This is a genomic window from Streptomyces sp. NPDC054047 (assembly GCF_055585065.1).
This window is the reverse complement of sequence record NZ_JBVJKV010000010.1, coordinates 77804-135474: the sequence shown is the minus strand read 5'-3', so window position 1 is coordinate 135474 and position 57671 is coordinate 77804. Positions and strand designations below refer to the sequence as shown.

Genomic DNA, 57671 nt, shown 5'->3' with positions numbered 1-57671 from the left:
TGGCCATCGCGTACGAAGGTGGGGCCGATGTCACGCATCCACGCGTCGTCCAGATCGCGCTCGACCAGCTCGATGTCGGGGCCCAGGAGCGCGCGGGCCGACTCGCTCTGGCCGGTCCCGACGACCATCGTGACGGGTTCGAAGCGGCGTACGGCACGGGCGACACCGGCCCAGGCGGCCCGCGCCTCGGCGAGCTCGCGCTCGTTCGTGAACGTCGGGTTGGGGCCCGGCCAGGCCATCCAGGTGCGCTCGTGCGGGGCCCACTCGGCGGGCATGTGGAAGGTCATGGTGATCCCTACGGCAAGGACTATGGGAAGGACTGCGGGACGGGCTACAGGAAGTAGAGGCGGTTGAGCGAGACGGAGTCGGCCGGCTCGGAGCGGACGGGGTCGCCGTCGAGCGTGACCAGGCCGGAGCGCTGGTCGACGTCGATGGAGCCGGTGCGGGAGTTGAGCCGCAGGTCGGCGGGGCCGATGCCACGGGTGCCCCGCACGGCGACCCGGCGCCGCCGGGTCGGCATCCGGTCGTTGCCCTGGTCGACGGCGGCCTGCGCGACGAAGGCCACCGAGATGTCGGCGGGCGTCGCGCCGTACGCCCCGAACTGTGGGCCCAGGACGAGCGGCTCGCAGGTGTCGGTCGCGGCGTTCGGGTCGCCCACCACTCCGTAGGCGGGGAAGCCGGACTTGAGCACCAACTGCGGTTTGGCGCCGAAGTATTCGGGCTTCCAGAGCACGATGTCGGCCATCTTGCCGACCTCGATGGAGCCGACCTCGTGGGCCAGGCCGTGGGCGATGGCGGGGTTGATGGTCAGCTTGGCCATGTAGCGCAGGACGCGCGCGTTGTCGTCGTCCGCGCCGTCCCCGTCCATCGGGCCCAGCTCGGCCTTCATCTTCCCGGCCATCGCGAAGGTCCTGCGTACGGTCTCCCCCGCGCGCCCCATGCCCTGCGCGTCGGACGAGGTGATGCCGATGGCACCCAGGTCGTGCAGCACGTCCTCGGCGCCCATGGTCCCGGCGCGGATGCGGTCGCGGGCCATGGCGGCGTCACCGGGCAGATCGGTCTTCAGGTCGTGGACCGAGACGATCATCCCGTAGTGCTCGGCGACGGCGTCCCGGCCGAACGGCAGCGTCGGATTGGTGGAGGAGCCGATCACGTTCGGCACGCCCGCCATCTTCAGGACGTTCGGCACGTGCCCGCCACCGCATCCCTCGATGTGGAAGGCGTGGATGGTCCGCCCTTCCAGCACCTTCAGCGTGTCCTCGACGGACAGACACTCGTTCAACCCGTCGCTGTGCAGGGCGACTTGGACGTCGTGCTCCTCGGCCACCCGCAACGCGGTGTCGAGTGCGCGCGTATGCGCGCCCATGTCCTCGTGCACCTTGAAGCCCGACGCCCCGCCCTCGGCGAGCGCTTCGATGAGCGGTGCGTCGTGCGAGGACGAACCGCGCCCCAGGAAGCCGATGTTGACGGGCCAGGCGTCGAAGGCGTTGAACGCGTGCTTCAGCGCCCAGGGCGAGTTGACCCCGACGCCCCACACGGGCCCGAACTCCTGGCCGATGATCGTGGTGACGCCGGAGGCCAGCGAGGCCTCCATGATGCGCGGCGAGAGCAGATGGACGTGGGTGTCCACGGATCCGGCGGTGGCGATGAGCCCCTCGCCCGACACGATGGACGTGCCGGTGCCGACCACGACGTCGACCCCGTCCAGGGTGTCGGGGTTACCGGCCCGCCCTATGGCGTGGATGCGGCCTTCCCTGATCCCGATGGACACCTTGCGGATGCCCTGCACGGCGTCGATGACCAGCACATTGCTGATCACGACGTCACAGGTCTCCCGCACGGCGGCGGCCTTCAGGTGCAGCCCGTCGCGGGCCGTCTTGCCGAACCCGGCGAGGAACTCCTCGCCGTACCGCTGCGAATCCGACTCCACCCGGACGGTCAGCCCGGAGTCGCCGAGCCTGACGCGGTCGCCCGCGCGGGGCCCATGGGTGGCGGCGTACGCGTACGGATCGATGCTCATCGGTCGGCTCCTCCGTCTACTGCTCGGTCGGCTCCCAGATGTCGGTCGGCTCCCAGATAGCCGCACGCCACGGCCCTGCGCAGGGCCTCTTCCTTGGCGCCGGGCGCATCCAGCGCGCCGTCCACCAGGCCGGCGAAGCCGATCGCGACGCGCTCGCCGCCGATCGGCACGAGCCCGACCTCGACGCTCTCGCCGGGGCCGAAGCGGACGGAGGACCCGGCGGGGACCGCGAGCCGCATGCCGTACGCGGCCGAGCGGTCGAAGTCGAGCCGGGGGTTGGCCTCGAAGAGGTGGAAGTGCGAGGTGACGGAGACGGGCACCGTGGCGGTGTTGTGCACGGTGAGCGTCACGACGGGCGCGAGCTCCGCGTGCTCCGGGCCGGGCAGCAGCGCCCCCGGCGCCTCGCTGCCCATCCCCGCCCCGATCGGCCGGGAGACGACGGCGAGCCGGGACCCGTCGTCGAAGACGGCCTCCACATGCACCTCGGTCACCACGTCCGCGACGCCCGGCAGGACGTCGTCGGGCCCGAGGACCGAGCGCGCCCGCTCGATCGCCTCGGCGAGCCGGACGCCGTCGCGGGCCGCCTCGCACACCGTGTCCGCGATCAGCGCGGTCGCCTCGGGGACGTTGAGTCTGAGGCCGCGCGCCTTGCGGGCCCTGGCCAGCTCGGCCGCCCCGAAGAGCAGCAGCCGGTCGCGTTCCGTGGGGGTAAGCCGCACGCCACCACACCTCCATCGTTTGAACACCACTCTAACCACGACATCGGCATGACGAAAACATTGACGTGCGAGCAGGACTCAGGTCACATTGAGCGGCACTCAAACAGTCGAACGGCGGCCTGTGTGCGCAGGCCGCCACGATCGAGCGTCAGGGGCACCCTCATGCCGATAGAACAGCGCGGAGTCGACACCATCCCGGACGGGGAACGCACCAGCGGCCCCCGCGACCTCATCTCGATCCTGCTCGGCTCCAACCTCTGCCTCGGGGTGATCGTCTTCGGCTGGCTGCCGGTGTCGTTCGGCCTCGGGTGGTGGGCGTCCGTCACGTCCGTGGTGGCGGGCACGGTCCTGGGCACGGCCCTCACGGCACCCCTCGCCCTGGTCTCCCTCCGCACGGGCACGAACCTCTCCACCTCCTCCGGGGCGCAGTTCGGCGTGCGGGGCCGCCTGATCGGCTCGATCGTCGGCCTCCTGCTGTCGCTCGGCTACACCGCGCTGACCATCTGGATCGGCGGCGACGTGATGGTGGGCGTCCTGCACCGCCTGACGGGGCTCCCGTCGAGCGGCCTCTCGTACGGGATCGTGTACGCGCTGCTCGCCGCCGCCACGGTGACGGGCGCGGTGTACGGCTACCGGGTCCTGCTGCGCCTGTCGCGCGTGCTCGCGGTGGGCATGACGGCGCTGCTGATCCTCGGGACGGTGGCGTACGCCCCCGACTTCACCACGTCGGCCCTGCCCGACGCAGGCGGCTACCTCCTCGGCTCCTTCTGGCCGACGTGGCTGCTCGCCCTGGTGGCGGCGGGCCTGAGCGGCCCGATCGCGTTCATCACGCTCCTGGGCGACTACACGCGCTACGTCTCCCCCACGCGCCACAGCTCGCGCACGGTACTGCACGCGTCATGGGTCGGCCTCCTGGCCGGACTTCTGCTGCCCCAACTCTTCGGTACGTTCACGGCGTACGCGGCGGGGGCGGCGCTCGACTACGCGGGCCCGCTGGTCTCCGCCTCCCCCACCTGGTACTTGGTCCCGCTGCTCCTGGCCGCCTCGGCGGGCTCGGTGGGCAACGCGGGCCTGATGCTGTACTCGATGGGCCTGGACCTGGACGCGATCCTGCCGCGCGCGTCGCGGGCGCGGGCGACGTACACGGTGGCGGTGGTGGCCACGGGGTGCGTGTTCGTGGGCCACTTCGCGTGGGAGGCGCAGGACGCGATGACGTCCTTCGTGCTCCTGCTCACGGCGATCGGCACACCGTGGGCGGTGATCACCCTGATCGGCTTCGCGCGCTGCGGGGGCGTCTACGACGCGGAGGCGCTCCAGGTCTTCAACCGCCGTTCCAGGGGCGGGATCTACTGGTACCGCGGGGGCTGGAACATCCCGGCGGCGGTGAGCTGGGCGCTCGGCGCGGCGGTGGGCCTGGCCGCGGTCTCGCTCCCCTCCTACGAAGGGCCGCTGCTCTCCCTGACAGGAGGGGTGGACTGCAGCTTCCTGCTGTCGGGCCTGGTGGGCGGCCTGACGTACGTGATCATGGACCGCGGACAGGCGCCCGCCCCCGCGGAGAGCGCGTCACCGGTCAGCGCGCAGGTGCCGTGATCAGCTCGTGCAGGTACCGCTTGACGATGACGCCACCGCAGGAACGGTCGATCAACTCCCGTACGCACCGCAACAGCCCGTCGCGCGTGTGCTGTCGCACCCCAGACGCAGCGACCCGCCCCGGACACCGCAAAGGCCGGTCCCGGAAGGTCTACTTCCGGGCCCGGCCTCCGTCCGCGTACTCGGATAAGCCCTCAGCCGAGGTCATGCATCCAGCCGTGCCGGTCCTTCGCCGTGCCCCGCTGGACATCGAGCAGCGCCTCGCGCAGCTTCATCGTCACCGGGCCCGGCTCGCCGCCGCTCTGCGTCCACTCGCCCGAGCGGCACTTCACCGTACCCACGGGAGTGATCACCGCCGCCGTGCCGCAGGCGAAGACCTCCGTCAGCGTGCCCTCGGACGTGTCCGCCTGCCACTGGTCGATCGAGACCCGCGACTCCTCCGACTCGTAGCCGAGGTCGCGGGCGACCGTCAGGAGCGAGTCCCGGGTGATGCCGGCCAGCAACGAGCCCGTCAGCGTCGGCGTGACGATCTTGTCCCCGTACACGAAGTACAGGTTCATGCCGCCGAGCTCCTCGACCCACTTGTGCTCCACCGCGTCCAGGTACGCGACCTGGTCGCAGCCCATCGCCGCCGCCTCGGCCTGGGCCAGCAGGGACGCCGCGTAGTTGCCGCCGGTCTTGGCGTCGCCCACACCGCCCGGCACCGCCCGCACGCGGTCCTCCGACAGCCAGATCGAGACGGGCTTGACGCCACCGGGGAAGTACGCGCCCGCGGGCGACGCGATGACGATGAAGAGGTACTCGTTGGCCGGCTTCACGCCGAGGCCGACCTCGGTCGCGATCATGAACGGGCGCAGGTACAGCGACTCCTCGCCACCGTGCGCCGGCACCCACGCCTTGTCCTGCTTCACCAGCGCGTCGCACGCCTCGATGAACGTCTCGACCGGCAGCTCCGGCATCGCGAGCCGCCGCGCGGACCGCTGGAAGCGCTCCGCGTTGGCCTCGGGGCGGAAGGAGGCCACCGTGCCGTCGGGCTGGCGGTAGGCCTTCAGGCCCTCGAAGATCTCCTGCGCGTAGTGCAGGACGTTGGTCGCCGGGTCGAGGGAGAGGGGGCCGTACGGCACGAGCTGACCGTCGTGCCAGCCGCGCCCCTCCGTCCACTTGATCGTCACCATGTGATCGGTGAAGTGGCGACCGAACCCGGGGTTGGCCAGGATCGCCTCGCGCTCCGCCCGGGACAGCGGGCTCGAGGTGGGCTTGAGCTCGATCGTGGGTGTCGGCGTCGTCGTCATGAGTACTAGTCCTTCACGGTGTGATGGTGACGGACCGCGCTCACGCCTGTACGTCTCGTACTAGGACGTCCGAGTAACCCTGCATTCCGCGGCCCCACGTTCGATTATCGCTCGCGTGGCGCCGAGGAAGAAACAGCGTGAATGCGGCCCAGGGGTCGATGGTGGCACCCGGAGCCGCATACGAGAAGCCGCCGGGTGGTCAATCCGACCCGGCGGCTTCTGTGTGAAAACGGTGAGCTACCGGGTCAGCCCGCTACTCGTACGGCGAGCGCGTCGCCGATCTGCTCGGTGGTGCGGACGGTGTCACCGCGCTCCGCGAGGTCGGCGGAGACGGCGGTCTCGATGCGCGCCGCCTCGTCCTCGTGGCCGAGGTGGCGCAGGAGCAGCGCGACGGACAGGACGGTGGCCGACGGGTCGGCCTTGCCCTGGCCCGCGATGTCCGGCGCCGAGCCGTGCACGGGCTCGAACATCGAGGGGAACTCGCGGCTCGGGTTGATGTTGCCCGAGGCCGCGACGCCGATGCCGCCGGAGACGGCCGCGGCAAGGTCGGTGATGATGTCGCCGAAGAGGTTGTCGGTGACGATCACGTCGAAGCGGCCGGGGTCGGTGACGAGGTAGATCGTCGCGGCGTCGACGTGGATGTAGTCGGTGGTGACGTCGGGGAACTCCTTCGCCACCTCGTTGAAGACGTTCGTCCAGAGGTGACCGGCGTACGCCAGGACGTTGTTCTTGTGGACCAGCGTCAGCTTCTTGCGCGGGCGGGCCTGGGCGCGGGCGAACGCGTCACGGACCACGCGCTCCACACCGAAGGCGGTGTTGACGGAGACCTCGGTGGCGACCTCGTGCGGGGTACCGGTGCGGATCGAGCCGCCGTTGCCCGTGTAGGGGCCCTCGGTTCCTTCGCGTACGACGATGAAGTCGATCTCGGGCTCGCCCTTGAGCGGGGTCGAGACACCCGGGAGCAGCTTCGAGGGCCGCAGGTTGACGTGGTGGTCGAAGAGGAAGCGGAGCTTCAGCAGGAAACCGCGCTCCAGGACGCCGGACGGGACCGAGGGGTCGCCGATCGCGCCGAGGAGGATCGCGTCGTACTGCTTGAGGGCGTCGACGTCGGCGTCGGTGAGGGTCTCACCGGTCGCGTGGTAGCGCTTGGCTCCGAAGTCGAACTCCTTGGTCTCCAGCTTCACATCCTGCGGGAGGACGGCATTGAGGACCTTGAGCCCCTGGGCCACGACTTCCTGGCCGATTCCATCACCGGGGATCACTGCGAGATTGATGCTGCGAGACATGACGGCAGCCTACGCTCCGTCCCACGGGATGACACACGGAGTCCGGCATGCGGACACCCCTGGTCACGCAACCGGTGCGCCATCACATGGCCACCCCCTCTTCACCCTCAGGCCTGGCGCGAGTTGGGGACCACTGGGAAGTTCTCCTCCCATGGACACTCCCGACGTCGGCATACCGGAGCAGCTCGCGGCCAGGATGAGCATGCCGGAGCAGCACGAGTACCTGCGCGGTAAGTTCTCCCGCCGCAGGGTCCTGGCCAGTTCGTTCGCCGCCGCGGGGACGGTCGGCGGCATCGGCCTGCTCGCCGGCAGCTCGGGCAGCGCCCACGGCGAGGACGCGTCGCCGTCGAGCCCGCTCGCCTCGCCGTCCGCGCCCGTCGGGCCGGTCAAGGTCGACGGCAAGCTGGTGGCGCCCTTCGCCCGGCATCTCGCCTTCGGGGCCGACCCGAAGACGCAGATGCGGGTGTCATGGCAGGTTCCGTTCGCGGTCAAGTCCCCCTATCTGCGGGTGGGGCCGAAGCCCTGGGAGCTGAGCCGGAAGATCGAGGCGGAGGTACGCGACCTGCACACCCCGTCCCTGTCGAAGAAGCTGCCCGCGGTCGAGCAGTACTACCTGCACGCGGCCTTGGACGGTCTGCGGCCCGGCACGACGTACTACTACGGCGTCGGCCACGAGGGCTTCGACCCGGCGTCGCCCGAGCGGATGGCGACGATCGGCTCCTTCCGCACGGCGCCCGCGACACCGGAGAGGTTCGTCTTCACGGCCTTCGGCGACCAGGGCGTGAGCTACGACGCGCTCGCCAACGACCAGTTGATCCTGGGCCAGAACCCGTCCTTCCACCTGCACGCGGGCGACATCTGCTACGCGGACACCACCGGGCACGGCAAGGAGTCCGACACGTACGACGCACGCGTGTGGGACACGTTCCTCGCACAGACCGAGTCCGTGGCGAAGTCCGTCCCGTGGATGGTGACGACCGGCAACCACGACATGGAGGCGTGGTACTCACCGAACGGCTACGGCGGCCAGTCCGCGCGCTGGTCGCTGCCGGAGAACGGCTTCGACCCGAAGAACGCCCCGGGGGTCTACTCCTTCACGTACGGCAACGTCGGCGTCGTCGCGCTCGACGCGAACGACGTCTCGTACGAGATCCCCGCCAACAAGGGCTACACGGACGGCAAGCAGACCGCCTGGCTGGACAAGCGCCTGGGCGAGCTGCGGGCGGACGGGACCGTCGACTTCGTGGTGGTCTTCTTCCACCACTGCATGTACTCGACGTCGACGCACGCCTCGGACGGCGGGGTGCGCGACGCGTGGCTGGCGCTCTTCGCCAAGCACCAGGTGGACCTGGTCGTCAACGGCCACAACCACGTCTACGAACGCACCGACGCGATCAAGGGCGGCGAGGTCGGCAAGCCCGTGCCGGTCGGCGCGTCGACCGATCCGACGCGCGACGGCATCGTGTACGTCACCGCGGGCGGCGCGGGCAAGGACCTCTACGGCTTTCCGGCCGGGGTGAAGGACAGCTTCGAGGGGAACGTCGAGGACCGGGAGTCGGTCCGGACGTTCCACTGGACGAAGTCGCGCCATCCCGCGCCGGACACCGTGGAGTGGTCACGGGTGCGGTACACCGGCTTCTCGTTCCTCGCGGTGGAGGTGACGGCCGGTGCGCACCCGAAGCTGACGGTCTCCGCGCTCGCCGAGAGCGGAGAGCGCGTGGACCACTTCGAGGTGGTGCGCGGCAAGTAGGGACTCAGTGCCCCGTCTCGCCGCCGTTGTCCCTGCGGTCGAGGGCGCGCTGCAGGGCCGCTGCGGCGTTCTTGCGCTCGGAATCGGACTTGCGGGAGGTGTGGCGGACTCGGCGTGCGGTCGTCTCGGCCATGAGAGATCCATTCCTTGAGGGAAGGGGTGATTTCGAGACGCCGGAGGGGCGGGGAGCACAGGAGCGGCAGGGGTTGCCTGCGTGGGGCTCCGGCTCACGACCGCCATTCGCTTGGTCGAGCGAGACGTTCGGCTCCTACAAAGCTAAGCGAGGACGGAGCGTCTGTCTCCACAATTACTCGGACTTCCTACTATCTGAGACGGGCCTCACTCCCGGCCCCTCCTTTGGCGGCCCTGAGCTCGCGGATCAGGGCGCGGACGGCGACAGTGGTGGCCAGCTCAGGCGTGGTGACGTAGCCCACCGAACGTGACGGGCGCTCCGGACCGAGATCGGTGATCTCGATTCCGTCCGGTGCTCCGTTCAGCGAGAGCGCGGGCATGATCGCCATGCCGAGACCCCTGCTCACCATCGAGAGCACCGCTCCGTCGTCCTCGGTCAGCACGGTCGCCCTCGGGATCCAGTCCTGCCCGGCCCACCAGGCCCGGGTGTAGGACCCGCAGTTCTCGTGCCAGTCCACCAGCGGCAGGGAGCGCGGGTCGGGGTGGCCCGCCGGGTGCACCAGCGAGTAGGGCTCCTCGATCAGTACGTCGCCGATGAGCCCCGCGGGCACCGGCGAGGTCGACCCGATCGTCGCGATGCCCACGTCCGCACGCCCCTCGGCGACCTCGCCCGCCGTGCCCGCCCCCAGCTCACGGACCACGCGCACCTCCGGCTCGATGCCGGGATGGCGGGCGGTGAGGCGCTCCAGGACGGGCGGCAGCAGATACAGGGCCACGCTGCGGAAGGCGGCGATGCGCAGCGGCCCCGCGACCGTGCCCCGCTCGGCGCCGCGGGCCTCGGCGGCCAGGGCGTCCAGGAGCCGCAGGACGCGCCGGGCGTGGGCAGCGGCGGCGGCCCCGGCCGCGGTCGGCGTCGCGCCCTTGCGGCCCCGCTCGAAGAGCACCGCCCCGACCTTGCGTTCCGTCCCGCGGATGGAGTGCGAGACCGCGGACTGCGTGAGCCCGAGGACCTTGGCCGCCGCCGAGAACCCGCGCTCGGCGTCGACGGCGACGAGGATGCGGAGTTCGTGGGGCGCGAGGTCGGTGGCGGCGGACGCGGAGGCGGCGAACGCGGTGGCGGCGGACGGAGAGGTGGCGGACGCGGTGGTGGCTGCGGCCTTCGCGGCTGTGTCCATCGTGGGTCCCACCTGCTTCTATGAGGGCTCTTCATGGGTCGGGGCGTTCCATGAGCGCAACCCTCTCCCCGGCCCCCGCATTCCTCCGTACGGTCACCGCCATGACCGAGACCGCACTGACCGTGCACCAGACCGCCCGCCCCCACGGCTTCCCCACCCCCGAGCACTTCGCCTTCGTGGAGTCCGCACGGCCCGAACCCGCCCCGGGCACGGCCCTGGTGGAGAACCTGTACTGGTCGGTGGACCCCTACCACCGCGAAATGATGGACGGGGAGTTCGCGCTGAACGCCCCGCTGGAGGGCCGCTCCATCGGCCGCGTCGTGGAGTCCCGCGACCCCGCGCTCCCCGAGGGCGAGATCGTCTTCCACCGGCAGGGCTGGCGCACCCACTCCGTCGTCACCCCCGACGAGGCACGCGCCGTCCCCCGCTTCGACGGCGTACCGCTCTCCGCGCACCTGAGCATCCTCGGCGGCACCGGCCTGACCGCCTACGCCGGCCTCACCCGCATCGCCGAACTCCGCGAGGGGCAGGACCTGTTCGTCTCCGCCGCGGCCGGCGGCGTGGGCACGGCCACCGGGCGGCTCGCCCGGCTCATGGGCGCGGGGCGGCTGGTCGGCAGCGCGGGTACGGCGGCGAAGGCGGCGTACCTGACGGAACACGTCGGCTACGACGAGGTCTTCGACTACCACACGGGCCCGACGGCCGAGCTGCTCGCGAAGGCGGCGCCCGACGGGATCGACCTCTACATGGACAACGTCGGCGGCGAGCCCCTCGAAGCCGCGATCTCCTCGCTGCGCGAGTTCGGGCGGATCGTACGCATCGGCACGATCGCCGAGTACAACAGCACGGGCGCGCCGTACACCCTGCGCAACCTCCCCGACATCGTCGAGAAGAGCCTGCGCATGGAGGGCTTCCACGTACGCAACCACCGTGATCTGCAAGAGGAGTTGAACGCGTTCGTGGTGCCGCATCTGCAGAGCGGTCGCATCGGGCTCGACGAGACCGTGGTCGACGGCTTCGGCTCCATCGTGGACGCGTTCCTGGGGATGCTGCGGGGCGAGAACCTGGGCAAGATCATCGTGCGGTCGTCCTCGGAGGCCACGGCCGCCCTCGGCGGCTAGAAGCAGCCGGAAGCCGTCAGAAGATGTCCCCGTCGCGCCAGTCGATGAGCAGTTCGTGCTCCGGGTCGAGGTCGCCGCCCCACAGGAGCGGGGGTTCCTCGTCCGGCATGTGGACCACGCCCTCGGGGCCGAGGGTGCCGACCGCGCCCTTCCACTCCTGCCAGCCGCGCCCGATGTAGAGCCGCTCCCCCTCGTCCGACGCCGAGAGCGCCCCCAGTGCGTACGCCCGGTCGATCACCCGCTCCAGGGCGCCCATCACCTGGCCGCCGAGGCCCTGCCGCTGCCGGTCGGGGCGGACGGCGACCGCTTCGACGTATCCGATGCGCAGCGAACGGCCGTCGTGCAGGATCCGGCGCTGGACCACGGAGCCGTGCGCGAGGAGGAGACCGGAGTCGTCGTGCACGAGGGCGTGCACGCCGCCGAGACCGTGGTCCCAGTCCTGGTCGCTGAAGTCCCCGTCGAACGCCTCGTCCATCAGGGCGCGGGCGGCGCGCAGTTCGCTGGGGTCGAGATCGCAGGTATGGGCCGTACGCAGCGTGGTCACCTCTCCACCGTACTCAGGCCGTATATGAGTACGCACGCCGATTTGCCGGTGTCCGGACGGCGGCAGAGTCGGTGCCATGAACGGCCTCTACGCTCTCAAGCCCTGGTACGCGGACCGGTTGTCCGGCGTACGCGGCGCTCTCGCCCGCCGCGAGGTGTCGCCCGACACCCTCACCGTGGCGGGTGTGCTCTGCGCGGCGGGCGCGGCGGCGGCACTCGCCTGGCTGCCGGTGCCGTTCGCCGCGCTCCCCGTGGCCGTGCTGCTCGCCGCCCGGCTCGCCTTCGCGAACCTCGACGGGGCGCTGGCCCGCGACACGGGCCGCACGACGCGTCGCGGCGCGCTCGTGAACGAACTGGGTGACCGGGCCGCCGATCTGGCCGTGCTTGCGGGCTTCCTGACGCTGGCCCCGCTGTGGCTGGTGGCGACGGCGGGCCTCGCGGCGACGCTGCCCTCGTGGGTGTCGCTCGCGGGCGCCGCGGCGGGCGCGCCCCGCCTGAACGGCGGCCCGGTCGGCAAGACCGAGCGCTGCGCCCTCGTGGTCCTCGCGGCGGCCTCCGGGTGGGCCGCCGCGGTGCTGGTGGTGATCGCCGCGGGTTCGGTGCTGACGGCGGGGGTGCGATGGGCGCGCCTGTGGCGGGAGTTGGGGCCTTCGGCTCCGGCCGCCGGTGATGTGCGGGACCAGCGATGAGCACCGCGTTCGTCGCCGGGGAGGTCGCGGGGCGGGCCCTGCCCGTGGTCGCCGGAGTGCTCGGTGCCGGTGGGGTGGCCGTGGCCGCGCTGCCCTCGCGGGTGCGGATGCGGGCCGAGCTGCGCAAGCGGTGGCGGACCTGGGCGCTGGCGGCGCCGCTCTTCCTCGGGGCGTTCTTCCTGGGCCGGGCGGGGGCGTTCGCGCTCGCGGCCGGGCTCGGGGTCGTCGCCGTGGGCGAGTACGCGCGGATGGCGGGGCTGCCGCGGGGCGAGCGCGCGGTGCTGGGGGTGGCCGCCGTGGCGGTGCCGGGCACCGCGGGGGCCGCGCCCGGCGCCCTTGATCTGCGGACGGCGGGCGCGCTCCTGATCGCAGCCGCCGGTGTGGCCCTCTTCTCCGGGGACGCCGCGCAGGGCTTCACGCGGGCGAGCCGGACGGTCTTCGGGCTCCTGTGGATTCCCGTGTCGCTGAGCGGGCTCGTGCTCCTTGGCGACACGGCCGTGGCGGTGGGCGTCGCGGTGGCGTTCGGGGACGTGGGGGCGTGGTGCGGGGGTACGGCGCTGGGCCGCGGGGGACTCCTGTCCCGGCCGCTCTCGCCCCTCTCCCCCAGCAAGACCTGGGCGGGCGTCGCGGGCGCCGCCGTCGCGACCGCCGCCGCGCTGGCCGCGGTCGGCGCGTTCTCCCCCGTGCTGTGGGCCGCGGTGCTCCTCGGCTGCGTGCTCGGGGATCTTCTGGAGTCGATGGTCAAGCGCGAGGCGGGCGTGAAGGACGCGGGGAGCTGGCTGCCGGGATTCGGCGGTCTCCTCGACCGGATCGATTCGCTGCTGGTCGCGCTGTTGCTGACGATGGTGGTGACGCTGTGAGGGTCCGTACGCCGTATCCAGCCCGTCCGGCGCTTGAGGACGAACCCGGCGGAGCCGGTGACCGACGGCGCCCGAGGCGCGGCGCCGCCCGTCTCCGCCGCGCCCTCTGGTGGACCCTGCTGACCCTCACCGGCGGTGTCGAGCGGCGCGGCCAACTCCCGCGCGGCGGCTGTGTGGTCGTGGCGAACCACTCCTCCCACGCGGACACCGCCGCCCTCCTCGCGGCGCTCGACGCCGGCCACGCGCCCGCGATCGGCGCCGCCGCCGACTACTGGTTCGCCTCCCGCCGGCGCAGCCGCATCTGCAGCCGGCTGGCCGCGGGCTTCCCCGTGCGCCGCACCGGAGGCGGCATGGACGACCTGCTGTCCAGGGCGGACGCCCTGCGCGCGGGCGGAGCCGTCGTCCTCTTCCCCGAGGGCACCCGCGCACGGGAGGGCGAGCTCGGCGCCTTCCACAAGGGCGCGCTGGTTCTCGCCCGGCAGGCGGACGTACCCGTCGTCCCGGTCTCCATCGACGGCACCGCACGCCTCCTGCCCAAGCACGGCAAGCTGCGCCCCGCCCTGGTGAGGGTGCGCATCGGAGCCCCGCTGCCCCCGGACACCACACCGGAGGAGGCGCGTGAGGCGGTGGCCGAGCTTCATCGGCGTACGGCGCGGGAACCCCTCAAGGACTCCGCCGCCCGCAAACGGATCGCGGCCGTCGTCAGCTCCCGCTGGGGTCTCGCGGCAGCTTTCCTCTGGGCCCTCGCCGAGGCGCTGAGCTGGCCCCTGATGCCGGAACTGTTCCTGGCGATCGCCTGCGTGGCGGTACCGCGCCGCGCCCTGAAGCTCTCCCTCACCGCCCTCGCGGGAAGCCTGGCGGGCGGCCTGCTCGCGCTCCAACTGGCCGCGTCCGGCGTGCAGTTGCCGCATCCCCTGACCACGGACCGGATGCGCGCCGAAGTGCATGAGGAACTCGCCGTCGAGGGCGCGGCGGCCGTCCGCCACCAGCCCTGGAACGGCGTCCCCTTCAAGGTCTACGCACGCGAGGCGGGCCTCGCCGACATCGCACCGCAGGACTGGCTGGCCCAGTCGGCTCTCTCCCGCGGCTCCCGCACCCTCACGGTGGGCCTCGCCTTCGGGGCCTTCGGGTTCCTCGCGCATCGGCTGCGGCGGTTCTACGGACCGTATCTGGCCTTGCTGGGTGGCGGATTCACGATCGGGCTCTCATTGATCGTGACGGGATGGAGCTGACCGGGGCACACTCGTGAGCATGGCTGACGAGACCGCAGAACGGCCCTGGACCCCCATCCACGGCGAGCCCTACCGTTCCGTTCCCTACCGCCCCGATCGCATGCCCGCGTCCGAATCCCTCGCGCACGCCGCCGAGTTGCGGACGCGGATGCAGCAGCGGCGCACGGTGCGGCAGTTCGCCCCCGACCCGGTGCCCCCGCAGGTCGTGCGGGACGCCATCGCGTGCGCGGCGACGGCGCCGTCCGGCGCGCACCAGCAGCCGTGGACGTTCGTCCTCGTCCAGGACCCGGACGTACGCCGCCGCATCCGCGAGGCCGCCGAGCACGAGGAGCGCGTCTCGTATGACGGGCGGCTCGGCGAGGAGTGGCTCGCGGCCCTGCGTCCGCTCGGCACGGACGAGGTGAAGCCGCATCTGACGGACGCGCCCGCGCTCGTCGTCGTCTTCCAGCAGCGCTACTGGCTGGGCGACGACGGCACCAAGCACAAGCACTACTACGTGGACGAGTCGGTCGGCATCGCGGTGGGGATGCTGCTGTCCGCGCTGCATCTGTCGGGCCTCGCCGCACTGATCCACACGCCGAGCCCGATGCGGTTCCTGTCGCAGGTGCTCGGCCGTCCCGAGAACGAGAAGGCGTTCGCGGTGATCCCCGTGGGCTATCCGGCGCCCGACTGCCAGGTCCCCGATCTCGTGCGCAAATCGCTGGATCAGGTGCTCGTGGAGGTCTGAGCGGACACGAGGACCCGGTCGAGGGCCGGGTAGTCGGTGTAGCCCTGCGCTCCGTGCGTGTAGAGGTGCGCCGGGTCGATCTCCTGGAGCGGGGCGTTCAGCGCGAACCGCTCCGGCAGGTCGGGGTTGGAGATGAACGCCCGCCCGTACGAGACGAGGTCCGCGAGGCCCTCGGCCAGGACCGCCTCGCCCGCCTCACGGGTGGTCGGGTCGCCGTTCTCGCCTACGTTGCCGATGAGAGTGCCGTGCCAGTGGGGACGCAGGTCGGTGAGGGCCGGGTAGCTGTCGTTGTCGGTGAGGTGGAGGTAGGCGAGGCCCAGGCCGTCGATCTCGTCGAGCAGGGCGCGGTAGACCGGGCCCGGGTCGGCCTCCGCCATCCCGAACTGCGGGTTGCCCGGCGAGAGGCGCAGGCCCAGGCGCTCGGCACCGATGGCGTCGGCGACGGCGCGTACGACCTCGACGGCGAAGCGGATGTTGTCGGCGATCGAGCCGCGGCCGTACGCGTCGGTGCGGAGGTTGGAGTTGTCGGCGAGGAACTGGTGGATCAAGTAGCTGTTGGCGCCGTGCAGTTCGACGCCGTCGAAGCCCGCGGCGATGGCGTTGCGGGCGGCGTCCGCGAAGTCCTGGACCGCCGTGCGGATGTCGTCCAGGCTCATCTCGCGCGGGGTGACCGGGTCGGCCTTGGCGCCGTCGCGCACGTGGACGCGCTTCGGGTCGACGAGCACGGCGGACGGCGCCGCGGGCACGTCCTCGTCGATCCGGGACAGCGGGTGCCCGTGCCGGCCTCCGTGCATCAGCTGTGCGTAGATCCGGCCGCCGGCGGCGTGCACGGCCTCGGTGACCCGCCGCCAGCCCTCGATGTGCGCGGGCGTCTCCAGGCCGGGGAAGCGCCAGCCGCTCTGGCCCCGGCTGCTGGGCCAGATCCCCTCGGTGACGATGAGACCGGCGCTCGCGCGCTGGGCGTAGTGGTCGGCGACCACGGGGAGCGGGGTGCCGTCCTCGGTGGCGCGGTGGCGGCTCATGGGGGCCATGACGATGCGATTGGGCAGACGCAGGCCATGGGCGGTGGGTGCGGAATACGGTGTGAGGAGCTTGATGTTCGTCATGCCGGAACGGTAGAAGCTGACACCGGTGTCAGATTCAAGTGCCACATTCGAGTGCGGAGGTACGCGGAGTATGAGGATCGGCGAGCTGGCGAAGCGTACCGCTGTGAGTGAGCGGTCCCTTCGCTACTACGAGAAGCAGGGCCTGCTGTACGCGGACCGCACGGCGGGCGGCCACCGCGACTACCCGGAGTCGGCGGTGGACCGGGTCGTCCACATCCAGGAGCTGTTCGCGGCGGGCCTGTGCAGCTCGAAGATCGTGCAGCTGCTGCCGTGCATGCGGGACCAGGACGGCGGCCCTTCGGAGAAGGCGACGCCGTGGCTGGTGGAGGAGCTGTCGGTGGAACGGGCCAGGATCGACGGCATGGTGGAGGAACTGCTGCGGGCGCGGGAGGTCCTGGACGAGGTGATCTCGGCGGCTGCGGGGAGCTGAGCGGGTGGACCGCGCTCTCCCGCCCCCGGCCCACCCATCCCTTGTCGCTGCGGGGCAATCGGGCGGGTGGACGGGAAGGGCTTGTTCGTCGAGGAGCGGACGCGGGGTTTCGGGCGGGTGGGCGGGAGAGGCTGTTCGGCCAGAGGAACCCGCCGGGGAGAAATAACACCGCCCCCGACCGGGGTGGGGCCCAGGTCGGAGGCGGAGTTCAAAGGGGGGCGCGAAGGCCCCGTAGGCCTTAGCCCATGTGCGGGTAGCCGTACTCCGTCGGCGGAACCAGCGTCTCCTTGATGGCTCGCGTCAGCGTCCACCGCTGAAGGTTCTGCGGAGCACCCGCCTTGTCGTTCGTGCCGGAGGCACGCCCACCACCGAAGGGCTGCTGCCCCACGACGGCGCCGGTCGACTTGTCGTTGATGTAGAAGTTGCCCGCCGCGTAGCGGAGCTTCTCCATCGTGTGGGCGGCCGCCGCACGGTCACCCGCGATGACCGAACCGGTCAGCGCGTAGTCCGACGCCGACTCCATCTGGGTCAGCATCTCCTCGTACTTGTCGTCCTCGTAGACGTGGATCGCGAGGAACGGGCCGAAGTACTCGGTCGTGAAGACCTCGTTGGCCGGGTCCGAGCACTCGACGACGGTCGGACGGACGAAGTAGCCCACCGAGTCGTCGTACGTGCCGCCCGCGACGATCGTGCAGGTCGGGTCGGCCGCCGCGCGGTCGATGGCCGCCTTGTTCTTGGCGAACGCGCGCTCGTCGATGACGGCGCCGATGAAGTTGGACAGATCGGTGACGTCACCCATCTTGATGCCGTCGACCTCGGCCGCGAACTCCTCCTTGAAGCCGTCGTTCCAGATCGAGGCGGGGACGTACGCACGCGACGACGCGCTGCACTTCTGGCCCTGGAACTCGAAGGAACCGCGGGTCAGCGCGGTCTTCAGGACGGCGCGGTCCGCGGACGGGTGCGCGACGACGAAGTCCTTGCCGCCGGTCTCGCCGACCAGGCGGGGGTACGTGCGGTAGTTGGCGATGTTCTCGCCGACCGTCTTCCACAGGTGCTGGAAGGTCGGGGTCGAGCCGGTGAAGTGGATGCCCGCCAGGTCGCGGTGGGTCAGGGCCACCTCGGAGACGGCGATGCCGTCGCCGGTCACCAGGTTGATGACGCCCTTGGGCAGGCCCGCCTCCTCCAGGAGCTGCATGAGCAGCACGGCGGCGTGCGTCTGCGTCGGGGACGGCTTCCACACGACCACGTTGCCCATGAGGGCCGGGGCGGTCGGCAGGTTGCCGGCGATCGCGGTGAAGTTGAACGGCGTGATCGCGTAGACGAAGCCCTCGAGCGGGCGGTGGTCCAGGCGGTTCCAGACGCCGGTCGAGTTCGCCGGGGGCTGCTCGGCGAGCAGGTCGCGGGCGTACTTGACGTTGAAGCGCCAGAAGTCGATGAGCTCACAGGGAGTGTCGATCTCGGCCTGCTGCGCGGTCTTCGACTGGCCGAGCATCGTGGACGCGGCGAGCGTCTCGCGCCACGTCGTGGAGAGCAGCTCGGCGGCGCGCAGGATGATCGCCGCGCGGTCGTCGAAGGACATCGCGCGCCACGCCGGGGCGGCGGCGAGGGCGGCGTCGATCGCGTCCTGGGCGTCCTGCTGGGTGGCGCCGCGGCCGTTGCCGATGACGGCCTGGTGGTTGTGCGGCTGCACGACCTTGAAGGGCTCACCGCCACCGAGGCGCTTGACGCCGCCGATGGTCATCGGCAGCTCGATGGGGTTCTCGGAGAGTTCCTTGAGCTTGGTCTCGAGGCGGGCACGCTCCGGCGAACCGGGTGCGTAGCCGTGCACCGGCTCGTTGACCGGCGCGGGGACCTGGGTCACAGCGTCCATGAGTTCCGTATCTCCTTAAGAGGGGTCGGGGAAAGGGAGCTCAGCCCTTGGTGAGGATGGAGCGGGCGAAGAAGAGCAGGTTGGCCGGCTTCTCCGCGAGGCGGCGCATGAAATATCCGTACCAGTCGGTGCCGTAGGCGGTGTACACGCGCATCCGGTGGCCCTCGGCCGCGAGCCGCAGGTGCTCGTCGCTGCGGATGCCGTACAGCATCTGGAACTCGTACTCGTCCAGTTTGCGCCCGGCACGGCGTCCGAGTTCCTGGGCGATGGAGATCAGTCGCGGGTCGTGGGACCCGATCATCGGGTACCCGTCGCCCTCCATCAGGATGCGCATGATGCGGACGTACGCCTTGTCGATCTCCGCCTTGTCCTGGTACGCGACCTCGGCGGGCTCCTTGTAGGCGCCCTTCACGATGCGTACGCGGCTGCCGGCGGCGGCCAGGCGGCGGGCGTCGTCCTCGGTGCGGAAGAGGTAGGACTGGATGACGCAGCCGGTCTGCGGGAAGTCCTTCCGCAGCTCCTCGTGGATGGCGAACATCGAGTCGAGGGTGGTGTGGTCCTCGGCGTCCAGGGTGACCGTGGTGCCGATCGCGGCGGCGGCAATGACGACCGGGCGGACGTTGGCGAGGGCGAGCTCGTGGCCGCCCTCCAGCGCCTGGCCGAACATCGAGAGCTTGATGGACATCTCGGCCTTGGTGCCCAGGCCCAGGTCCTTGAGGCGCTCGACGAGCTCCAGGTAGGCGTCGCGCGCGGCGGCGGCCTGCTCGGGCGTGGTGATGTCCTCGCCGACGACGTCGAGGGTGACCTCGAGGCCCTTGTCGGCGGCATCCGTGATGATCGGCACGACCTGGTCCACCGTCTCACCGGCGATGAAGCGGGCCACGACCTGCTTGGTGCCCGGGGCCGCCGAGACGAAACGGCGCATCTGGTCGCTGCGCGACGCGGCGAGGATCACGGGACCCAGCACGGGCACCTCCACGGAGAGTAGAACGGGGCCGTACCTGGATATGCGTAACGACCAGATACGGCACGGAGAACCACCGTGAAACTTAAGGATCCCTCCGATCCTGGGCCATCGACAGCTGTCACGCATCCGTGCCCTGGATCTCAGACATCTGTCTGAAGCCCGGGGCGAACTACGTCAGAATGGACAGCGTGAAAGGCGATTACCAGGAACTGGTCGACGAGATCTCAACCCTGCTGGGCGCCCCCGCGACGCTGGAGAACCGCGATTTCGAGCTGATCGCCTTCGGCGCGCACGACAGCGGCGGCGACACCGACTTCGACGCGACGGCCCTCGACCCGGTGCGTACCCGATCGATCCTCACGCGCCGCTCCACGGCCGGGGTCCGCACCTGGTTCGAGAGCTTCGGCATCACTCGCGCGACGGCCCCGATCCGCATCCCGCCCACCCCGGAGGCGGGCGTCCACCGCGGGCGGATCTGCCTTCCCGTACGGCATCGGGGGTTCGCCCTGGGGTACGTATGGCTGCTCGACGACGATCCGGGTCCCACGGACGCCCAGCTGACCGCCGCCATGGAGGTCGCCACCCGCATCGGCGCGCTGCTCGCCGACGAGGCGCAGGCCAGCGCCGATCTGACCCGGGAGTTCCGGGCCGTCCTGACCGCCGAGCGGGGCTGGCAGCGGGACATGGCCGTGGCCGACCTGCGCACGGCGCTCGGCCCGCGCGGCGAGGGCCTGCACGCGGTGGTCTGCGTCGCCCCTTGGCCCTCCGCGGACCCGGACTCCGCCCCCTCGGTCCGTACGGTGCAGGGGGCGACGGCGCTGTGCACGGTGCCGTGGGGCACGGCGGGCCAGAGCCTCGCGGTCCTGGTCCGGCTGCGCTCGGCGGACGTGCTCACCCCCGCGGTGTCGGCGGCCACGCGGCTCCTGGAGGCGGCGAAGGGCGGTGCGGCGGGGATCGCGAACGCCCGGCACGGCCTGGACGAGCTCGGCGCCGCCTGGTGGGAGGCGTCGACGGCGGCCCGCGCGGCCCGCGCCGAGCCGCGCTTCGCCCCGGTGGCCCAGTGGTCGGACGTGGGCCCCTACCGCCTGCTCACGTCGCTGCCCGCCGAGGCCGCCCAGGACCCGGTGGCCCGCGCGCTCCTCTCCCCCGCCCACCGCGAACTCGCCCGCACGGCGGAGGTGTTCCTCGACTGCGCGGGCCAAGCGGGGCGCACGGCGGCGGAGTTGGGCATCCACCGCCAGACGCTCTACTACCGCCTCTCGCGCGTGGAGCAGCTGACGGGCCTGGACCTGGACGACGGCGAGGACCGGCTGCTGCTGCACATGGTCCTGAAAGCGTCACGACTGTAAGGGCACGGCCACAGAAGGCGGTCGGCATGATCATGGCGAGGTAGCGTCTCCCCCGACCACTCACGCAACTCCACAGGGGAGAAAGAACACCCAATGAAATTCAAGCTGTTGGGCCCTGCTGTCGCCACCGCCGCCCTCGTCGGGACCACCCTCACCACCGGTGTCGCCGTGGCGCAGACGCCGTCCGCGCCGGTGTCCGCCGCCGCGGCGCCCAGCTGCCTCAACGGCCTCACGAACGTGCCCGCCAAGCAGACCGTGAAGGTGCGCACGCACGCGAAGCTGAACGCCACCGCCAAGGGCCAGTGGAACAAGGGCAAGAAGGGCTTCCTCTGCAACGACGGCAAGTCGATCACGGGGCAGAAGTACACCCTCTGCGGCAAGACGAGCACCAAGTGGCAGTACGGCATCACGAACGGCACGAACGTGAAGGGCTACGTCCCCGAGGCGTGCCTCAAGTGGGGCATCGGCGCCTGATCCGGCGCCCGCGGTAGCGGCATGACGGTGGTGCGGTCGGCGAGAGCCGGTCCGCACCACTCGCGTCTCACGCCCCGGACATCCGCTCCGTCGCCCGCCGCATGCCCTCGGTCAGCTGCTCGGCGCTGGTCGCCGACTCCGGGTCGAAGAGCCACTGGACCATCAGGCCGTTGAGCAGCGTCGCGTAGAAGCGGCCCTCGGTCTCCACCACGTCGTCCGGGATGACGCTCTCCTCGATCCCGGTGAACACCGCCGCCAGCCCGCTGCGCCCTTCCCGCTGCGCCTTGACCAGCAGATCGCGCACCCCGGCGAGGCGCTCTCCCTGCGTGATGACCTCGAAGGTCAGCATCCAGATGGCGCGGGACTCGGGGAACGCGCGCAGGATGTTCGCCCAGGCCTCCTCGAACCGCTCCAGCGAGCCGCCCTTCGTGGCACTCTTCACGGCGCTCTTCTCGCCGCTCGCGGCACCCGGTTCCTCCTCGAAGGCGTCACCGGCCTTCTCGACGAGGGCGACGAACGCCGCCACCAGGAGCGCGTCCTTCGAGCCGTAGTGGTACCCGATCGACGCCAGGTTCGTCCCCGACTCCTTCACGATGTCGCGGGCCGTCGTGCTCACGAAGCCCTTCTCCAGCAGGCAGCGCTTGGCGCCTTCGAGCAGATCCTCACGGTGTCCCATGCGGTCCAGCCTACCTCCGATCCATACGGACGTCCCATACCAGCGTTTTACACACTCGTACTAGACAAGCGTTTATGACGCTCGTACAGTCCTCGGCATGACGAACTCGACGCACGAACAAGCCAATGCGGCGGTCCCGGAGCGCGCGGGCCGCAAGGAGTGGACCGCCCTCGCCGTCCTGATGCTGCCGCTGCTCCTGGTCTCGATGGACGTCTCGGTCCTCTACTTCGCAGTCCCCGCGATCAGCGCCGACCTGGAGCCCAGCGGCACCCAGCAGCTGTGGATCTTCGACATCTACGCGTTCGTGCTCGCGGGGCTGCTGATGACGATGGGCTCGCTCGGCGACCGCGTCGGGCGCCGCAAGCTGCTCATGTTCGGCGCCGCCGCCTTCGGCGCGGCCTCCCTGACCGCCGCCTACGCGGGCAGCGCCGAGCTGCTCATCGCCGCCCGCGCGGTCCTCGGCATCGGCGGCGCGACCCTGATGCCGTCCACGATGGCCCTCGTCCGCACGATGTTCCGCGACGCCGGACAGCGCGCGAAGGCGATCGGCATCTGGTCCGGCGTGATGGTCGCCGGCATCGCGCTGGGCTCGGTGATGAGCGGCATCCTCGTCGAGCACTTCTGGTGGGGCTCGGTCTTCCTCGTCAACCTGCCCGCCATGGTGCTGCTCCTGGTCCTCGCGCCGGTCCTCATCCCCGAGTTCAAGGACCCGCGGCCGGGCCGCTTCGACCTGCTGAGCGTGCCGCTGTCCATGGCCGCCGTGCTGCCCGTCGTCTACGGCCTCAAGGAGAGTGCCGCCGAGGGATTGGAGCCCGAGTACGTCGCTTCGCTCGCCGTCGGACTCGTCTTCGCCGCCCTCTTCGTCCACCGCCAGCGCACCACGGCCTCCCCGCTGATCTCCCCCGCGCTGTTCCGTGGCCGCGGCTTCGCCCCGGCCGTCCTCCTGAACCTCGTCTCCGCCCTGGCGATGATGGGTTCGGCGTACTTCACCACGCAGTACCTCCAGTCCGTCCTCGGCAAGAGCGCCATGGAGGCCGCGCTGTGGGCGCTGCTCCCCTCGGTCCTCATCGGCTTCGCCGCACCGGTCGCCACGGCTCTGGTGCAGCGGGGGATGAACCGCGCCCACGTCGTCTCGTCCGGCTTCGCCGTCTCGGCGTGCGGGTTCGGCCTGCTGACCCTGACCGGCACGGACTCGATGTGGACGGTCCTCGCCGCCGCCGGGCTCCTCGCCTGCGGCGCCGTGGTCATCGGCTCGCAACTCACCGACCTGGCCCTCGGCTCGGCCCCGGCCGAGAAGGCGGGCTCGGCCTCCTCGCTCCTGGAGACGGGCCAGGAGTTCGGCGGCGCGCTCGGCATGGCGCTGCTCGGCTCCATCGGCAACGCGGTCTACCGGAGCGAGATCCCGGACGCGGCCCCCGCCGAGGCCCACGAGACGCTCGGCGGCGCGCTCGCGGTGGCGCAGCACCTGCCGGACAGGGCGGCCTCCACCCTGACGGACGCGGCTCGGGAGGCGTTCACCAGCGGAATGCATGTCACCGCGCTCACGGGGGCGGCCGTACTGCTGGTCGCGGCGGCCGTGGCGGCGGTCACGCTGCGGCAGATCAAGCCGGTGGAGGCGACGGAGTCCGAGCCGGAGAAGGTCCTGGTCTGAGCCTGAACGCCAAACGCCGGACGGGCTGGAGAGATCCAGCCCGTCCGGCGTCTGAGGACGAACTCGGCGCAGCCGGTGATGGCGGCGCCCGAAGCTACGGAGCGACTAGTCCGTGAGGTTCACCGCGCGAGCGGACTCCGCACCGATCTCCTCGGCCAGCTCGTTCAGCACCGACTGCGGCACCGTGTCGTCCACGGTGAGGACGGCGAGCGCCTCGCCGCCCACGTCCGCGCGGGCGACCTGCATGCCGCCGATGTTGATGCCCGACTCACCGAGGACACGGCCGACGGTGCCGACGACACCGGGACGGTCCGCGTACCGCAGGACGACCATGTGCTCGGCGAGCGCCAGGTCCACGTCGTACTCGCCGATGGCGACGATCTTCTGAAGGTGCTTGGGGCCTGCCAGCGTGCCGGAGACCGAGATCTCCTCGCCGCCGGTCAGCGTGCCGCGCACCGTGACCACGTTCCGGTGGTCCGGGGACTCCGAGCTCGTGGTGAGGCGGACCTCTACGCCGCGCTCCTGGGCGAAGAGAGGCGCGTTCACGTAACTCACGGTCTCGTCGACGACGTCCTCGAACACGCCCTTGAGCGCGGAGAGTTCGAGCACCTTCACGTCGTGCTGGGTGATCTCGCCGTACACCTCGACGTCGAGCCGGGCCGCGACCTCGCCCGCGAGCGCGGTGAAGATCCGGCCGAGCTTCTCGGCGAGCGGCAGACCGGGGCGCACGTCCTCGGCGATGACGCCGCCCTGGACGTTCACCGCGTCCGGCACGAGCTCACCCGCGAGGGCCAGGCGCACCGACTTGGCGACGGAGACACCCGCCTTCTCCTGCGCCTCGTCCGTCGACGCACCGAGGTGCGGCGTGCAGACGACCTGGTCGAACTGGAAGAGCGGGGAGTCCGTGCAGGGCTCCTTCGCGTACACGTCCAGACCGGCGCCCGCGACGCGGCCTTCCTTCAGCGCCGAGTACAGCGCCTCCTCGTCGACGATCCCGCCGCGCGCGGCGTTCACGATGCGGACGGCGGGCTTGACCTTGTGCAGCGCGTCGTCGCCGATCAGACCGACCGTCTCGGGGGTCTTGGGCAGGTGCACCGTGATGAAGTCGGAGACCTCAAGGAGCTCGTCGAGCGTGAGGACCTTGACGCCCATCTGCGCGGCACGCGCGGGCTGCACGTACGGGTCGTAGGCGACGACCTTCATGCCGAAGGCGCTCATGCGCTGCGCGACCAGGGCGCCGATGCGGCCGAGGCCGACGACACCGAGGGTCTTCTCGGCGAGCTCGACGCCCGTGTACTTGGAGCGCTTCCACTCGCCGGCCTTCAGCGCCTGGCTGCCCTGGGGGATGTTGCGGGCCGTGGCGATGAGCAGGCCACAGGCGAGCTCGGCTGCGGTGACGATGTTCGAGGTGGGGGCGTTCACCACCATGACGCCGGCCTTGGTGGCGGCCGACACGTCCACGTTGTCCAGGCCCACGCCCGCGCGGGCGACGACCTTCAGCTTCTTGGCGGCCGCGATGGCCTCGGCGTCGACCTTGGTCGCGGAGCGGACCAGGATGGCGTCCACGTCGGCGATGGCGGGCAGCAGTTCGGCGCGGTCCGCGCCGTTGCACTGACGGATCTCGAAGTCCGGGCCCAAGGCGTCGACAGTGGCAGGCGACAGCTCTTCAGCGATGAGTACGACCGGTTTGCCGTTGGCAGCAGTGCTCACGTGAGTCCTCACAAGTCCAATGCGGACGGCCGTCCCGACGGCCGCATGCGGTGGAGGGTGCTAGCCGCGTGGAAGACGCACGACGCTGTGGGCCTGACGCGAATGTTGAAAGCAGTCTAGTGGCGTCCTGACGGGTGTCTTACGCCTCGGTGGAAGGATCACCCGTCCGTGGCTGGACGGGGTGGACAACGAGGTCGTCCGCGGCCCTTCCGGTGATCGACGTGAGGGCCGGGACTGCGGTCCCGGCCCTCGCGTCGTACGGCTTACGCCTCTTCGTTCACCCACGACATGAGCTTGCGGAGCTCCTTGCCGGTGGTCTCCAGGAGGTGGTTCTCGTCCTGGGTCTTGTACTCGTTGTACTTCTTCAGACCGCCGTGGTACTCGTCCATCCAGGCCTGGGCGAAGGTGCCGTCCTGGATCTCGGTGAGGACCTTCTTCATCTCGGCCTTGGTGGCGTCCGTGATGATCCGCGGGCCGGTGACGTAGTCGCCCCACTCGGCGGTCTCGGAGATCGACCAGCGCATCTTCTCCAGGCCGCCCTCGTACATGAGGTCCACGATGAGCTTCAGCTCGTGCAGGCACTCGAAGTACGCGATCTCCGGCTGGTAGCCGGCCTCGGTCAGCGTCTCGAAGCCCGCCTTGACCAGCGCCGCGGTGCCACCGCAGAGCACGGCCTGCTCGCCGAACAGGTCGGTCTCGGTCTCCTCGGTGAAGGTCGTCTTGATGACGCCCGCACGCGTGCCGCCGATGCCCTTGGCGTACGAGAGAGCCAGCGCGAAGCCGTTGCCGGTCGCGTCCTGCTCGACGGCCGCGATGCACGGAACGCCGCGGCCCTCCTCGTACTGACGGCGGACGAGGTGGCCCGGGCCCTTGGGGGCGACCATGCAGACGTCGACGCCCGCGGGGGCCTTGATGAAGCCGAAGCGGATGTTCAGGCCGTGACCGAAGAACAGCGCGTCGCCGTCCTTGAGGTTGTCCTTGATGGACTCCTCGTAGACCTGGGCCTGGATGGGGTCCGGGACCAGGATCATGATGACGTCGGCCTCGGCGGCGGCCTCCGAGGGAGTCACCACGCGCAGGCCCTGCTCCTCGGCCTTGGCCTTGGACTTGGAGCCCTCGTGCAGACCGACACGGACGTCGACACCCGAGTCACGGAGCGACAGCGCGTGGGCGTGGCCCTGGCTGCCGTATCCGATGACCGCGACCTTGCGGCCCTGGATGATGGACAGGTCGGCGTCGTCGTCGTAGAACAGCTCGGCCACTGGAAATCTCCTATGTGTGCTGGTGTTGCGACCCACCGTACGGCGGGCGGGGGAGGGAAGTTTTACGGTCTCGGTATGCGGGCGGGCCCGGGGGGCCGTTCTGGCTGGTTCAGGCCGAACGGTCGAGCGCCCGCAGGCTGCGGTCGGTGATGGAGCGCGAGCCCCGGCCGATCGCGATGGTGCCGGACTGGACGAGCTCCTTGATGCCGAAGGGTTCCAGCATCTTGAGCATCGCCTCCAGCTTGTCGCTGGAGCCGGTGGCCTCGATGGTGACCGCCTCGGGCGAGACGTCCACGGTCTTGGCGCGGAACAGCTGGACGATCTCGACGATCTGCGAGCGCGTCTCGTTGTCGGCGCGGACCTTCGCGAGGACCAGTTCGCGCGCCACGGCGCCGGCCGGCTCGAGTTCGACGATCTTCAGGACGTTGACGAGCTTGTTGAGCTGCTTGGTGACCTGTTCGAGCGGCAGGTCCTCGACGTTCACGACGATGGTGATGCGTGAGATGTCGGGGTGCTCGGTGACGCCCACGGCCAGGGAGTCGATGTTGAAGCCGCGGCGGGAGAACAGGGCGGTGATCCGGGCGAGGACACCGGGCTTGTTCTCGACCAGGACGGAGAGCGTGTGCTTGGTGGACATGACTCGTGGTCTCTCTTTCGCTCTCGGTCTCAGTCGTCTTCGTTGTCGCCGAAGTCGGGGCGGACCCCGCGGGCGGCCATGACCTCGTCGTTCGAGGTGCCTGCGGCGACCATCGGCCAGACCTGGGCGTCCTCGTGGACGATGAAGTCGACCACGACGGGGCGGTCGTTGATGGCGTTGGCCTCGGCGATGACCTTGTCGAGGTCCTCGGGGCGCTCGCAGCGCAGCGCCACGCAGCCCATGGCCTCCGACAGCTTCACGAAGTCCGGGACGCGGGTGCCCTTGTTGGGCGGAGTGTCACCCTCGGGGCCCGCGTGCAGGACGGTGTTGGAGTAGCGCTGGTTGTAGAACAGCGTCTGCCACTGGCGGACCATGCCGAGGGCGCCGTTGTTGATGATGGCGACCTTGATCGGGATGTTGTTCAGGGCGCAGGTGGTGAGTTCCTGATTGGTCATCTGGAAGCAGCCGTCGCCGTCGATCGCCCAGACCGTGCGGTCGGGCTGTCCGGCCTTGGCGCCCATCGCGGCCGGGACCGCGTACCCCATCGTTCCGGCGCCGCCGGAGTTCAGCCAGGTGGCGGGCTTCTCGTACTCGATGAAGTGGGCGGCCCACATCTGGTGCTGGCCCACGCCCGCCGCGAAGATCGTGTCCTCCGGGGCGAGCTTGCCGACGCGCTCGATGACCTGCTGGGGGGAGAGCGAGCCGTCCTCGGGCTGGTCGTAGCCCAGGGGGTAGGTGTCGCGCCAGCGGTTGAGGTCGTTCCACCAGGCGGTGTAGTCGCCCTGCTGGCCGGCGGTGTGCTCGGCCTGGACGGCCTGGATCAGGTCCGCGATGACCTCGCGGGCGTCTCCGACGATCGGCACGTCCGCGGCGCGGTTCTTGCCGATCTCGGCCGGGTCGATGTCGGCGTGGACGATCTTCGCGAAGGGCGCGAAGCTGTCCAGCTTGCCGGTGACGCGGTCGTCGAAGCGGGCTCCGAGGGCGACGATCAGGTCGGCCTTCTGCAGCGCGGTGACGGCGGTGACCGCTCCGTGCATGCCCGGCATCCCCACGTGCAGCTTGTGGCTGTCGGGGAATGCGCCGAGCGCCATCAGTGTGGTGGTGACGGGCGCTCCGGTGAGTTCTGCCAGGACCTTCAGCTCGGCGGTGGCGTGGGCCTTGATGACGCCGCCGCCGACGTACAGGACGGGCCGCTTGGCCGTGGTGATCAGCTTGGCGGCCTCGCGGATCTGCTTGGCGTGCGGCTTGGTCACCGGGCGGTAGCCGGGCAGGTCCTGGGTGGGCGGCCACTGGAAGGTGGTCTGTGCCTGGAGGGCGTCCTTGGCGATGTCGACCAGGACCGGTCCCGGGCGGCCCGTGGAGGCGATGTGGAAGGCCTCCGCGATCGTCGCCGGGATGTCCTCCGCCTTGGTGACCAGGAAGTTGTGCTTGGTGATCGGCATCGTGATGCCGACGATGTCCGCCTCCTGGAAGGCGTCCGTACCGATCGCCTTGGAGGCCACCTGGCCGGTGATCGCGACCATGGGCACGGAGTCCATGTGGGCGTCGGCGATCGGCGTGACGAGGTTCGTGGCACCGGGGCCGCTCGTCGCCATGCAGACGCCGACCTTGCCGGTGGCCTGCGCGTAACCGGTGGCCGCGTGGCCTGCGCCCTGCTCGTGCCGGACCAGGACGTGACGGACACGGGTGGAGTCCATCATCGGGTCGTAGGCGGGAAGGATGGCGCCGCCGGGAATGCCGAATACCGTGTCGGCCCCGACTTCCTCGAGAGAACGAATGAGGGACTGCGCACCCGTGACGTGCTCGACGGGGGCGGACTGCTGTCCTGAGGATCGGGGCCGCGGCTGCGGATGGTGGGCCCCGGTGGCCTGCTCGGTCATCGGCATTCTCTTCTCGAAGCTGAGGGTTTTTGCGGGGTGTTTGCGGGGATTTGGCGGGCGCCGGTGCAACAAAAAACCCCTCGTGCCGTGAGGCAAGCGAGGGGAGCGCGTCGGAGCGGGTGCGGGGATTCCGGTGTCTGACCGGTGACTCCCAGCTTCAGCCGACGCGCTTTCCAAGTACGAGAATTCGGGTGCGCATGGCATTGACCCTCTCCCCGGCGCACAGTGCCTGTCAAGTAGGTGGGACGGGGGTCTCATTATGTGAGCGGACGAAGGACTCGACACCTCCTCCGTACGACAGTGGATGGGCGCCCGCGAAGACCGGCTCCACCGGACCGTGCGGCACCGGATAGCGCCCGAGCGACAGGGCTCGGCGCAGGCGGTACTCGTCGAGCGGCCCGGAGAACGCCATGCCCTGGCCGTGCGTACAGCCCATCGCGCGCAGGGCGATGACCTGCTCCGGCAGATCGACGCCGTCGGCCACGGAGCGCAGCCCCAGATCGGTGGCGATGCGCAGCAGCCCGGCGGTGATCTTGTGAAGCCGCGCGGACTCGACGACGCCCTCGATGAGACTGCGGTCCAGTTTCAGTACGTCGACGGGGAGCCGTCGCAGGGCGGTGATGGCGGCATAGCCGCTCCCGAAGCCGTCCAGGGCGATCCGTACGCCGAGCCTGCGCAGGGAGGTCAGGCGGCGCTCGAGGTCGTCCAGCGGGACCCGGGGGTCGCTGTCGGCCAGCTCGATGATGAGCGCCCCGGAGGGCAGCCCGTACCGGGTGAGGAGCGCCTCGATGGAGCCGAGCGGCATGGAGCGGTCCAGGAGGCGCCGCGCGCTGATGCGGACGGCGACGGGCGTCGCATGGCCCGTGCGGCCGCGCTCGGCGGCCTGCTGGACGGCTTCCTCCAGCATCCAGCGGCCCAGCTCCCCGGTGCGGGCGCCCTCCTGGGAGTCCGAGGTGTCGGTCACGCGCAGGAACTCGGCGGGCGTGAAGAGGATGCCCTGCTTCGAGCGCCAGCGCGCCTGGGCGGCGACCGAGCTGATGCGTCCGTCGTCCAGGGAGACCACCGGCTGGTGGAGCAGCGCGAACTCGCCCTCGTGCAGGGCGGTGCGCAGCCGTGTGGCCAGCTCCGCCTTGCGTACGACGTCCGCCTGCATCTGGGGGGCGTACAGCTCGACGCGCCCCTTGCCCGCGGCCTTGGCGCGGTACATCGCGAGGTCGGCGTTGCGCAGCAACTCGCCCGCGCCGATGCCTGGTTCGGCGAAGGCCACGCCGATGGAGGCCGCCACGCGCACGTCGTTGCCGTCGATCGCGTAGGGCTGGGAGAGGGTGATTCTGAGACGGTCGGCGAGTTCGTAGATGTGCTGCTCGCGTGCGGCCTGGTCGCGGGTTCCGTCGCCCACGATGAGCGCGGCGAATTCGTCGCCGCCAAGCCGGGCCGCGCAGTCCCCGGACCTGACGGCCTCCTGAAGGCGGCGGGCCGCCTGGATCAGGAGCTCGTCTCCCGCCTGATGGCCGATGGTGTCGTTGACCGCCTTGAAGCCGTCCAGGTCGATGAAGAGCACGGCCGTGCCCCGGTCGGTGACTCTGCGGCCGGTGAGCGCCTGGCCGACCCGGCGGGTGAACAGGGCACGGTTGGGCAGGTCGGTGAGCGGGTCGTGCTCGGCGTTGTGCTGCAACTGCGCCTGCAGGCGCACCCGTTCGGTGACGTCGCGGCTGTTGAAGATGAGGCCGCCCTGGTGGCGGTTGACCGTGGACTCCACGTTCAGCCAGTCGCCGTCGCCGGACTTGAAGCGGCACTCGATACGGGTCGTGGGCTCGTCGACGGGGTTCGCGGTGAGGAATCTGCGCACTTCGTGGACCACACGGCCCAGGTCCTCGGGGTGCATCAGCGAGGCCAGTTCGGAACCCATGAGCTCCTCGGCGTCCCGGCCGTAGACCCCGGAGGCGGCCGGACTGACGTAGTGGAGTATGCCGTTCGGAGCGGCGATCATGATGACGTCGCTCGAACCCTGGACCAGGGAGCGGAAGTGGTTCTCCTTCTGGGCCAGTTCCTGGGTGAGGGTGATGTTGTCCAGGAGCATGATGCCCTGGCGCACGACCAGGGCGAGCACCACCGTGCCCGCGGTCAGGAGCACGACTTCGTCGATCCTGCGGCCGCTGAGCACGTTGTAGAGAATCCCCAACGTGCAGACGGCGGCGGCGAGATACGGCGTGAGCGCGGCCAGCGATCCGGCGATCGGACGGGTGGCGGCGGCCCGGGCGCCCTTGGGGACGCCGTCGTGCTCCACGCGCGCGTGCTGCGGTTCGTCCGCGTGCTTGTGCCGGGGCACCGCCCACGGCGCGTACGCGAGGAGCAGTGATCCCGCGAACCAGCCCGCGTCCAGCATCTGCCCGGAGCGGTAACTGGCGTGCAGCAGGGGCGAGGTGAACATCGCGTCGCACATGACGGTCAGCGCGAGGGCACCGACCGCCGTGTTCACCGCCGTGCGGTTGGCGGAGGATCGTCTGAAGTGCAGCGCGAGGACCATGCTGACCAACGCGATGTCGAGAAGTGGATAGGCGAGCGAGAGCGCGGCGTGCGCGACGCTCTGGCCCTCGAACTGCGCCGTGTGCGCGAGCGCGAGGCTCCAGGAGAGCGTGAGCAGTGAGCCGCCGATGAGCCAGGCGTCGAGCGCGAGGCAGACCCAGCCGGCCCTGGTCACCGGGCGTTTGGCGAGCACCAGCAGGCCGATGATGGCGGGCGGCGCGAAGCAGAGGAAGAACAGGTCCGCCAGGCCCGGGCTCGGCACGGGCCGCTCCAGCACGACCTCGTACCAGCCCCATACGCCGTTGCCCAGGGCCGCCATCGCGGAGGAGAGCGCGAACAGCAGCCACGCGGGTCGAAAGCGACTGCGGCGGGTGCGCGAGTAACGGAAGCAGGAGACCGCGGCGGTCGCCGCCGCGATGCTCAGCCCGAAGTCGCCCATGATCAGCGCGGCCCGGGTCGAGCCCCAGCCGAGCGCGGCCCCGGTGGCATAGCCGCCGCAGACCACGAGGAGCGCGATCTGCGAGACCAGGCCCGCGCCGCCGCCGGAGACGGGGCGCCTGGCCAGGGGTGCTCGGGGCGGCATCTGCGCCGTCAGGCCTCCACCGCCCTCCAGGGCGGTGGCGGGTGACGGACGGGTGCTCACCGGGCCGCCCTGGTCCGTGCCGCCCCTGTGTCCGTCCGCCTCCCGTGACTGGTCGGCTCCGGGACTTCGTGTGCGTAACCGTCGCGCGTCCGCATGCGGGCCGGTGCGCGTGAGAGTCGCCGCCGGCGGCCTCGTCGCGTCGGATCGTTCGCCCATTGGCCGTACATCGCCCGTCGCCCCCCTCGCGTCTGATGTCTCGTCCCCGGCGCCGAAAACGGTCCACGGCGCAGCCCCTGTCGGGACGATACACCAGTCTCGTCACTCAGGGACATAGCTTCTCTACGCTCCGTGACTGCCAACGAGATCGTAAACACGGCGCGCACGCACACGGATGCGGAGCGTGCCCGAACGAGCCCTGGGCGACTGCGGCTTGGTGCGCTACTCGGTCGTCAGGACGACGTTGCCGAGGGGTTCCCCGGCGACGTACCGGCTCAACTGCGTGGCCAAAAGGCGTTTGGCGCGGGGCAGGAAGGCGGAGGTCGATCCGCCCACGTGCGGGCTGATGAGCACTCCAGGAGCGTGCCACAGGGGGTGACCTGCGGGCAGCGGTTCCGGGTCGGTCACATCGAGGGCGGCGGTGATCCGTCCGCTCTCCAGTTCGGCCAGCAGCGCCTTGGTGTCGACGACGGGGCCGCGCGCGACGTTCACCAACAGGGCGCCGTCCTTCATGCGGGCCAGGAAATCGGCGCTCACCAGGCCACGGGTGGTGTCGGTGAGGGGCGTGGAGAGGATGACCACGTCTGCGTCGGGGAGCAGCGTGGGCAGTTCGGCGAGCGGGAGCACGGGGCCGCGCTCCGTGGCACGTGCAGAGCGCGCGACGCGCGCCACCCGCGCGCACTCGAAGGCGGCGAGCCGGTCCTCGATGGCGGAACCGATCGATCCGTAGCCCACGATCAGCACGGACTTGTCGGCGAGCGCCGGATAGAACCCGGACCGCCAGTCCTCCTGCCGCTGTCCTTCCACGAAGCGGGGGATGCCGCGCAGGGACGCCAGGGTCAGGGCGAGCGTCAGCTCGGCGGTGCTGGCCTCGTGCACCCCCTTGGCGTTGCACAACCGCACGCCGGGCGCGAGGAACTTGAGCCCGGACTGCATCTGGTCGATGCCCGCGGAGAGTGTCTGTACGGCGCGTACGGATGTCATCTCGGGCAGCGGTCGTACGGCGATCTCCGCACCCTTCAGATAGGGCACCACGTAGAACGCGCAGTCGGCGGGGTCCGCCGGAAAGTCGGGGCCGCCGTCCCAGAAGCGGTAGTTGAGCCCGGCGTCGGCCGCGCCGGGCAGGCCTTCGATCTCGTCCGGGTCGAAGGGGAGCCATACGTCAGTCGTCATGGTCAGGAGGCTAATGCGCACAGGCCGCACGCCGCGTAGGGGGAGGCAGAGGTTACGTTGGGGGCGCTCGGACATGAGGTGGGAGGGCACGGCCAGGTGGACCGCAGGACGATCGGCGCGACAGCGCTCGAGGTGGGTGCGGTCGGGCTCGGCTGCATGCCGATGAGCTGGGCGTACACCGGCTCCCGGCAGCGGGGCGAGGAGTCGCTGCGCACGGTGCACGCCGCGCTCGACCAGGGCTCGACCCTGCTGGACACGGCGGACATGTACGGGCCGTTCACCAACGAGCTCCTCGTGGGCCGGGCGCTGAAGGAGCGGCGGGCCGAGGCCTTCGTGTCCACCAAGTGCGGGCTCCTGGTGGGCGAGCAGCACATCGTCGCCAACGGCCGCCCCGGCTATGTGAAGCGGGCCTGCGATGCCTCGCTGCGGCGGCTCCAGACCGAGACGATCGACCTTTACCAGCTGCACCGCGCCGATCCCGAGGTGCCCGTCGAGGAGACCTGGGGCGCGATGGCCGAGCTCGTCGCCGCGGGAAAGGTGCGGGCGCTGGGGCTGTGCGCGGTGGGCGCCCGTGCCTCGCGGCGCGAGGGCAGAGGGCTGCACGAGGGGACGATCCGGCAGCTGGAGCGGGTCCAGCAGGTCTTCCCGGTCAGCGCGGTGGAGGCCGAGCTCTCGGTGTGGTCGCGGGAGGCGCTGGAGACGCTGCTGCCGTGGTGCGCATCGCGCGGGGTGGGCTTTCTGGCGGCGATGCCGCTGGGGAACGGTTTCCTCACGGGCACGCTGACGCCGGGGCAGGGCTTCGAGCCGGACGACGTGCGGGCCCGGCACCCCCGTTTCACCGCCGAGATGATGGCGGCCAACCAGCCGCTGGTGGTGGGGCTGCGCCGGGTGGCCGAGCGGCACGGGGCGACACCGGCGCAGGTGGCGCTGGCGTGGGTGCTCGCGCAGGGCCGTGACGTGGTGCCGATTCCCGGGGCGAAGCGGGACCGCTGGGCGGTGCAGAACGCGGGGGCGGCGTCGGTGCGGCTCACCGGGGCGGATCTGGCGGAGCTCGCGGCGCTGCCTTCGGCGATGGGGTCGTGGGACTGAGGTCGGCGGCGGGCGTGTGGCACTGGCGTCCAGGACCCTTGTTGCACTGACGTCCACGCGTCGGGAAAGCCGGGCTGGGAACCTGTCGGGACCGAGCGGTGTATGAACAGTAGAAGCGCTGCGTCGAAGGGAACCTGATCGTGCAACGACCTGCTGTCACGGCCGCATTGGCTGCCGCTGCCCTTGTGCTCACGGCCGGTTGCTCGTCCGGGGGCTCGGACACGCCGGACAACTCAAAGAGCGCCGAGTCGAGCCCCGCGACGTCGGACGGGACGTCCACGGGAAAGCCCCGCGCCGGCGAAGCCCCGCCGGAGAAGGGGTCGGCGAAGGTCACCAAGACCCTCACCGAGGACCTGAAGTCGCCGTGGGGCCTGGCGCCGCTCCCCGGCGGGGACCTGCTGGTGTCCTCGCGCGACGAGGGGACCATCACCCGCGTCGACGGCAAGACGGGAAAGAAGACCGAACTGGGCTCGGTCCCCGGCGTCTCCCCCGCGGGCGAGGGCGGCCTGATGGGCCTGGCACTCTCTCCGTCGTACGCATCGGACCACATGGTCTACGCGTACTTCACCACCGCGTCGGACAACCGCGTCGCCCGCATGCTGTACGACGAGAAGAAGCCCTCCGGCCAGCAGTTGGGGGCGCCCGACACGGTCTTCAAGGGCATCCCCAAGGGGGTGGTCCACAACGGCGGCCGGATCGCCTTCGGCCCCGACAAGATGCTGTACGCGGGCACGGGCGAGACGGGTGACACGGGCCTGGCCCAGGACAAGAAGTCGCTGGGCGGCAAGATCCTGCGCCTGACCCCGGACGGCGAAGCGGCCCCCGGCAACCCCTTCGGCGACTCCCCCGTCTACTCGTACGGCCACCGCAATGTGCAGGGCCTGGCCTGGGACGAGGAGAAGCGGCTCTGGGCCGCGGAGTTCGGCCAGGACAACTGGGACGAGCTGAACGAGATCAAGGCCGGCGACAACTACGGCTGGCCGGAGGTGGAGGGCAAGGGCGACGAGGAGGGCTTCCACGACCCGGTGGCCCAGTGGAAGACCTCGGAGGCCTCCCCCAGCGGCATCGCCTATGCCGAGGGCTCGGTCTGGATGGCGGGCCTGCGCGGCGAGCGCCTGTGGCGCATCCCGGTCCGCGGTGTGGACGGCACCGTGGAGCCCCAGTCTTTCCTGGAGGGCAAGCACGGCCGTCTGCGCACGGTGGTCGCGGCGGGCGGCGACAAGCTGTGGCTGGTGACGAACGAGACGGATTCCCGGGGCACCCCGGAGGAGGGGGACGACAAGATTCTCGAGGTGACGGTGAAGTAGCAGGGTGAAGTAGCAGGAGGAGACCAGGGCGGGCGACTACTTCTCGGGCGAAGAGCCGGGGTCGGGGGCGGGCGCGGGGTCCGGCTGGGGTGCGGCGTCGGCCGCGGGGCCCGGCTCGGGGTCGGGGGCGGGCGCGGGGTCCGGCTGGGGTGCGGCGTCGGCCGCGGGGCCCGGATTGACGTCCGTCGGTTCCCGCTCGGTTTCCGGATACGGCTCCGCTTCTGCCTGCTGTGGCACCCTCACCACCACCTTGCCGGAGGTCAGGTCTATCGGGCCGCGGCTGGGATCGCCGTCGGCCACGTCGACCCGGCTCAGCTCCAGCCGCTTCTGCTCGTCGTCCGTGTGTTTGCGGCCGGGCTGGAAAAGCTCGATCGGGTTGAACACTGCGCCTCCTGGCGGCCGGGTTCCTCCTACCAGCGTAAGCGAGCGCCCCCGGAACCCTCCGGAACCGTCCGGCACCGGAAAAGCGCAGGTCAGCCGGCGGTTTTGGCTCGTTCCGCGGGGAACAGGCGCAGGCGGTGGGCCAGCGCCGCCGCCTCGCCCCGGCCGGCCACGCCCAGCTTGGCGAGGATGTTGGAGACGTGGACGCTCGCCGTCTTCGGGGAGATGAAGAGCTCCTCGGCGATCTGGCGGTTGCTGCGGCCCGCGGCGACGCGGCGGAGCACGTCCCGCTCCCGGCTGGTGAGACCGAGCGCCTCCGCGGGGTCGACCGGGGTGAGGTGGGGGCTCGCGGTGCCGTGGTCGTGGGCGTGCTCGTTCAGGGTGAGGCGGGCGCGCTGGGCGAGCCCCGAGACGGACTCGGCGAGGGGCCGGGCCTTCAGGCGCTCGGCCACCTCGCGGGCCTGCCGCAGCAGACAGGCGGCACGCTCACGGTCCGCTTCGGCGCCCCCGCCCGCAGGGGCCGAGGCAGCGGCCGCGAGGAGGGACTCGGCGAGGCGGAGGCGGGTGCGGGCGAGGTCGTAGGGGCGGTCGAGGGGTTCGAACGCGGAGACGGCGGCGGACCAGTCGGCGGGGGCGTCGCGGTCCTCGGCGCGCAGGAGTTCGGCGCGTACCCACTTCTCGTGGGCCGCCCAGACCGGCATGGGTGAGGGGAGCTTCTTGGCGGCTCGGCGGATGCTCTCGATGGCCTCGGTCCGTCCGGGCTCGGCGGCGGGCAGGCCGCGGCTGTCGGCCTCCGAGGTGGCGGCGGCCAGCAGCAGGGGCCAGGTGTAGCGCTGGGTGCCGGGCGGGAAGCCCGTGGCCAGGGCCTGTCCGAGCTCGGCGCGCGCCGACGCGACACCGGCCGCGCGGTCGGGGTCGGCCGCCGCGATGCCGAGGGCGGCGGTGACCAGAGGGAGGGAGTACTGCGGCATGAGGTCGTGCGAGCCGTAGTGGCCCCGGGCCGCGGCCAGTTGGGCGGCGGCTTCGGACACGTCACCGCGGCCGAGGCAGAGGAAGGCGAGCTGCAGGGCCGCACCGGCCCGGGGCTTGACGCTGAGCGCGCCGCGGCGGGCCGCCTCGGAGGCGTCGACCGCCTCGTCCCAACGGCCGAGCGAGACAAGGGTCTCCGCCTTGTTGACCTGGACCCAGCTCTCGGTGTCCGTGAGGCCGTACTTGCGGCAGAGCGCCAGGCCCTGGTCGCTCACCTTCAGGGACTCCAGGGAGCGGCCCGCGCCTTCGAGCACGGAGGGCAGGTTGATGTGGATGTGCGGGATGCGGGAGACCAGGCCCGGCGGCGCCACGCACCGGTCCCTGACCGCGTACATCTCCGCGAACCCGTGCTCGACGTCGCCCGCGTCGACCAGGAGGCCGCCGAGGATGAGCCGGGCGTTGAGTTCGATCTCCTCGGCCTTGACCATCCGGGCGTACTCGACGGCTCGTTGGGCCGCCGCCAGGGTCTCGGCGCCGGGGTTGTGGAGCATGCCCCAGGAGGCGACGTTGGTGAGGACCTCCGCGTGCACCTCGGACGGCGGAAGGCCCCGGACCAGCTCCTGCGCGGTGGCTATCTCCGCCCAGCCGTCGCCCCGGGCGAGCGTCGAGATGAGCCGGGAGCGCTGGATCCAGAACCAGGCGGCGCGCAGCGGGTCGTGTCCGTCCGCCAGTTCCCGCAGCGCACGCTTGGTGATCTTCAGGGCGCGCTCCCGCTCACCGCAGAGACGGCCGGCGACGGCAGCCTCCGCCATGAGGTCGAGGTAGTGCAGCGGGGTGGTGGCGGGGTCGCAGCCGCAGGGCGGGTAGACCTCGGCGTAGTCCAGGGGGCGCAGGTCGAGGCGTACGTCTTCGGGGGCGCCGTCCCACAGCTCCATCGCCCGTTCGAGGAGGCTCAGTTGCTCGGCGTACGCATAGCGGCGACGGGCCTCGACGGAGGCGCGCAGGACCGCCGGGAGCGCCTTGGCCGCGTCGTGCGCGTGGTACCAGTAGCTGGCCAGGCGCGTGGCGCGCTGGTCGGCGGCGACGAGTGAGGGGTCGGCTTCGAGGACCGTGGCGAAGCGGCGGCTGATCCGGGAGCGTTCACCGGGCAGCAGGTCGTCGCCGACGGCCTCGCGCACCAGGGAGTGCCGGAAGCGGTAGCCGTCGCCGTCGGGCGAGGGCAGCAGGATGTTGGCGCCGACGGCGGCCCGCAGCGCCTCGATCAGGTCGTCCTCCGCGAGCCCGGCGACCGCGGCGAGCAGCGGGTACTCGACGTTCGAGCCGCCCTCGGCGACGATCCTGGCCACCCGCTGGCTGTTCTCGGGCAGCTCCTCGACGCGTACGAGAAGGAGATCGCGCAGGGAGTCCGAGAGGCTCGCGCAGCTGCCGCCGTGCGCGGCGACCGCGAGCTCCTCGACGAAGAAGGCGTTGCCGTCCGAGCGGTCGAAGATGTCGTCCACCAGGGACGGCGCGGGCTCGGCGCTGAGGATGCCCGCCATCTGCCGGGCGACTTCGTCCTTGCTGAATCGGGGCAGTTCGATGCGCCGCACCGTGCGCAGGCGGTCGAGCTCGGCGAGGAGCGGGCGCAGCGGGTGGCGGCGGTGGATGTCGTCGGCGCGGTACGTCGCGACGACGACGAGGCGGCCGCTGCGCAGCGTGCGGAAGAGGTAGGCGAGGAGGTGGCGGGTCGAGGCGTCGGCCCAGTGCAGGTCCTCCAGGGCGACGACGACCGGGCGGTCGGCGGCGAGCCGCTCCAGGAGGCGGACGGTCAGCTCGAAGAGGCGGGCCATGCCCTCCTCGTCGTGCTGGGCGTCGGTGCCCCTGCGGCGCTGCGGGGCCTCGCCCAGTTCGGGAAGGAGCCGGGCGAGCTCGCCCTCCTGGTCGGCGACCGCGGCGTCCACCTCGTCGGGCAGCTGGCGGCGCAGGGAGCGCAGGGCGCTGGAGAAGGGGGCGAAGGGCAGACCGTCCGCGCCGATCTCGACGCAGCCGCCGAGCGCGACGACGGCGCCCTCGGCGCGGGCCGCCGCGGTGAACTCCTCGATGAGGCGGGTCTTGCCGACGCCCGCCTCGCCGCCGAGCAGCAACGCCTGCGGCTCGCCCGTGCCGGGGGTCTTCCCCTTGGCACGGGCGAGTGCGTCGTTCAGTACGCCCAGTTCGTCGGAGCGGCCGACGAACACGGGGCTTACGGACCTGGTCTCCACAGCGGTGAGCATCGCACAGGGCGCATGCGTGGTGGCAGCGGATATTCCGAGGGCAGAAGCCCCCGCGCCCATCACGCGGCCCGGGTGAAGCGGGTCCTCCACTGGCCGGTACTCACCCGCCCCTCGGATTCATGACGGGCCGAGCGGCGGCGGGCCGCCTTGGCCTCGCGGGCCTCGCGCAGCAGGCGGCGGCGGTCGGCCTCGCGGGTGAGGTCGGCGGCGCGCAGCTGGTGCATCTCGTACTCGAACATTTCGACTCCCTGAGCTGGTGTGACGGCCGTGTCCGGCTTCGCTTTCCGCGATGCCTTTACTTTCGTCTCCCAGGCAGGGGTGGCACATCGGGAGAGTGCCGCATCTTGAGGGGGCCGGGGGCCTTAGGCGGGTGGGAGGGGGCCTTAGGGCCTCAGGAACCCGGAGGCCTGCCTAAGGCCCTGCCCCGGGTCCGCCTACGCAGAACGCCGGTGAGCTGCGGTTTCAGCTCACCGGCGTCACGAACACTGCGTTGCCATCAACTCGTCGACGGCAGCCCGAAGATGAGGTCCGAGTACTTGGCGATGGCGAGCAGCAGGCCGATGACGCCGAGGGCGACACCCGCCCAGGCCACCGACTTGATCCACGGCGCCTGCACCTGGTCGGGTGCGCCGAACGCGGGCCTGACCAGGACGACGAACCCGACGACCAGCGCGGCGAGCGCGAAGGCTCCGGCGATCAGCGCCGTGATCTGCCAGGAGTCGCCGTACAGGGCCTGGATCTGGTCGGCGACGCTGGCCGACTGCTTGGTCTCCAGCTGACCGACGATGTTCGAGCGGGCCGCGGCGACCGTGCCGAGCCAGCCGCCGGAGAGGCCGATCACACCGAGAGCGGCGGAGACGACGGCCGCGGCGCCCTGGAACACGCCGGTGGACTTCGCCGGAGCGACCTCCTCGACCACGACGAGCTCGTCGTCGTCATCGACGTCGTCGCCCTCGACGGCGTCCGCCTTGGTGGCGTCCACCTTGGTGGCACCCTCGGCGTCCTTGGTGACCTCGGCGTCCTTGGTGTCCGCGGCCTCCGGCTCTGCGGGCTTTGCGGCCGCCTCGGCCGCGGTCTCGTCCTCTGTCTTAATTCCCATGCTCCGCACCGTACGGACGGAGTCTGAGAAGTTTCTTAACGAGCCGCGTCGCCGCCGACGGCACGCCCGGCGGCCTCCGCTTCCCGGGCCTCGCGCGCCTTGCGCCACTCCGGAGCGAGCACCGACCACACCTCCATGTCGTGCCGCACGCCCTGCCAGGGGAAGCTCTCCCGCAGCACCCCGTCCTTGGTCATCCCGAGCCGCTTGGCCACCGCGATGCTGCGGTCGTTCGCCGATGAGGCCAGCCACTCCACGCGGTGCATGCCGCGCGCGTCCACCGCCCAGTCGATGACGACCCGGCTCGCCTTCGTGATCAGCCCGCGCCCGGCGGCCGAGGGCTCGAGCCAGACGCCGACCTCACAGCTCTCGTTCGCCGTGTCGAAGATCCGGAAGAGCACTCCGCCGACGAGCGTGTCGTCCAGCCAGATGCCGTAGAGGCGGCCCGTGTCGGCGGCCTGCTTGTCGGCGTACACCTGGAGCCGCTCCCGGGCCGACGCGAGGTCGGTCGTCAGCGCGGTCAGGGGCACCCACGGCGCCGCGTACTCGCGCGCCCGCTCGATGTGCGTGAGGAACTCCTGCGCCTGCCACGGCTCGATGGGCCTCAGCTCAGCGCCCTCGCCCAGCGATATCGCGAACATCCCGCTCCTTCAGTCCGTCCGGCTCCACGACCGATGCGTCGTGCGTGTCCCGTTGCATCGAGATCCTCGCACTCACGACGGCCGTGTTCGAACGACATTCCGGGGGCTCGATGCTGATGCGCGGCAGCCAGCGGTCGAGGCCGCGCGGCAGCCACCAGTTGGCGCCGCCGAGCATGTGCATCAGGGCGGGCACCAGCAACGTACGCAGGACGAACGCGTCGAGTGCGACCGCCGCCGCGAGGCCGATGCCGAACATCGCGATGACCCGGTCGCCGCTCAGGACGAAGGCGAGGAAGACCGAAATCATGATCACGGCCGCGGAGTTGATCACGCGGCTCGTCTCGGCGAGGCCGACGCGGACGGCCCGCCGGTTGTCGCCGGTCTCCAGCCACTCCTCGTACATCCGGCTGACCAGGAAGACCTGGTAGTCCATGGAGAGCCCGAAGAGGACGGACACCATGATCACGGGCAGGAAGGGTTCGATCGGCCCGGCGGACCCCAGGCCGAGCAGCTCGCTCCCCCAGCCCCACTGGAAGATCGCGACGACGACCCCGAAGGCCGATGCCACCGCCGCCACGTTCATCGCGGCGGCCTTCAGCGGGATGCCGATGGACCGGAAGGCGAGCAGGAGCAGGACGCAGCCGAGGCCGATGACCACGCCAACGAAGAGCGGCAGCTTGCCGACGATGATCTCGGCGAAGTCGTCGTAGCTGGCCGTGACGCCGCCGACCTGGAGGTCGAGCGAGGTGTCGGCCTCGGCCCTGGGCAGCACGTCGCCGCGCAGCCGGTCGACCAGCTCGCTGGTCCGCTCGGACTGGGGGGACGAGTCCGGTACGACGGTGATGTGGGCGGCGGTGCCGTCCGCGTCGTACGTGACGGGGCTGACGGAGGCGACGCCCCGGGTCGATTCGAGCGTGGAGCCGAGGTTGGCGAGGGCGAGCCGGTCGCCCGCTCCCTGGACGTCCGTGACGAGCGTGAGCGGGCCGTTCACGCCGGGCCCGAAGCCGTCCGCGAGCAGGTCGTAGGCCTGGCGTGTGGTGGCCGACGCGGGGTTGTTGCCCTGGTCGGACGTGCCCAGGTGCAAGGAGAGCGTGGGCAGGGCGAGGAGCGCCATCACGGCGACGGCGACACCGCCGAGCAGCTTGGGGTGCCGCTCCACGAAGGCGGACCAGCGGGCGGCGAGCCCGGTGGGCAGCTCGGGGGCGGGGCCGTGTTCGGCGAGGGCGCGCCGTTCGCGGCGGCTGAGCGCGCGCGGGCCGATCCAGGACAGGAGCGCGGGAAGCAGCGTCACGGATGCGGCGACGGTGAGCAGCACGGTCAGCGAACCGGCGATCGCGACGCCGTTGAGGAAGCTGAGGCGCAGGATGAGCATGCCCAGCAGCGCTATGCACACGGTGGCGCCCGCGAAGACGACCGCGCGTCCGGTGGTGGCGACCGCGCGCTCCGCGGCGACGGCCACCGGAAGGCCCTGCTTGAGGCCCTTGCGGTGTCTGGTCACGATGAACAGCGCGTAGTCGATGCCGACGCCGAGCCCGATCAGGGTGCCCAGCATCGGCGCGAAGTCCGCGACGGTCATGAAGTGCCCGAGGAGCACGATCCCGGCGTACGCCGTGCCGACCGACACCAGTGCCGTGGCGATGGGCAGGACCGAGGCGGCGAGCGAGCCGAAGGCGAGGAAGAGCACGACGGCGGCGACGGCGACCCCGACGATCTCGGCGGTCTGCGCGCTCTTGGTCTCGGTCAGGCCGACGGCGCTGCCGCCGAGCGCGACGTCCAGGCTGTCCGAACCGGCGGCCTTCGCGGTGTCGACGAGGGCCTGTGCGTCCGCCTTGTCGACGGCGTCGGCCTGCTCGTGGAAGGTGACGTTCGCGTACGCGATGCGGGCGTCGTCACTGATCTGTGCGGCGCCGCGCTCCGTGTAGGGACTGCTGACGGAGGCCACCGCGGGCATGCGCTCGATCGTGTCGAGGGCGGTGGTCATCGTCTGCTCGACGTCGGCCGCGCGCACCGTCGTGCCCGCCTCGGTCCGCCAGACGACGGTGTTGCTGTCGCCGCCGAGCCCTTCGAAGCCCTCGTTCAGGAGCTGGGTCGCGCGGCCCGACTCGGTGCCGGGCACGTCGTAGTCGTTCGAGTACGCGGATCCGGCGACGGCCGCGGCGCTCGCGGCGCCGCCGAGGGCGACAAGCCAGAGCAGAACTGCCAGGAGACGGTGCTTCACACACCACCGTGCGAGTGCTGCCACTGACGAGCTCCCTGGGATGTTTCGTGGATCTTTATCGGGAACCGTCTTGAATGAACTGAACAGCCCGCAAAGAACGCATGAGCGACGACATAAGCGCCAGAGACACTTTGACAGCCTCTGGAGATCGTTGGTCTCGTTCGTGGGTTTCCTCACAAGGTCACAAAGGGTGTGCGAGGCCCCATCGGGACCTCGCACACCCTGAGAACTGGGGCTTCAGCCCGACACGCTCGCGCGTCCGTTCTCTATGTGCCCCATCAGACGGCGCCGGAAAGCAGGCTCGCCCGCCGCTGTCGCCTGAATGTCGTACCAGCCGTGCTCGTCGTCCGTGTGCCAGGCGATCGTGCGGCTGCTGCCCGCCTTGACGCGGACGATCCGCGTCCGCGACCTGATGTCCGCCTTGTCCACGTATCCCAGGGGCTTGACCGTGAAGATCAGCTCCTTGCGGCCCCGGTTGGCGAGGGTGACGTGGAGCTCGCGGCGGGTGATCGCGGAGGCGAGCTGCGCGCCGCCGTCCTTGCGGCCCGCGAACTCGCGCCGGAAGCCGTTCGGCCCGGTGATCGTGAACGCATACGCGTCCCCCTTCACGGGCACGGTCCAGGAGCCCGTGCGCACGACGTCCTGGTGCTGCGGGGTCGCGAACTCGCCGGCGTACGGATAGAGCGCGAAGTGCGCGCTGGAGCTGCCGCCGTTGCGCAGCCGCACCGAGAGAGCACCGCTCTCGCCCGGCTTCGCGTACGCGTCGGGCTGGTAGGGCAGCGGGCGGGCGCGGCGGGTGCCGGGCTCCTGGACCGGCATGGACTGCTTCAGGGGCGGCTGCGGGGACCAGCGGCCGCTGAACGCGGGGATGGCGCCGGGCTGATCGACCTCGGGCTGCCGGTGGCCGCGCTTGAAGTCGAAGGCGCCGGTGAGGTCACCGGTGACCTTGCGGCGCCAGGCGCTGATGTTGGGCTCCTTGACGCCGGTCCACTTCTCCAGGAAGCGCACGACCGAGGTGTGGTCGAAGACTTCGGAGGTGACGTAGCCGCCGACGGTCCAGGGCGAGACGACGAGCATGGGGACGCGCGCCCCGAGGCCGGTGGGCTTGCCGTCCCAGCGCTCCTCCTTCGCCTCGGCGCTGTCGCCGCCGGGCACGGGCGGCGGGACGTGGTCGAAGAAGCCGTCGTTCTCGTCGTAGTTGATGAAGACGGCGGTGCGGCGCCATACCTCGGGGTGCGAGGCGAGGGCGTCCAGGACCTTGTAGACGATGGTGGCGCTGTGGATGGGTGAGGAGACGCTGGGGTGCTCGGAGTCCAGGGCGGAGGGCACCAGATAGCTGACCTTCGCCAGCTTGCCACCCGCGACGTCCTTGGCGAACTCCTCGGCGAGCTTGCCGGTGGGCACGCGCCGGAGCCCGCGCTCGAAGAGCGACTTCTCCCGCTTGGTGAGGGTGGCGACGCCCTCCTCCAGGGTGGCGAGCAGCTTCGCGCGCTCGGCCTCGTCCTTGGCGTCGCGCACCTTGGCGTAGAAGGCCTCCATGAAGGTCAGGCCGGTCTTGGCCAGGACCTTGCGTGCGATGGCCTTGAAGGTGGTGAAGAACTCGATCTGGTTGTCGGTGAAGTTCTCCCACTCCGTGTACGTCTGCCAGCTCACGCCCGCCTTCTCCAGGCGCTCGGCGTACGTCCCCCAGTCGTATCCGGGGTGCCTGCCCTCGTCGTACGCGTCGTTCTCGACGGCCCGCTTGCCGCTCGCCTCGAAGCCGGTCTTGCCGCTCCACAGGTGGTTGCGGTTGGGGCTCGTGGAGGTGTGGATGGACGAGTGGTAGGCGTCGCAGACGGTGAAGGTGTCGGCGAGTTCGTAGTGCAGCGGGATGTCGTCGCGCGTGTAGTACGCCATGGTCGCGGCCGTCTTGGCGGTGATCCAGCCGTCCATCCAGCCGTCGTGCCAGGCCTTGGCGCCGCCGCTCCAGGAGTGGTCGAGGGCGCCGATGTACTGAAGGTCCTTCTTCTGCGCCGCCGCGGCCTCGCGGACCGGGAAGGGCAGGACGGTGGTCAGCACGCCCGGCTGCTCGAACACGGACTTGCCGCTCGGGAGCCGGATGGCGTTGCGGTCGCCGAAGCCGCGTACTCCGCGCAGGGCGCCGAAGTAGTGGTCGAAGGACCTGTTCTCCTGCATCAGGATGACGACGTGCTCGATCGAGTCGAGCCCGCCGCTGCCGGGTTTGCGCCGGTCGTCCGCCAGTGCCTGCTGCAGTGACGGCGGCAGGAAGGATCCGACGGCGGCGGCGCCGAGTGCGCCACCGCCGACTGCCATGAGCCGCCTGCGCGATATCTCCGGGGACACGTACGACCTCCAGTCGACGGCCAATGGTTCTCCGCTGATCCATTGGTCTGCTCCGCCGGGACGCTAGTGAAGTCGGGTATCCCTGTGAAGACTTGAGGACGAAGTCGGCGTGAACGGATGGGCCTGGAGTGAAAATCGGGGCCTGTGTGCCGATTCAGGAGCCGATCAGGAGCCCCGCCCAGAGCGCCACCGTGGACGCCGCGAGCGTCGCCGGCACGGTCAGCACGCCGAGCACGGTGAACGTCCGCAGGTCGGCGTCCGTGCCGTGGTCGTGCAGGATGCGGCGCCACAGCAGGGTCGCGAGGGAGCCGACGTACGTCAGGTTCGGGCCGATGTTGACGCCGATCAGCGCGGCGAGGACGGGGCCGGGGCCCGCGGGGGCGACGGCGGGAAGGAGGGCGAGGATCGCGGGCAGGTTGTTGATCAGGTTGGCGAGCACGGCGGCCACGGCCGCCACGGCGAGCAGCGCGGGCAGTGAGGCGCCGTCCGGCAGGAGCCACTCGATCCCGGAGCCCAGGCCGTTGTCGACGACCGCCTTGACGACGACGCCGAGCGCGAGCACGAACAGGCAGAACAACGGGCCCGCGGCGTGGACGATGCGCCTGGCGGTCGTACGTTTGCGCAGCAGCGCACGGCCGGCGAGCACCGCAGCCCCCGCGAGGGCGGCCCACAGGGGTTCGAGGCCCACGAGCGAGGTCGCGACGAACCCGACGAGCGTCAGCCCGAGGACGACCAGGGTGAACACCGGCACCGGCGTCGGCTCGGTCTCCTTGGGCTCCAGGGCGCCCGCGTCCAGATCGGCGGCGAAGTACCGCCGGAAGGCGACGTACTCGATGCCGATGGCGACCAGCCACGGCAACGCCATGAGCAGCGCGAACCGCGTGAAGGTCAGTCCGCTGGCGGTGAGGGCAAGCAGGTTGGTGAGGTTGGAGACGGGAAGCAGGAGCGACGCCGAGTTGGCCAGGTGGGCGGTGGCGTAGACGTGCGGCCGGGGCCTGGCCCCGACGCGGGCGGCGGTGGCGAAGACGACCGGTGTGAGCAGCACGACCGTGGCGTCGAGACTCAGCACGGCGGTGATCAGGGCGGCGACGCCGAAGACCCCGCCGAGCAGCGCCTTGGTCCGCCCGCCGCAGAGCCGGGCGACGAGATCCCCGGCGGCGGCGAAGAGCCCGTCGTCGGCGCAGAGTTGAGCCAGCACGAGCACGGCGGCGAGGAACCCCACGACCGGCAGCAGGCTCTGCACCTCGTCGAGCGCGTGCTGCGGCGACACGGCCCCGAGCCCCACGACGATCCCGGCGGCGGGCAGCGCGGCGGCGGCCTCGGGCCACTGCCGGGGCCGTACGACGGCGAACGCGAGCACGGCGAGCAGCAGGCCCACGGAGAGGATCTCGGCGGTGACGGTGTTCAGGGGGATGCTCCGTGGCCCGGGTGGGGCGGTGGTTCGGCGGGACGGACGTCCCACAGCGTAAGCCGCGCGGCCACGCGACATCGCGGCGGGAACGGCGCGGCTCGGCCCGGCCGGACAGCGCCCCGCCCACCCACTCGGCCGCTCCGGGGCAATCGGGTGGGTGGGCGGGAAAAATCCGCCGCGCAGGGGCGGTTCAGGCGGCGCACGCGCAGGGCGGCGCCCCGCGAAAGGTGCGCCGCCCTGGATGCCGTACGAGCCGGAGAGGCTAGCCCTCCACGCCCAGCTTCTCCAGGATCAGTTCCTTGACGCGGGCCGCGTCGGCCTGACCCCGGGTCGCCTTCATGACCGCGCCGACCAGCGCACCGGCCGCCGCGACCTTGCCGCTGCGGATCTTGTCGGCGATGGCGGGGTTGCCCGCGATCGCCTCGTCCACGGCGGTCGTCAGCGCGCCCTCGTCCGAGACGACCTTCAGGCCGCGCTTCTCGACGACCTCGTCCGGCGTGCCCTCGCCCGCGAGGACACCCTCGAAGACCTGGCGCGCCAGCTTGTCGTTCAGGTCGCCCTTGGCGACGAGCTCGGCGACCCGGGCGACCTGCACCGGGGTGACCGGGAGCTCGTCGAGGGCCTTGCCCGTCTCGTTGGCGTTGCGGGCCAGTTCGCCCATCCACCACTTGCGCGCGGCGGCCGCGTCGGCGCCCGCCTCGATGGTGGCGACGATCGGGTCGACCGCGCCCGCGTTCAGCATCGACTGCATGTCGTGCTCCGAGACGCCCCACTCCTCGCGGAGGCGGTTGCGGCGCACGCGCGGCATCTCGGGGAGACCGGCACGCAGTTCCTCGACCCAGGTGCGGGCCGGGGCGACGGGGACGAGGTCGGGCTCCGGGAAGTACCGGTAGTCCTCGGCGTTGTCCTTGATGCGGCCCGACGTCGTGGAGCCGTCCTCCTCGTGGAAGTGACGGGTCTCCTGGATGATCGTGCCGCCGCCGTTCAGGACGGCCGCGTGGCGCTGGATCTCGAAGCGCGCCGCACGCTCCACGGAACGGAGCGAGTTGACGTTCTTCGTCTCCGAGCGCGTACCGAACTCCTCGCGCCCGTGCGGGCGCAGGGAGAGGTTCACGTCGCAGCGCATCTGGCCCTTGTCCATCCGGGCCTCGGACACGTCCAGCGCCTTGATGACCTCGCGCAGCTCGGCGACGTACGCCTTGGCGACCTCGGGGGCCCGCTCGCCCGCGCCCTCGATCGGCTTGGTGACGATCTCGATGAGCGGGATGCCCGCGCGGTTGTAGTCAAGGAGCGAGTGCGAAGCGCCGTGGATACGGCCCGTCGCGCCACCGACGTGCGTGGACTTGCCGGTGTCCTCCTCCATGTGGGCGCGCTCGATCTCCACGCGGAAGACCTCGCCGTCCTCCAGCTGGACGTCCAGATAGCCGTTGAAGGCGATCGGCTCGTCGTACTGAGAGGTCTGGAAGTTCTTCGGCATGTCCGGATAGAAGTAGTTCTTCCGGGCGAAGCGGCACCACTCGGCGATCTCGCAGTTCAGCGCGAGACCGATCTTGATGGCGGACTCGACGCCGATCTCGTTGACCACCGGCAGGGCGCCGGGCAGTCCGAGACAGGTCGGGCAGGTCTGGCTGTTGGCGTCCTGCTTGAGCTCGGTGGAGCAGCCGCAGAACATCTTCGTCTTGGTGCCCAGCTCGACATGGACCTCCAGGCCCATGACGGGGTCGTACGTCGCGAGGGCTTCCTCGTACGACACCAGGTCAGTCGTGACAGTCACGGTGAAACTTTCCCTCTCAACCCAGCAGGACGTCGTCGTCGCCGAGCTTCTTCAGCTCACGAAGGAGCAGAGCGAGGCCGGTGGCGATGGCGGCGGCGGAGACAGCGGCGTCCACGAGCCGGAGCGTGTCGTTGTCCTTGCGGGCCATTCGGGCCTGCTTGACGACGGCGACGGCGCTGAACGCGGTGGTGGCGATCGACAGGTACGCGCCGGGCTTGGACTTCTTGAAGCCCTTGGCCTTGGCAGTCATGGGACTCACAGTGACGGTGCCTCCTCAAGCAGCGGGTGCCCCCACCTTTCCACGAAGGCGGCCTCGACGGCAGCGCCCACCTTGTAAAGGCGGTCGTCCTTCATGGCGGGGGCGATGATCTGCAGTCCGACGGGCAGGCCGTCCTCCGGCGCGAGGCCGCAGGGCAGCGACATGGCGGCGTTGCCCGCCATGTTCGACGGGATGGTGCACACGTCCGCGAGGTACATCGCCATCGGGTCGTCGGCGCGCTCGCCGATCGGGAAGGCGGTGGTGGGCGTCGCGGGCGAGACGATCACGTCGACCTGCTCGAAGGCCTTCTCGAAGTCCTTCGTGATCAGGGTGCGGACCTTCTGGGCGCTTCCGTAGTACGCGTCGTAGTAGCCAGAGCTCAGGGCGTACGTGCCCAGGATGACGCGGCGCTTGACCTCGTCGCCGAAGCCCGCCTCGCGGGTCAGGGCGGTGACGTCCTCGGCGGACTTCGTGCCGTCGTCGCCGACGCGCAGGCCGTAGCGCATGGCGTCGAAGCGCGCGAGGTTCGACGAGCACTCGGAGGGCGCGATCAGGTAGTACGCGGAGAGCGCCAGGTCGAAGGACGGGCAGTCCAGCTCGACGATCTCGGCGCCGAGCTCCTTGAGCAGGGCGACCGACTCCTGGAAGCGCTGGACGACACCGGCCTGGTAGCCCTCGCCCGCGAACTGCTTGACGACACCGACGCGCATGCCCTGTACGGAGCCGTTGCGCGCGGCCTCGACGACCGGCGGGACCGGGGCGTCGATGGACGTCGAGTCGAGCTCGTCGTGCCCGGCGATGACCTCGTGCAGGAGCGCCGCGTCCAGGACCGTGCGGGCACAGGGGCCGCCCTGGTCGAGGGAGGACGAGAACGCGACCATGCCGTAGCGCGAGACGCCGCCGTAGGTGGGCTTGACGCCGACCGTGCCGGTGACGGCCGCGGGCTGGCGGATGGAGCCGCCGGTGTCCGTGCCGATGGCGAGCGGTGCCTCGTACGAGGCGAGGGCGGCGCTGGAGCCGCCGCCGGAGCCGCCGGGGATGCGAGTGAGGTCCCACGGGTTGCCGGTGGGGCCGTACGCGCTGTTCTCGGTGGAGGACCCCATGGCGAACTCGTCCATGTTGGTCTTGCCGAGGATGACGACGTCGGCTTCCTTCAGCTTGCGCGTGACGGTCGCGTCGTACGGCGGGATCCAGCCCTCGAGGATCTTGGAGCCGACCGTGGTCGGGATGCCCTCGGTGGTGAAGATGTCCTTGAGCGCGAGCGGCACGCCGGCCAGCGGGCCGAGCTTCTCGCCCTTCTCCCGCTTGGCGTCGACGGCGCGGGCCTGCGCGATGGCGCCCTCGCGGTCGACGTGCAGGAAGGCGTGCACCTTCTCGTCGACGGCCTCGATGCGGGCGAGGTGGGCCTCGGTGACCTCGACGGCCGTGAGCTCGCCGGAGGCGACCTTCGCGGCGATGTCGGCGGCGGTGAGCCTGATGATGTCGATCTTGCTGTCCGTCATGGTGGGTTAGTCCTCCCCCAGGATCTGCGGCACCTTGAAACGCTGCTGCTCTTGGGCCGGGGCTCCGGAGAGCGCCTGCTCGGGGGTGAGCGACGGACGGACCTCGTCCGCGCGCATGACGTTCGTCAGCGGCAGCGGGTGGGAGGTCGGCGGTACGTCTTGGTCGGCGACCTCGGAGACGCGGGCGACCGCGCCGATGATGTCGTCGAGCTGTCCGGCGAAGTGGTCGAGCTCTTCGTCCTTCAGCTCAAGACGTGCTAGGCGGGCGAGGTGGGCGACCTCCTCGCGCGTAATGCCAGGCATGCGGCGATCCTCTGGGGGTGAGTGTGTGGTTTGTGGCCCAATCCTATGGGGCCGCGCCCCGTGCACGTGAAACGGATTCCCTCGGCGGGGGTCCTGGCGCTCCCCCGCGGCGCCGGGCACCGCCTCTTCCCACCCGGCGGCTACTTCACGATGTCGGCGCCGGCCTCGGCCTCCGCGGCGGCCGCCGCCTCCTCGGCGGCGACGTCCACGGGCCTGCGCCACCCGCGTGAGCCCCGGGCCCGCAGCCAGGCGGTCGTCTCGTCCGGCGGCATCGCCGCGGCCACGAGCCACCCCTGCACCGCGTCGCACCCCAGATCGCGCAACCGCTCCCACGTCTCGTCGTCCTCGACACCCTCGGCGACGACGAGCAGCCCCAGGGAGTGCGCGAGGTCGACCGTGCAGCGGACGATCTCCGCGTCCTCGTTGTCGATGGCGAGCCGCGCCACGAACGACCGGTCGATCTTCAGCTCGCTCACCGGCAGCCGCCGCAGATGCACCAGGGAGGAGTACCCCGTGCCGAAGTCGTCGAGCGACATCTTGACGCCGTGGCCGGTCAGACCCGCCAGGGTGTCCGCCGCCCGCTGCGGGTCCTCCAGCAGGACGTGCTCCGTTATTTCCAACTGCAGCGCCCCCGCCGGTACGCCGTGCCGGGCCAGGCGGGCCGCGACCGCGCCGGCGAAGCCGGGCGTGTGGACGTCGCGCGGCGACACGTTCACCGCGACGGGGACCTTGAGTCCCATCGCCTGCCACTTCGCCACCTGGCACAGGGCCGTCTCCAGGACGTACTCCGTCAGGTGCGGCATGAGCCCGGACGACTCGGCGATGGCGATGAACTCGTCCGGCGGCACCTTGCCACGCTCGGGATGCACCCACCGCACCAGCGCCTCCAGGCCCGCGACACGGCCGTCGAACTGGACCTTCGGCTGGTAGTGGAGCTCGACGTCACCCGCGTCGAGCGCCCGGCGCAGATCTCCCAGCAGGCCGAGCCGGTCGGGGGTGTTGGAGTCGCGCTTGGACTCGTACACCTCGACGCCCGTGCGGTCCCGCTTGGCCTGGTACATCGCGACGTCCGCGCGCCGCAGCAGGCCCTCGGCGTCCATCGCGTGGTCGGGGAAGACGGCGAGCCCGGCGCTGGCCTCCAGGACCAGCGTCAGGCCGTCCAGGTCGAGGGGTGAGCCGAGGGCGGCGACCAGCGACCGTGCCACGCGGGTGGCCGACGTGGTGGAGTCGGCGATCGGCAGCAGGACGGCGAACTCGTCACCGCCCAGCCGTGCGGCCTCCGCACCGCGCGGCAGGGCAAGACGCAGCCGGTCGGCGATCTGCAGGAGCAGCCGGTCGCCCGCGAGATGGCCGAGGGTGTCGTTGACCGAACGGAAACGGTCCATGTCGATCAGCATCAGGGCGGACCGCGCCCCGATCCGCTCGGCGTCGTCCAGGGCCGTCCAGGTCCGCTCCAGGAGCCACTGCCGGTTGGGCAGGCCGGTGAGCGGGTCGCGCAGCTGCTCCTCGGCCCTGGCCCGCGCGATCCACAGCGTCGAGTCGAGCGCGACCAGGGGAATCGCGAAGAGCGGAAGCAGTATGGGCGTCGAGGCCGCGACCACGCAGATCAGCGGCGCGATGCCGAGCAGCGCGACGCCGACGAGGCCCTGTCTGACCAGGGCCGTGCGGGTGACCGTGGGCAGGGCGCCGGTGCGCGGCGCGTGGACGTACCAGAGCAGGACGCGGGTGACGACGAGGTAGGCGATGGCGGCGAGGGCCACCTCGGGGGCCGAGTACAGGTCCCAGGTCTCGGGCAGCCAGGGCGACTCCACCGAGGGCGCCGTGCCGAACGCGGCCATGGCCAGGGCGCCCGTGCCGATGCCGAGGATGTCGACCGCGCCGTGCAGGATGCCCTGGCGCCAGCGGTGGCGGCGCGCGACGCCGACCAGGACGACGACGGTGAGGCTGACCATGCCGGCGGGCACCCAGCCGTACAGCAGGAGGACGGCGACGGTGAGCGCGCCGCCCGAGCCGGTGCCGCCCCACCAGCGGTCGCGGCCGAGCGCGACGAGGTGGCCGACGATGAGGCCGGTGAGGACGGCGAGGGACCAGCCGACCGTGCCGGAGGGGAACAGCGTGCCGCGTCCGGTGAAGGCGTGGAAGAAGCCCGTGCCGAGCACCACGGCGGCGATCGCCACGACGGCAACCGGAAGCACCGGCCAGGGGTCGCGCTCGCCGGACGCGTCGTCCGGGCCGTGCGCCTCGGCGCCGCGCCACAGCGGCCTGCGCCGCCCCTCGGCCCCGGTCTGGGTGGCGAGGGGCCCGGTGTTGCTGGCGGCCGCGGCCTCGCCCACGCCGAGCTCCTGCGTGCCGTAACCGCCGACGGTGCTCCATGCGCGCTCGCGTCGCTCAACTGCGGTGCTCGGGACGGCGGGGAGCCTGCTCTGGGCTTCGCGCGCGTCCCGGGCCGCCCGTGCCGCTCTGCGTCCGCTGAGCCACGCGCCCGGTCCGCGCCGCAGGCGCGCGCGCAGCCGGGAGTCCGGTGCGGCGCTCTCGGTCGGTTCCATTCCCGTCCCTCTCACAGCCGGCGGTGCCCACGCCACGCGGACTCGCTCCAGAAGTCAGCCGCGTCTGAAACCCCTTCCCCGTGCTCCCGATGAGCAGGGGATACCCCCCAATCGCAGCGGGGCACGGCAGGCGCACACCTCAACAGTAGGCCGCAGAAGGCTTCTACGGGCAGCGGTCCACAACGGTTGCCCGAATGCGACCCGGCCACCCGTATGCATCTGGTATGCGCTGAACGGGTGGCCTTCAACCGCTACTCCTCGGTCGGAAGCGCGAATTCCATCGCCGCGTCCGGTCCCTGTTCCAGCAGGACGGCGAAGCCTTCCTCATTGAGAACCGGAACCTTCAGCTGCATCGCCTTGTCGTACTTCGAGCCGGGATTGTCGCCCACGACCACGAAGGCTGTCTTCTTGGAAACGGAACCGGTCACCTTTGCTCCCCGGCTCTGCAGCGCATCTTTTGCGCCATCCCGGGTGTGCTTCTCCAGTGTTCCGGTCACGACGACCGTGAGGCCTTCGAGCGGCCGCGGCCCCTCGTCCTCTCCCCCGCCCTCTTCCTCCATGCGGACCCCGGCCGCGCGCCACTTGCGCAGGATCTCCCGGTGCCACTCCTCCTCGAACCACTGCTTGAGGGAGGCGGCGATGATCGGGCCCACGCCCGCGACGGCGGCCAGCTCCGCCTCCGTGGCCTGCTCGATCCGCTCGACGGAGCGGAATTCGCGGGCGAGCGCCTCGGCGGCGACCGGGCCGACATGGCGGATGGACAGGCCCGTGATGACCCGTGCGAGCGGGCGCTCCTTGGCCGCCGCGATGTTCTCCAGCATCGAGACGGCGTTCTTCCTGGCCTCGCCCTGCTGGTTGGCGAAGACCGTGGCGATCTTCTCCTCGCCCGTCTTGGGGTCCCGCTTGGGCAGACCGCTGTCCTGATCCAGTACGTAGGCCTTGATGGGCAGGAGCCGCTCGATGGTGAGGTCGAAGATGTCGCCCTCGTCCAGGATCGGCGGCTCGGACGGCTCCAGGGGCTTGGTGAGAGCGGCCGCCGCGACATACCCGAAGTTCTCGATGTCCAGGCTCTTGCGGCCCGCGAGATAGAAGAGACGCTCGCGCAACTGGGCAGGGCAGGACCGGGCGTTGGGGCACCGGAGGTCGATGTCGGCCTCCTTCATCGGCCGCAGCGCCGTCCCGCACTCGGGGCACTCGGCGGGCATCACGAACTCCCGCTCGGTGCCGTCGCGCAGGTCGACGACGGGGCCGAGGATCTCCGGGATGACATCGCCCGCCTTGCGCAGGACGACCGTGTCCCCGATGAAGACGCCCTTCTTCTTCACCACGTCCTGGTTGTGCAGGGTGGCGAACTCGACCTCGGAGCCCGCGACGGTGACGGGCTCCACCTGGGCGTACGGCGTGACGCGGCCGGTGCGGCCGACGCCCACGCGGATGTTGACCAGCTTGGTGTTGACCTCCTCGGGGGCGTACTTCCAGGCGATCGCCCAGCGGGGGGCGCGCGAGGTCGAGCCGAGGCGGCCCTGGAGCGGGATCTCGTCCAGCTTCACCACGACGCCGTCGATCTCGTGCTCCACGGAGTGGCGGTTCTCCCCGAAGTACGTGATGAACTCCCGGACGCCGTCCAGCCCTTGGACCACCTTGTTGTGCTGGGCGGTGGGCAGGCCCCAGGCGTGCAGGAGGTCATAGGCGTGGCTGAGGCAGTCGATGTCGAAGCCCTCGCGGGCGCCGATGCCGTGCACCACCATGTGCAGCGGGCGCGTCGCGGTGACGCGCGGGTCCTTCTGGCGCAGTGAACCCGCCGCCGCGTTGCGCGGGTTGGCGAAGGGCTTGTCTCCGGCCTCCACCAGGCGGGCGTTCAGCTCCTCGAACTTCTCCATGGGGAAGAAGACCTCGCCGCGGATCTCGACCAGGGCGGGGATCTTGTCGCCCTTGAGGCGGTCCGGGATGTCCGAGATCGTGCGGACGTTCGGCGTGATGTCCTCGCCGGTGCGGCCGTCGCCCCGAGTGGCCGCGCGTGTGAGCTTGCCGTCCTCGTACGTGAGGTTCACGGCGAGGCCGTCGATCTTCAGCTCGCACAGGAAGTGGTGGTCGCCGGTGCCGACCTCCTTGGCGACGCGGTCGGCCCAGGCGGCGAGCTCCTCGTCGTCGAAGGCGTTGTCCAGGGAGAGCATGCGCTCGCGGTGCTGGACCGAGGTGAACTCGGTCTCGTACGCCCCGGAGACCTTCTGGGTGGGCGAGTCGGGCGTGCGCAGCTCCGAGTACTGCTCCTCCAGGGCCTCGAGCGAGCGAAGGAGCTTGTCGAACTCGGCGTCGCTGACGACCGGCTGGTCGTTCACGTAGTACCGGAAGCGGTGCTCCTCGATCTGTTCGGCCAGCTGGGCGTGCTGATCCCGTGCCTCGGCGGGCACAGAGCCTTGCTGTTCGACAGCCACCGTTTCGTCCTCCCGTTACGTCATACCCAATTACTCAGGGTTGTCCGCGAGTGATCTCGCCGCCCGGGCGCAGTGGGCGAGCGCCGCGCGCGCGTACGCGGGGGAAGCCCCCGCGAGCCCGCACGACGGAGTGACCACGACCGACTCCGCGAGAGAACCCGGATTCAGCCCCAGCCTGCGCCACAGCGTCCTGACACCCATGACGCTACCGGCAGGGTCTGACAATGGGCCGTCCACGCCCGGCACGACACCGAGGAAGAGCTTCGTGCCGCCCTCGACGGCCTCCCCGATCTCGTCGTCGTCACGCTCGGTGAGCAGCGAGAAGTCGAACGAGATCGCGTCGGCGCCCGCGCGGCGCAGCAGCGCGAACGGCACGTCGGGCGCGCAGGAGTGCACCACGGCCGGGCCGTCGCCGTGGACGCCGATGACCTCGCGCAGGGTGCTCTCCACCAGCTGCCGGTCCACGGCGCGGTGGGTGCGGTACTCGCTCGCCGTCTTGACGTGTCCGCGCAGCACGGCCATGAGCGAGGGCTCGTCGAGCTGGAGCACGATCTGCGCCCCGGGGATGCGGCGGCGTACGTCCGCGAGGTGGGCGCGCAGGCCCTCGGCGAGCGATCCGGCCAGGTCCCGGCAGGCGCCGGGGTCGGACAGGGCGGCCTGCCCGTTCTTGAGCTCCAGGGCGGCCGCGAGGGTCCACGGGCCGACGGCCTGCACCTTGACCGGCCCTTCGTACCCCTGGGTGAACTCCTCCAGGGCGTCGAGGTCTTCGCCGAGCCACGCCTTCGCGCGGCGGGTGTCCCGCCCGGGCCGGTCGCCGATCCGCCAGCCGCTGGGCTCCACGCGCGCGTAGAGCTCGACCAGCATCCCGGCGGTCCGGCCGATCATGTCGGCGCCGGGCCCCCGCGCGGGCATCTCGGCCAGGTACGGGAACTCCTCCAGGCTGCCGGATACGGTCTTCGCGGTCTCGCGGGCGTCGCCGCCCGGCATCGACCCGATGCCGGTGGCCGGGCCCCAACTGAATGCGTTCACTGTCCGGGCCGCACCGTCAGGTCGTTGACCTCCGCGTCACGCGGCAGGTCGATGGCCATCAGGATCGTCGTGGCGACGGACTCCGGGTCGATGAAGCGGGAGGGGACGTAGTCCTTGCCCTCCTGCTGGTGGACCTTGGCCTGCATGGCGCTCGCCGTGCGGCCCGGGTAGACGGAAGTGACGCGGACGCCGTTCGCGTGCTCCTCGCCGCGCAGGGAGTCCGCGAGGGCCTTGAGGCCGTGCTTGGAGGCGGCGTAGGCGGACCAGGCGGGGCTCGCGCTCAGACCGGCGCCGGAGTTCACGAAGACCACGTGGCCCCGGGTGGCGCGGAGTTGGGGCAGGAAGTGGCGGGTCAGCTCGGCGGGGGCGATGAGGTTGACGTTGAGCTGGTGGCGCCAGGACTTGGGGGTGAGGTCGCCGACCTTGCCCAGGTCGACGACGCCCGCGATGTGGAGCAGGGAGTCCACCCG

Annotated in this window: 47 protein-coding genes (2 of these 47 running past the window's edge); 13 read left to right on the top strand and 34 right to left on the bottom strand. The window is 71.1% G+C overall.

Features of this window, described 5'->3' with window-relative positions; genetic code table 11:
* The 3 genes in view from ACZ6ZP_RS31240 to ureA are tightly spaced (at most 44 nt apart) and all read right to left on the bottom strand, a layout consistent with a single transcriptional unit that may run on beyond the window.
* On the bottom strand, positions 1-287 hold the beginning of the coding sequence (locus tag ACZ6ZP_RS31240; RefSeq protein WP_361465409.1) for an agmatine deiminase family protein. Its footprint begins 736 nt before the window's first position; the window shows 287 of its 1023 coding nt (coding positions 1-287); its start codon is at positions 285-287; the stop codon falls past the left edge of the window.
* Positions 288-331: 44 nt separating this feature from the next.
* Positions 332-2020 carry an urease subunit alpha gene (locus ACZ6ZP_RS31235; protein WP_366461480.1) on the bottom strand — a complete coding sequence of 563 codons (1689 nt, stop codon included), beginning with the start codon at positions 2018-2020 and terminating at the stop codon, positions 332-334.
* The gene (gene ureA / locus ACZ6ZP_RS31230) at positions 2017-2739 is read right to left on the bottom strand and encodes an urease subunit gamma (protein WP_469409219.1); all 723 of its coding nucleotides are present in this window, start codon (positions 2737-2739) and stop codon (positions 2017-2019) included. The genes ACZ6ZP_RS31235 and ureA overlap by 4 nt, the downstream gene beginning before the upstream one ends.
* Before the next feature lie 162 nt (positions 2740-2901).
* Between ureA and ACZ6ZP_RS31225 the strand changes: the two genes are divergently transcribed.
* Positions 2902-4329 carry a cytosine permease gene (locus ACZ6ZP_RS31225; protein WP_399979658.1) on the top strand — a complete coding sequence of 476 codons (1428 nt, stop codon included), beginning with the start codon at positions 2902-2904 and terminating at the stop codon, positions 4327-4329.
* A gap of 194 nt (positions 4330-4523) precedes the next feature.
* On the opposite strand, the gene ACZ6ZP_RS31220 is transcribed toward ACZ6ZP_RS31225, so the two are convergent.
* Both ACZ6ZP_RS31220 and ACZ6ZP_RS31215 read right to left on the bottom strand, forming a co-directional pair.
* Entirely contained in the window at positions 4524-5621 is a 1098-nt protein-coding gene (locus ACZ6ZP_RS31220) for a branched-chain amino acid aminotransferase (protein ID WP_351165259.1), read from the bottom strand.
* A 245-nt stretch (positions 5622-5866) separates the two neighbouring features.
* Positions 5867-6907, bottom strand: coding sequence for a 3-isopropylmalate dehydrogenase (locus ACZ6ZP_RS31215; protein ID WP_399979654.1), 1041 nt, complete (start codon positions 6905-6907; stop codon positions 5867-5869).
* Between the two features lie 151 nt (positions 6908-7058).
* Between ACZ6ZP_RS31215 and ACZ6ZP_RS31210 the strand changes: the two genes are divergently transcribed.
* Positions 7059-8657: a purple acid phosphatase family protein gene (locus ACZ6ZP_RS31210; protein WP_366461485.1), complete on the top strand. Its 1599-nt coding sequence runs from the start codon at positions 7059-7061 to the stop codon at positions 8655-8657.
* A 4-nt stretch (positions 8658-8661) separates the two neighbouring features.
* Here the strand turns inward: ACZ6ZP_RS31210 and ACZ6ZP_RS31205 are convergent, their stop codons facing one another.
* Positions 8662-8790 (bottom strand): hypothetical protein, encoded by a 129-nt coding sequence (locus tag ACZ6ZP_RS31205; RefSeq protein ID WP_351165253.1) that lies wholly within the window; start codon positions 8788-8790, stop codon positions 8662-8664.
* Between the two features lie 190 nt (positions 8791-8980).
* Positions 8981-9964, bottom strand: coding sequence for a LysR family transcriptional regulator (locus ACZ6ZP_RS31200; protein WP_469409214.1), 984 nt, complete (start codon positions 9962-9964; stop codon positions 8981-8983).
* Positions 9965-10065: 101 nt separating this feature from the next.
* Between ACZ6ZP_RS31200 and ACZ6ZP_RS31195 the strand changes: the two genes are divergently transcribed.
* Positions 10066-11085 carry an NADP-dependent oxidoreductase gene (locus ACZ6ZP_RS31195; protein ID WP_351165249.1) on the top strand — a complete coding sequence of 340 codons (1020 nt, stop codon included), beginning with the start codon at positions 10066-10068 and terminating at the stop codon, positions 11083-11085.
* Between the two features lie 16 nt (positions 11086-11101).
* Here ACZ6ZP_RS31195 and ACZ6ZP_RS31190 read toward each other — a convergent pair whose 3' ends face one another.
* Positions 11102-11707 carry a GNAT family N-acetyltransferase gene (locus tag ACZ6ZP_RS31190; protein WP_399979640.1) on the bottom strand — a complete coding sequence of 202 codons (606 nt, stop codon included), beginning with the start codon at positions 11705-11707 and terminating at the stop codon, positions 11102-11104.
* Between ACZ6ZP_RS31190 and ACZ6ZP_RS31185 the strand changes: the two genes are divergently transcribed.
* Genes ACZ6ZP_RS31185 through ACZ6ZP_RS31170 form a run of 4 tightly spaced genes read left to right on the top strand, consistent with a single transcriptional unit; the run spans position 11706 to position 15136 of the window.
* Positions 11706-12317 carry a CDP-alcohol phosphatidyltransferase family protein gene (locus tag ACZ6ZP_RS31185; RefSeq protein ID WP_469409211.1) on the top strand — a complete coding sequence of 204 codons (612 nt, stop codon included), beginning with the start codon at positions 11706-11708 and terminating at the stop codon, positions 12315-12317. The genes ACZ6ZP_RS31190 and ACZ6ZP_RS31185 overlap by 2 nt on opposite strands.
* Positions 12314-13177, top strand: coding sequence for a phosphatidate cytidylyltransferase (locus tag ACZ6ZP_RS31180; RefSeq protein ID WP_469409209.1), 864 nt, complete (start codon positions 12314-12316; stop codon positions 13175-13177). Before ACZ6ZP_RS31185 ends, ACZ6ZP_RS31180 begins: the two co-directional genes overlap by 4 nt.
* On the top strand, positions 13174-14409 hold the full coding sequence (locus ACZ6ZP_RS31175) for a lysophospholipid acyltransferase family protein (RefSeq protein WP_469409207.1): 1236 nt from the start codon (positions 13174-13176) through the stop codon (positions 14407-14409). Before ACZ6ZP_RS31180 ends, ACZ6ZP_RS31175 begins: the two co-directional genes overlap by 4 nt.
* Before the next feature lie 19 nt (positions 14410-14428).
* The gene (locus tag ACZ6ZP_RS31170) at positions 14429-15136 is read left to right on the top strand and encodes a nitroreductase family protein (protein WP_351165239.1); all 708 of its coding nucleotides are present in this window, start codon (positions 14429-14431) and stop codon (positions 15134-15136) included.
* Here the strand turns inward: ACZ6ZP_RS31170 and ACZ6ZP_RS31165 are convergent.
* Positions 15115-16242, bottom strand: a complete 1128-nt coding sequence (locus tag ACZ6ZP_RS31165) for an alkene reductase (protein ID WP_351165238.1) — start codon at positions 16240-16242, stop codon at positions 15115-15117. The two genes, ACZ6ZP_RS31170 and ACZ6ZP_RS31165, sit on opposite strands and share 22 nt — an antisense overlap.
* Before the next feature lie 70 nt (positions 16243-16312).
* Between ACZ6ZP_RS31165 and ACZ6ZP_RS31160 the strand changes: the two genes are divergently transcribed.
* Positions 16313-16672 carry a MerR family transcriptional regulator gene (locus ACZ6ZP_RS31160; protein WP_351165236.1) on the top strand — a complete coding sequence of 120 codons (360 nt, stop codon included), beginning with the start codon at positions 16313-16315 and terminating at the stop codon, positions 16670-16672.
* 238 nt (positions 16673-16910) lie between these two features.
* On the opposite strand, the gene pruA is transcribed toward ACZ6ZP_RS31160, so the two are convergent.
* Positions 16911-18542, bottom strand: coding sequence for an L-glutamate gamma-semialdehyde dehydrogenase (pruA, locus tag ACZ6ZP_RS31155; RefSeq protein ID WP_351165234.1), 1632 nt, complete (start codon positions 18540-18542; stop codon positions 16911-16913).
* Positions 18543-18582: 40 nt separating this feature from the next.
* A complete protein-coding gene (locus ACZ6ZP_RS31150) occupies positions 18583-19509 on the bottom strand; it encodes a proline dehydrogenase family protein (RefSeq protein WP_351165232.1) in 927 nt (308 codons plus the stop codon).
* Between the two features lie 179 nt (positions 19510-19688).
* Here ACZ6ZP_RS31150 and ACZ6ZP_RS31145 point away from each other — a divergent pair, with 179 nt between their 5' ends.
* Together ACZ6ZP_RS31145 and ACZ6ZP_RS31140 are read left to right on the top strand one after the other, a co-directional pair.
* Positions 19689-20858, top strand: a complete 1170-nt coding sequence (locus ACZ6ZP_RS31145; RefSeq protein WP_469409200.1) for a PucR family transcriptional regulator — start codon at positions 19689-19691, stop codon at positions 20856-20858.
* Between the two features lie 93 nt (positions 20859-20951).
* Complete coding sequence (locus tag ACZ6ZP_RS31140; RefSeq protein ID WP_351165228.1) at positions 20952-21332, top strand: hypothetical protein; 381 nt, start codon at positions 20952-20954, stop codon at positions 21330-21332.
* Positions 21333-21399: 67 nt separating this feature from the next.
* Here ACZ6ZP_RS31140 and ACZ6ZP_RS31135 read toward each other — a convergent pair whose 3' ends face one another.
* A complete protein-coding gene (locus ACZ6ZP_RS31135) occupies positions 21400-22008 on the bottom strand; it encodes a TetR/AcrR family transcriptional regulator (RefSeq protein ID WP_361465452.1) in 609 nt (202 codons plus the stop codon).
* A gap of 97 nt (positions 22009-22105) precedes the next feature.
* Between ACZ6ZP_RS31135 and ACZ6ZP_RS31130 the strand changes: the two genes are divergently transcribed.
* Positions 22106-23659 (top strand): MFS transporter, encoded by a 1554-nt coding sequence (locus ACZ6ZP_RS31130; RefSeq protein WP_469409196.1) that lies wholly within the window; start codon positions 22106-22108, stop codon positions 23657-23659.
* A gap of 105 nt (positions 23660-23764) precedes the next feature.
* On the opposite strand, the gene serA is transcribed toward ACZ6ZP_RS31130, so the two are convergent.
* From serA to ACZ6ZP_RS31100, 6 genes are all read right to left on the bottom strand, one after another.
* Entirely contained in the window at positions 23765-25369 is a 1605-nt protein-coding gene (gene serA, locus ACZ6ZP_RS31125; RefSeq protein ID WP_351165221.1) for a phosphoglycerate dehydrogenase, read from the bottom strand.
* Between the two features lie 263 nt (positions 25370-25632).
* Positions 25633-26631 (bottom strand): ketol-acid reductoisomerase, encoded by a 999-nt coding sequence (gene ilvC / locus ACZ6ZP_RS31120; protein ID WP_351165219.1) that lies wholly within the window; start codon positions 26629-26631, stop codon positions 25633-25635.
* A 109-nt stretch (positions 26632-26740) separates the two neighbouring features.
* A complete protein-coding gene (gene ilvN, locus ACZ6ZP_RS31115; RefSeq protein WP_160507374.1) occupies positions 26741-27268 on the bottom strand; it encodes an acetolactate synthase small subunit in 528 nt (175 codons plus the stop codon).
* Positions 27269-27297: 29 nt separating this feature from the next.
* Entirely contained in the window at positions 27298-29148 is a 1851-nt protein-coding gene (locus ACZ6ZP_RS31110) for an acetolactate synthase large subunit (protein ID WP_351165217.1), read from the bottom strand.
* 232 nt (positions 29149-29380) lie between these two features.
* Positions 29381-32317: a putative bifunctional diguanylate cyclase/phosphodiesterase gene (locus ACZ6ZP_RS31105; RefSeq protein WP_469409192.1), complete on the bottom strand. Its 2937-nt coding sequence runs from the start codon at positions 32315-32317 to the stop codon at positions 29381-29383.
* A 378-nt stretch (positions 32318-32695) separates the two neighbouring features.
* Positions 32696-33646 carry a 2-hydroxyacid dehydrogenase gene (locus ACZ6ZP_RS31100; RefSeq protein ID WP_351165215.1) on the bottom strand — a complete coding sequence of 317 codons (951 nt, stop codon included), beginning with the start codon at positions 33644-33646 and terminating at the stop codon, positions 32696-32698.
* A gap of 96 nt (positions 33647-33742) precedes the next feature.
* Between ACZ6ZP_RS31100 and ACZ6ZP_RS31095 the strand changes: the two genes are divergently transcribed.
* A complete protein-coding gene (locus tag ACZ6ZP_RS31095; RefSeq protein ID WP_351165213.1) occupies positions 33743-34735 on the top strand; it encodes an aldo/keto reductase in 993 nt (330 codons plus the stop codon).
* 134 nt (positions 34736-34869) lie between these two features.
* Positions 34870-36042, top strand: a complete 1173-nt coding sequence (locus tag ACZ6ZP_RS31090; protein WP_366461522.1) for a PQQ-dependent sugar dehydrogenase — start codon at positions 34870-34872, stop codon at positions 36040-36042.
* Positions 36043-36078: 36 nt separating this feature from the next.
* Here the strand turns inward: ACZ6ZP_RS31090 and ACZ6ZP_RS31085 are convergent, their stop codons facing one another.
* The 16 genes from ACZ6ZP_RS31085 to ACZ6ZP_RS31010 form a co-directional block, all read right to left on the bottom strand.
* Positions 36079-36426 carry a DUF6191 domain-containing protein gene (locus tag ACZ6ZP_RS31085; protein ID WP_399979616.1) on the bottom strand — a complete coding sequence of 116 codons (348 nt, stop codon included), beginning with the start codon at positions 36424-36426 and terminating at the stop codon, positions 36079-36081.
* Between the two features lie 89 nt (positions 36427-36515).
* On the bottom strand, positions 36516-39704 hold the full coding sequence (locus ACZ6ZP_RS31080) for a helix-turn-helix transcriptional regulator (protein ID WP_469409346.1): 3189 nt from the start codon (positions 39702-39704) through the stop codon (positions 36516-36518).
* The gene (locus ACZ6ZP_RS31075) at positions 39704-39883 is read right to left on the bottom strand and encodes a hypothetical protein (RefSeq protein WP_351165208.1); all 180 of its coding nucleotides are present in this window, start codon (positions 39881-39883) and stop codon (positions 39704-39706) included. Before ACZ6ZP_RS31075 ends, ACZ6ZP_RS31080 begins: the two co-directional genes overlap by 1 nt.
* Before the next feature lie 257 nt (positions 39884-40140).
* Complete coding sequence (locus tag ACZ6ZP_RS31070; protein ID WP_399979610.1) at positions 40141-40743, bottom strand: hypothetical protein; 603 nt, start codon at positions 40741-40743, stop codon at positions 40141-40143.
* A 35-nt stretch (positions 40744-40778) separates the two neighbouring features.
* A complete protein-coding gene (locus ACZ6ZP_RS31065; RefSeq protein WP_361465471.1) occupies positions 40779-41381 on the bottom strand; it encodes a GNAT family N-acetyltransferase in 603 nt (200 codons plus the stop codon).
* Entirely contained in the window at positions 41350-43623 is a 2274-nt protein-coding gene (locus tag ACZ6ZP_RS31060) for an MMPL family transporter (RefSeq protein ID WP_351165202.1), read from the bottom strand. The genes ACZ6ZP_RS31065 and ACZ6ZP_RS31060 overlap by 32 nt, the downstream gene beginning before the upstream one ends.
* Positions 43624-43836: 213 nt before the next feature.
* Complete coding sequence (locus ACZ6ZP_RS31055; RefSeq protein WP_383823107.1) at positions 43837-45930, bottom strand: phosphocholine-specific phospholipase C; 2094 nt, start codon at positions 45928-45930, stop codon at positions 43837-43839.
* A 166-nt stretch (positions 45931-46096) separates the two neighbouring features.
* On the bottom strand, positions 46097-47350 hold the full coding sequence (locus ACZ6ZP_RS31050) for an SLC13 family permease (RefSeq protein WP_351165681.1): 1254 nt from the start codon (positions 47348-47350) through the stop codon (positions 46097-46099).
* 265 nt (positions 47351-47615) lie between these two features.
* Positions 47616-49127, bottom strand: coding sequence for an Asp-tRNA(Asn)/Glu-tRNA(Gln) amidotransferase subunit GatB (gene gatB / locus ACZ6ZP_RS31045; RefSeq protein ID WP_351165198.1), 1512 nt, complete (start codon positions 49125-49127; stop codon positions 47616-47618).
* Between the two features lie 16 nt (positions 49128-49143).
* Entirely contained in the window at positions 49144-49377 is a 234-nt protein-coding gene (locus ACZ6ZP_RS31040) for a hypothetical protein (RefSeq protein WP_351165679.1), read from the bottom strand.
* A gap of 5 nt (positions 49378-49382) precedes the next feature.
* Positions 49383-50888 (bottom strand): Asp-tRNA(Asn)/Glu-tRNA(Gln) amidotransferase subunit GatA, encoded by a 1506-nt coding sequence (gene gatA / locus ACZ6ZP_RS31035; protein ID WP_351165195.1) that lies wholly within the window; start codon positions 50886-50888, stop codon positions 49383-49385.
* 6 nt (positions 50889-50894) lie between these two features.
* Positions 50895-51191 (bottom strand): Asp-tRNA(Asn)/Glu-tRNA(Gln) amidotransferase subunit GatC, encoded by a 297-nt coding sequence (gene gatC, locus ACZ6ZP_RS31030; protein ID WP_016642027.1) that lies wholly within the window; start codon positions 51189-51191, stop codon positions 50895-50897.
* 140 nt (positions 51192-51331) lie between these two features.
* Complete coding sequence (locus tag ACZ6ZP_RS31025; RefSeq protein ID WP_351165192.1) at positions 51332-53737, bottom strand: putative bifunctional diguanylate cyclase/phosphodiesterase; 2406 nt, start codon at positions 53735-53737, stop codon at positions 51332-51334.
* A 251-nt stretch (positions 53738-53988) separates the two neighbouring features.
* On the bottom strand, positions 53989-56172 hold the full coding sequence (gene ligA, locus ACZ6ZP_RS31020) for an NAD-dependent DNA ligase LigA (protein ID WP_469409182.1): 2184 nt from the start codon (positions 56170-56172) through the stop codon (positions 53989-53991).
* 30 nt (positions 56173-56202) lie between these two features.
* A complete protein-coding gene (locus tag ACZ6ZP_RS31015) occupies positions 56203-57201 on the bottom strand; it encodes a methionine synthase (protein ID WP_351165188.1) in 999 nt (332 codons plus the stop codon).
* Positions 57198-57671, bottom strand: the 3' portion of a protein-coding gene (locus ACZ6ZP_RS31010; protein WP_351165187.1) for an SDR family oxidoreductase. It continues 216 nt past the right edge of the window; only the last 474 of its 690 coding nucleotides appear in the window; its start codon lies beyond the right edge, outside the window — the gene reads right to left on this strand; it ends in the stop codon at positions 57198-57200. The genes ACZ6ZP_RS31015 and ACZ6ZP_RS31010 overlap by 4 nt, the downstream gene beginning before the upstream one ends.

Coding starts and splice junctions, on each gene's coding strand:
- ACZ6ZP_RS31235 (WP_366461480.1), bottom strand. CDS start 2,020: ATGAGCATCGATCCGTACGCGTACGCCGCCACCCATGGGCCCCGCGCG.
- ACZ6ZP_RS31225 (WP_399979658.1), top strand. CDS start 2,902: ATGCCGATAGAACAGCGCGGAGTCGACACCATCCCGGACGGGGAACGC.
- ACZ6ZP_RS31220 (WP_351165259.1), bottom strand. CDS start 5,621: ATGACGACGACGCCGACACCCACGATCGAGCTCAAGCCCACCTCGAGC.
- ACZ6ZP_RS31215 (WP_399979654.1), bottom strand. CDS start 6,907: ATGTCTCGCAGCATCAATCTCGCAGTGATCCCCGGTGATGGAATCGGC.
- ACZ6ZP_RS31210 (WP_366461485.1), top strand. CDS start 7,059: ATGGACACTCCCGACGTCGGCATACCGGAGCAGCTCGCGGCCAGGATG.
- ACZ6ZP_RS31205 (WP_351165253.1), bottom strand. CDS start 8,790: ATGGCCGAGACGACCGCACGCCGAGTCCGCCACACCTCCCGCAAGTCC.
- ACZ6ZP_RS31200 (WP_469409214.1), bottom strand. CDS start 9,964: ATGGACACAGCCGCGAAGGCCGCAGCCACCACCGCGTCCGCCACCTCT.
- ACZ6ZP_RS31195 (WP_351165249.1), top strand. CDS start 10,066: ATGACCGAGACCGCACTGACCGTGCACCAGACCGCCCGCCCCCACGGC.
- ACZ6ZP_RS31185 (WP_469409211.1), top strand. CDS start 11,706: ATGAACGGCCTCTACGCTCTCAAGCCCTGGTACGCGGACCGGTTGTCC.
- ACZ6ZP_RS31190 (WP_399979640.1), bottom strand. CDS start 11,707: ATGGCACCGACTCTGCCGCCGTCCGGACACCGGCAAATCGGCGTGCGT.
- ACZ6ZP_RS31180 (WP_469409209.1), top strand. CDS start 12,314: ATGAGCACCGCGTTCGTCGCCGGGGAGGTCGCGGGGCGGGCCCTGCCC.
- ACZ6ZP_RS31170 (WP_351165239.1), top strand. CDS start 14,429: ATGGCTGACGAGACCGCAGAACGGCCCTGGACCCCCATCCACGGCGAG.
- ACZ6ZP_RS31165 (WP_351165238.1), bottom strand. CDS start 16,242: ATGACGAACATCAAGCTCCTCACACCGTATTCCGCACCCACCGCCCAT.
- ACZ6ZP_RS31160 (WP_351165236.1), top strand. CDS start 16,313: ATGAGGATCGGCGAGCTGGCGAAGCGTACCGCTGTGAGTGAGCGGTCC.
- pruA (WP_351165234.1), bottom strand. CDS start 18,542: ATGGACGCTGTGACCCAGGTCCCCGCGCCGGTCAACGAGCCGGTGCAC.
- ACZ6ZP_RS31145 (WP_469409200.1), top strand. CDS start 19,689: ATGGACAGCGTGAAAGGCGATTACCAGGAACTGGTCGACGAGATCTCA.
- ACZ6ZP_RS31140 (WP_351165228.1), top strand. CDS start 20,952: ATGAAATTCAAGCTGTTGGGCCCTGCTGTCGCCACCGCCGCCCTCGTC.
- ACZ6ZP_RS31135 (WP_361465452.1), bottom strand. CDS start 22,008: ATGGGACACCGTGAGGATCTGCTCGAAGGCGCCAAGCGCTGCCTGCTG.
- ACZ6ZP_RS31130 (WP_469409196.1), top strand. CDS start 22,106: ATGACGAACTCGACGCACGAACAAGCCAATGCGGCGGTCCCGGAGCGC.
- ilvN (WP_160507374.1), bottom strand. CDS start 27,268: ATGTCCACCAAGCACACGCTCTCCGTCCTGGTCGAGAACAAGCCCGGT.
- ACZ6ZP_RS31110 (WP_351165217.1), bottom strand. CDS start 29,148: ATGACCGAGCAGGCCACCGGGGCCCACCATCCGCAGCCGCGGCCCCGA.
- ACZ6ZP_RS31100 (WP_351165215.1), bottom strand. CDS start 33,646: ATGACGACTGACGTATGGCTCCCCTTCGACCCGGACGAGATCGAAGGC.
- ACZ6ZP_RS31080 (WP_469409346.1), bottom strand. CDS start 39,704: ATGGGCGCGGGGGCTTCTGCCCTCGGAATATCCGCTGCCACCACGCAT.
- ACZ6ZP_RS31075 (WP_351165208.1), bottom strand. CDS start 39,883: ATGTTCGAGTACGAGATGCACCAGCTGCGCGCCGCCGACCTCACCCGC.
- ACZ6ZP_RS31070 (WP_399979610.1), bottom strand. CDS start 40,743: ATGGGAATTAAGACAGAGGACGAGACCGCGGCCGAGGCGGCCGCAAAG.
- ACZ6ZP_RS31065 (WP_361465471.1), bottom strand. CDS start 41,381: ATGTTCGCGATATCGCTGGGCGAGGGCGCTGAGCTGAGGCCCATCGAG.
- ACZ6ZP_RS31040 (WP_351165679.1), bottom strand. CDS start 49,377: ATGACTGCCAAGGCCAAGGGCTTCAAGAAGTCCAAGCCCGGCGCGTAC.
- gatA (WP_351165195.1), bottom strand. CDS start 50,888: ATGACGGACAGCAAGATCGACATCATCAGGCTCACCGCCGCCGACATC.
- gatC (WP_016642027.1), bottom strand. CDS start 51,191: ATGCCTGGCATTACGCGCGAGGAGGTCGCCCACCTCGCCCGCCTAGCA.
- ACZ6ZP_RS31025 (WP_351165192.1), bottom strand. CDS start 53,737: ATGGAACCGACCGAGAGCGCCGCACCGGACTCCCGGCTGCGCGCGCGC.